36 protein-coding genes (2 of these 36 running past the window's edge) are annotated in these 57,671 nt (G+C 53.1%); 28 read left to right on the forward strand and 8 right to left on the reverse strand.

Features of this window, described 5'->3' with window-relative positions; translation table 11 throughout:
• Positions 1–1,474: the 5' portion of a proline--tRNA ligase gene (locus AB1L42_RS08240; RefSeq protein ID WP_367053227.1), read on the reverse strand. It extends 266 nt beyond the left edge of the window; the window shows 1,474 of its 1,740 coding nt (coding positions 1–1,474); the start codon lies at positions 1,472–1,474; the stop codon falls past the left edge of the window.
• A 396-nt stretch (positions 1,475–1,870) separates the two neighbouring features.
• Complete coding sequence (locus tag AB1L42_RS08245; RefSeq protein WP_367053228.1) at positions 1,871–2,881, reverse strand: site-2 protease family protein; 1,011 nt, start codon at positions 2,879–2,881, stop codon at positions 1,871–1,873.
• 867 nt (positions 2,882–3,748) lie between these two features.
• Here AB1L42_RS08245 and rny point away from each other — a divergent pair.
• The 7 genes from rny to AB1L42_RS08280 all read left to right on the forward strand — a co-directional run bounded on the left by rny (position 3,749) and on the right by AB1L42_RS08280 (position 16,079).
• Complete coding sequence (gene rny, locus AB1L42_RS08250) at positions 3,749–5,287, forward strand: ribonuclease Y (RefSeq protein WP_367053229.1); 1,539 nt, start codon at positions 3,749–3,751, stop codon at positions 5,285–5,287.
• A 444-nt stretch (positions 5,288–5,731) separates the two neighbouring features.
• A complete protein-coding gene (locus tag AB1L42_RS08255; protein WP_367053230.1) occupies positions 5,732–6,250 on the forward strand; it encodes a DUF4339 domain-containing protein in 519 nt (172 codons plus the stop codon).
• Between the two features lie 458 nt (positions 6,251–6,708).
• The gene (locus AB1L42_RS08260) at positions 6,709–8,178 is read left to right on the forward strand and encodes a circularly permuted type 2 ATP-grasp protein (protein ID WP_367053231.1); all 1,470 of its coding nucleotides are present in this window, start codon (positions 6,709–6,711) and stop codon (positions 8,176–8,178) included.
• A 50-nt stretch (positions 8,179–8,228) separates the two neighbouring features.
• The gene (locus AB1L42_RS08265) at positions 8,229–9,215 is read left to right on the forward strand and encodes an alpha-E domain-containing protein (RefSeq protein WP_367053232.1); all 987 of its coding nucleotides are present in this window, start codon (positions 8,229–8,231) and stop codon (positions 9,213–9,215) included.
• Between the two features lie 50 nt (positions 9,216–9,265).
• The gene (locus tag AB1L42_RS08270; protein ID WP_367053233.1) at positions 9,266–12,619 is read left to right on the forward strand and encodes a transglutaminase family protein; all 3,354 of its coding nucleotides are present in this window, start codon (positions 9,266–9,268) and stop codon (positions 12,617–12,619) included.
• A gap of 62 nt (positions 12,620–12,681) precedes the next feature.
• Positions 12,682–15,207: a circularly permuted type 2 ATP-grasp protein gene (locus AB1L42_RS08275; protein WP_367053234.1), complete on the forward strand. Its 2,526-nt coding sequence runs from the start codon at positions 12,682–12,684 to the stop codon at positions 15,205–15,207.
• A complete protein-coding gene (locus tag AB1L42_RS08280; RefSeq protein WP_367053235.1) occupies positions 15,204–16,079 on the forward strand; it encodes a transglutaminase family protein in 876 nt (291 codons plus the stop codon). The genes AB1L42_RS08275 and AB1L42_RS08280 overlap by 4 nt, the downstream gene beginning before the upstream one ends.
• Positions 16,080–16,153: 74 nt before the next feature.
• Here the strand turns inward: AB1L42_RS08280 and dnaE are convergent, their stop codons facing one another.
• The 3 genes from dnaE to AB1L42_RS08295 form a co-directional block, all read right to left on the reverse strand.
• A complete protein-coding gene (dnaE, locus tag AB1L42_RS08285) occupies positions 16,154–19,723 on the reverse strand; it encodes a DNA polymerase III subunit alpha (protein WP_367053236.1) in 3,570 nt (1,189 codons plus the stop codon).
• A 353-nt stretch (positions 19,724–20,076) separates the two neighbouring features.
• A complete protein-coding gene (locus tag AB1L42_RS08290) occupies positions 20,077–21,066 on the reverse strand; it encodes a hypothetical protein (protein ID WP_367053237.1) in 990 nt (329 codons plus the stop codon).
• A 347-nt stretch (positions 21,067–21,413) separates the two neighbouring features.
• Entirely contained in the window at positions 21,414–23,030 is a 1,617-nt protein-coding gene (locus AB1L42_RS08295) for an L-glutamate gamma-semialdehyde dehydrogenase (protein ID WP_367053238.1), read from the reverse strand.
• Positions 23,031–23,230: 200 nt separating this feature from the next.
• On the opposite strand from AB1L42_RS08295, the gene AB1L42_RS08300 reads away from it, so the two are divergent.
• The 10 genes from AB1L42_RS08300 (at position 23,231) to AB1L42_RS08345 (ending at position 33,869) form a co-directional block, all read left to right on the forward strand.
• Positions 23,231–24,421 (forward strand): M24 family metallopeptidase, encoded by a 1,191-nt coding sequence (locus tag AB1L42_RS08300; RefSeq protein WP_367054811.1) that lies wholly within the window; start codon positions 23,231–23,233, stop codon positions 24,419–24,421.
• A 198-nt stretch (positions 24,422–24,619) separates the two neighbouring features.
• On the forward strand, positions 24,620–25,732 hold the full coding sequence (locus AB1L42_RS08305) for a GTP-binding protein (protein WP_367053239.1): 1,113 nt from the start codon (positions 24,620–24,622) through the stop codon (positions 25,730–25,732).
• A 51-nt stretch (positions 25,733–25,783) separates the two neighbouring features.
• Positions 25,784–26,491: a polyprenol monophosphomannose synthase gene (locus AB1L42_RS08310; RefSeq protein WP_367053240.1), complete on the forward strand. Its 708-nt coding sequence runs from the start codon at positions 25,784–25,786 to the stop codon at positions 26,489–26,491.
• Between the two features lie 389 nt (positions 26,492–26,880).
• Complete coding sequence (locus tag AB1L42_RS08315; protein WP_367053241.1) at positions 26,881–28,245, forward strand: Na(+)-translocating NADH-quinone reductase subunit A; 1,365 nt, start codon at positions 26,881–26,883, stop codon at positions 28,243–28,245.
• A gap of 107 nt (positions 28,246–28,352) precedes the next feature.
• Complete coding sequence (locus AB1L42_RS08320) at positions 28,353–29,603, forward strand: NADH:ubiquinone reductase (Na(+)-transporting) subunit B (RefSeq protein WP_367053242.1); 1,251 nt, start codon at positions 28,353–28,355, stop codon at positions 29,601–29,603.
• Positions 29,593–30,471, forward strand: a complete 879-nt coding sequence (locus tag AB1L42_RS08325; protein WP_367053243.1) for a Na(+)-translocating NADH-quinone reductase subunit C — start codon at positions 29,593–29,595, stop codon at positions 30,469–30,471. Before AB1L42_RS08320 ends, AB1L42_RS08325 begins: the two co-directional genes overlap by 11 nt.
• Positions 30,472–30,542: 71 nt before the next feature.
• On the forward strand, positions 30,543–31,181 hold the full coding sequence (locus AB1L42_RS08330) for an NADH:ubiquinone reductase (Na(+)-transporting) subunit D (protein WP_367053245.1): 639 nt from the start codon (positions 30,543–30,545) through the stop codon (positions 31,179–31,181).
• A gap of 136 nt (positions 31,182–31,317) precedes the next feature.
• Positions 31,318–31,941, forward strand: coding sequence for an NADH:ubiquinone reductase (Na(+)-transporting) subunit E (gene nqrE, locus AB1L42_RS08335; RefSeq protein WP_367053247.1), 624 nt, complete (start codon positions 31,318–31,320; stop codon positions 31,939–31,941).
• Positions 31,942–31,995: 54 nt separating this feature from the next.
• On the forward strand, positions 31,996–33,213 hold the full coding sequence (gene nqrF, locus AB1L42_RS08340; protein ID WP_367054814.1) for an NADH:ubiquinone reductase (Na(+)-transporting) subunit F: 1,218 nt from the start codon (positions 31,996–31,998) through the stop codon (positions 33,211–33,213).
• Positions 33,214–33,491: 278 nt separating this feature from the next.
• Entirely contained in the window at positions 33,492–33,869 is a 378-nt protein-coding gene (locus AB1L42_RS08345) for a GNAT family N-acetyltransferase (protein ID WP_367053249.1), read from the forward strand.
• A 160-nt stretch (positions 33,870–34,029) separates the two neighbouring features.
• On the opposite strand, the gene AB1L42_RS08350 is transcribed toward AB1L42_RS08345, so the two are convergent.
• On the reverse strand, positions 34,030–35,340 hold the full coding sequence (locus tag AB1L42_RS08350) for a hypothetical protein (RefSeq protein ID WP_367053251.1): 1,311 nt from the start codon (positions 35,338–35,340) through the stop codon (positions 34,030–34,032).
• 326 nt (positions 35,341–35,666) lie between these two features.
• On the opposite strand from AB1L42_RS08350, the gene AB1L42_RS08355 reads away from it, so the two are divergent.
• The 10 genes from AB1L42_RS08355 (at position 35,667) to AB1L42_RS08400 (ending at position 54,489) form a co-directional block, all read left to right on the forward strand.
• Positions 35,667–36,413: a hypothetical protein gene (locus tag AB1L42_RS08355; RefSeq protein ID WP_367053253.1), complete on the forward strand. Its 747-nt coding sequence runs from the start codon at positions 35,667–35,669 to the stop codon at positions 36,411–36,413.
• A 145-nt stretch (positions 36,414–36,558) separates the two neighbouring features.
• Positions 36,559–37,611 carry a hypothetical protein gene (locus AB1L42_RS08360; protein WP_367053255.1) on the forward strand — a complete coding sequence of 351 codons (1,053 nt, stop codon included), beginning with the start codon at positions 36,559–36,561 and terminating at the stop codon, positions 37,609–37,611.
• Between the two features lie 42 nt (positions 37,612–37,653).
• Entirely contained in the window at positions 37,654–38,835 is a 1,182-nt protein-coding gene (locus tag AB1L42_RS08365; protein ID WP_367053257.1) for a hypothetical protein, read from the forward strand.
• 131 nt (positions 38,836–38,966) lie between these two features.
• The gene (locus AB1L42_RS08370) at positions 38,967–40,145 is read left to right on the forward strand and encodes a hypothetical protein (RefSeq protein WP_367053259.1); all 1,179 of its coding nucleotides are present in this window, start codon (positions 38,967–38,969) and stop codon (positions 40,143–40,145) included.
• A 392-nt stretch (positions 40,146–40,537) separates the two neighbouring features.
• Entirely contained in the window at positions 40,538–49,126 is an 8,589-nt protein-coding gene (locus AB1L42_RS08375; protein WP_367053261.1) for a right-handed parallel beta-helix repeat-containing protein, read from the forward strand.
• A 222-nt stretch (positions 49,127–49,348) separates the two neighbouring features.
• Positions 49,349–50,794, forward strand: coding sequence for an AAA family ATPase (locus tag AB1L42_RS08380; RefSeq protein ID WP_367053263.1), 1,446 nt, complete (start codon positions 49,349–49,351; stop codon positions 50,792–50,794).
• Positions 50,794–51,759 (forward strand): metallophosphoesterase, encoded by a 966-nt coding sequence (locus AB1L42_RS08385; protein ID WP_367053265.1) that lies wholly within the window; start codon positions 50,794–50,796, stop codon positions 51,757–51,759. The genes AB1L42_RS08380 and AB1L42_RS08385 overlap by 1 nt, the downstream gene beginning before the upstream one ends.
• A 1-nt stretch (position 51,760) precedes the next feature.
• The gene (locus tag AB1L42_RS08390; protein ID WP_367053267.1) at positions 51,761–52,072 is read left to right on the forward strand and encodes a hypothetical protein; all 312 of its coding nucleotides are present in this window, start codon (positions 51,761–51,763) and stop codon (positions 52,070–52,072) included.
• A complete protein-coding gene (locus AB1L42_RS08395; RefSeq protein WP_367053269.1) occupies positions 52,072–52,797 on the forward strand; it encodes a DNA repair protein in 726 nt (241 codons plus the stop codon). Before AB1L42_RS08390 ends, AB1L42_RS08395 begins: the two co-directional genes overlap by 1 nt.
• A 378-nt stretch (positions 52,798–53,175) precedes the next feature.
• On the forward strand, positions 53,176–54,489 hold the full coding sequence (locus tag AB1L42_RS08400; RefSeq protein WP_367053271.1) for a TolC family protein: 1,314 nt from the start codon (positions 53,176–53,178) through the stop codon (positions 54,487–54,489).
• Positions 54,490–54,596: 107 nt separating this feature from the next.
• Here AB1L42_RS08400 and AB1L42_RS08405 read toward each other — a convergent pair whose 3' ends face one another.
• A complete protein-coding gene (locus AB1L42_RS08405; RefSeq protein WP_367053273.1) occupies positions 54,597–54,959 on the reverse strand; it encodes a 2Fe-2S iron-sulfur cluster-binding protein in 363 nt (120 codons plus the stop codon).
• A gap of 157 nt (positions 54,960–55,116) precedes the next feature.
• Positions 55,117–56,145: a dihydrodipicolinate synthase family protein gene (locus tag AB1L42_RS08410; RefSeq protein WP_367053275.1), complete on the reverse strand. Its 1,029-nt coding sequence runs from the start codon at positions 56,143–56,145 to the stop codon at positions 55,117–55,119.
• Positions 56,146–56,601: 456 nt separating this feature from the next.
• Between AB1L42_RS08410 and AB1L42_RS08415 the strand changes: the two genes are divergently transcribed.
• Positions 56,602–57,671: the start of a 2-oxoglutarate dehydrogenase E1 component gene (locus AB1L42_RS08415; protein ID WP_367053277.1), read on the forward strand. The gene runs 1,750 nt beyond the window's last position; the window shows 1,070 of its 2,820 coding nt (coding positions 1–1,070); its start codon is at positions 56,602–56,604; its stop codon lies beyond the right edge, outside the window.

Below are 57,671 nucleotides of genomic sequence, written 5' to 3' on the forward strand. Positions count from 1 at the left end.
CGTGTTTCATGACTTCGGGGTCAGATACATTGAGAGGAATGAGTTCGACTTCATAAGGGGCGATGGAAACGGGCCAGATGAGTCCGTTTTCATCATGGCAGGTTTCTGCCAGGCCAGCGACGATGCGATTCACGCCGATCCCATAGCATCCCATGATCAAAGGATGTCGCTGTTCTTTTTCGTCGAGGAATTCGGCGTCGAGCGACTCGCTGTATTTGGTTCCCAGTTTGAAGACGTGACCAACTTCGATTCCATGGACGAACTCAAGGTGGGATTCACATTTCGGGCAGGGGTCGTCAGCCTCTGCGTTGCGAAGGTCAAAGCTCGTGTCGAACGAGAAGTCTCGTCCGGGAATCACTCCAGTGGTGTGCTTGTCGGCAGCATTGGCCCCGACGACAGCGACGGGCATCAAAGCGACATCGTGATCGACGAGAGTTGTGATTTTGATGTCGACCGGTCCGGCGAATCCGACGGGAGCGTTTGTCGACTTCTCGATCGTTGCGTTGTCGGCCATTTCAAGTGATTTGGCCCCCAAGGCTCTGCGGATTTTTCCGTCGTTGGCCTCGTGGTCCCCGCGAAGCAGGACAGCGACCGGTTTTTCATCAGCAACGTAGATCAGTGTTTTGATCATCTCGCTGGGTTGAATCTTTAAGAAGCTGGCGACCGCTTCGATGCTTCCCAGCCCGGGCGTGTCGACAGTTTGTGGTGCTGGCTTGTTTTCGTCGGGAGTGGGTTTTTGAGGTTGGCGCCCGGTGTCGGCTCTTTCGAGGTTGGCTGCGTATCCGCAAGACGTGCAGCGAACGATTCGATCTTCTCCGTTTTCGGCGGGAATCATGAATTCGTGAGAAGCATCTCCCCCGATCGGGCCGCTTTCTGCTTCGACGGGGATGAACTCGAGTCCGCAGCGAGCGTAAATACGGCAATATGCATCGTACATCTTCTGATAGGACTCGTTCAGCTGTTCGACTGTTGTCGCGAAGCTGTAGGCGTCCTTCATCAGAAATTCGCTGGTGCGGAGAACTCCGAATCTCGGCCGCTCTTCATTTCGGAATTTCGTTTGGATCTGATAAACGGTGATTGGAAGTTGTCGGTAGCTGCTGATGAGTCGCGACATTAAGTCGGTCACGACTTCTTCGTGGGTTGGTCCGAGTGCCAGGTGGACATTGTGGTCACGCCGGCGGATCGGGAAGTTGATGAGTACGTTTCCGAAAGCGTCTCGTCGTCCGGTTCGCTCGAAAAGTTCAATCGGCTGGAGGGCTGGCATGGAGAGTTCCACCGCTCCGGTGCGGTCCATTTCTTCACGGACGATTTCCGCGGCTTTTCGAATCGCACGTGTTCCGAGCGGAAGATACGTGTAGGCACCGGCCATGAGTTGGCGAATGAGGCCAGCGCGAAGCATGAGCTGATGGCTGGGGATCTCGGCGTCCGCCGGAATCTCTTTCATGGTTGGGATTAGTGTTTGTGACCAGCGCACTCGTCTATCCTCAATTGTCAGTCGTTTTCGTCAGACTGTGTTACAGAATGGTTTTGGGACGTTTCGTTGTGTTTGTGAACTCGCCTGAGACGGCAGGGGCCGAACTTGCTCTCGCGCGTGGACGATCGTTTCGCCGGAAGACGTTCCTCAGACTAGTGTTTGAGACGGTCTGTGAAGTTGTGGAAATGCTCGCATTGAGCGATGTTTCCGGCTCTTGATCACCGTTGGCATGTTCTCGATTCCTTCAAAGCCTGTCGAGTCTGGAACCGAGAATGCCCTTTGAAAGTTGCGTGGAGTCGATCGTCGCTGCCGGTTTAGTTTGCGAGAAGCGATTTAAGAGCGGAATCGTCGACAAAATGGGGCGGGTTCGAATCAAAGGGTATCGCTGGCCCGGATTTACTCGCTGGGAGATCGGTATTTCGAGCTTGCTTGCTGTAGAAACTTCTTTTCAGCATCTGTGAGCGAGTTGAAGCCCGAGAGGTTGATCTTCTCCAGTAAAGCATCGACGCGCTGCGACGTTTCGGCCTGCTGCTGGGCTTCGCGTTCGAGTCGTTTTTCTCGGCGGTGAGCTTTCCATCGCTGAAGCGGTCCCGGACGTGGCGTCGGGTCTTCATCTTCATCGAGGTAATTCAGATAGCTCTCGCCTTCGTCTTCGAGTCCGTAACCCAGCCCGACTTCGCCGAATCGCTGGGCGAAGACTGTTGTCATATGTGCCTGCAGGACGAAAACCATGAGCAGGAATCCGATGAAGACAAGGTCGGTCGACTTCGTCAGCATCCCGGCGAGAGCCAGAATGATCGTGATGACAGCTCCGAGATAGAGAGTGCCAAGTCGCGCAACTCCCCGCTCCCAATGGAGTTTTGCGATGTAGAATGCGATTTGACCTCCATCGAGGGGGTAAATCGGGAGAAGGTTGAGGATCAGAAGCTTAAAGTTGATGGAAAAGGCCAGCACGAAGATCGAATTCAAGAAGATGGCTGGCGTGCTGAGGGATAAGTCAACATTTGGAAGCATGATGGGGTGGAGTGACTGCATCAGCATTCCACTTGAGGCGACTGCGGGGGCGCAAATGAGGCAAATCGCCGCGTTGCTCAATGGGCCGGCCAGAGTCGTCCAGAATTCTGAGTAGAACGACGGGGCCGGTGAGACGAATGCGAGTCCACCCAGCGGCCACATGAGGATTTCGTTGCCTTCGCCGCCTGTTGCCCGGGCTCCGAATACGTGGGCAAACTCGTGTGCGAGGATGCTGAGAAACAGGATCGCAGAAACGGCCAGCCCAAGGGCTCCTCCGAGTCGGAGGCAGAAAATCAGGACCAGTCCGACGAACCAGACGCTCATTCGGACATCAACGCCAAACCATCGTCCGAGCGGGATGCTCAAAATCAGCGGTGATTGACGAATATCCATCTGAAGCGGGTCTCGGTCGGTGAGGAATTGCAGAAAAATTCCGAAAGAATGGTACCACTCCGTGAGTCCTCGGGCAATTCGCAATTCATCAGGTTGCAGAATTGGTCGGGGTGAGTTTGCCAGTCGTCGGGATGATTTCAGGCCATCGATCCTGATTGATGCGATGGAGGTTGCCACAGCGAGGGGTGAGATTGCAGACTCTTCTCAATCTGATAACATTTCGCTCAGGTGGGTCGTCATTGTGACGATGTGCCTGAATGAAAAGTCAAATCAACAAAGTCCAATGCATTCCGGGTTTTCTTGCCAGTTCAGTTTGGCTGGAACCTCACGGAAACCACGATCATTTCAAACCGTTTTGAGTCATCCGGTTCGTGTCACATTTTATTTTGTGTGCTTCTTCACAACTTTTTTATTCGACAGGGATCGTAAGAGCGAGTGCTGTGTCACCGCTCAACTCGTAATCGATTGAACCGTTTTGGTGTCATCATGCTGGGCGAGTCTTCGGTGTTTACATTGTTATGCTTTCTGGTGGTGTTGCTGCATTCCATTTGCAGAGCGCTGAAAACCACGGAAAGCTGTCGTCAGATGACAACTCAGGACAGCTGTCCGTGTCGTCAAGTGGATGGAATCGACCGACTTTCAATCGCAATCTCTGAATGGTGGGGCATCCCGCAATTCGGCCAAAGTTGCGGTCGGTCTGTGAGGTTCGCACCAGCTACGGCAGGAAACGTCAGAAGTCTCTCGATGTCCGGTCGCCCATGTCTGTTCTTTCGTCATTCAAGACGGCACTGAGTGGAAATTCCGCGAATTGATCCAGTTTCAACGGTGAGTAGCGACTCCGGGGTGCGATTCTAAAAGGATCATGTCGTGCCAATTTTCGAGATAGGGATCGGGCTTGTGCTCGGTGCTGTCATCGGCTTCTTCTTCGATCGAATGCGGATGGGGAGTGCGTATCGAACACGCGAAGATCTCATTAAAGATGCCGAACGCGAGGCAGAGAATCTTCGAAAAGAGAGTGAGCTCGCCGCGAAAGAAGAGCTCCTCAGACGGCGTCAGGAAATCGAGACCGAACTCGATAAAGTTCGTGACAAGCTGCGTCAGCAAGAGCGGGAAATCGACAAACGCGAAACGCGTCTCGACGACCAGACCGAGAGCGTGAAGAAACGCGAACGCATGCTCGAGCAAATGCAGAATCGACTCACGGAGCGTTCGAAGTTCATTGAAAAGCGTGAGCAAGAACTCGAGAAGATTGTCGAGGAAGAGCAGGAAAAGCTCTACACAATCAGCGGTCTTTCGAAGGAAGATGCGACGCAGCGACTTTTGAGTAGACTCGATAAACAGCTGAAAAGTGAAACTGGAAGCTTAATTCTCAAGCATCAACAGCAGCTCAAGCAGGATTCCGAAAAACTCGCTCGCGAGATCATCGGAATGGCTGTCCAGCGCTACGCGTCCGATCACACATCGGAAACGACCGTTTCGACGATCGATATTCCCAGCGATGAAATCAAAGGCCGAATCATCGGACGTGAAGGACGAAATATCCGAGCGTTTGAGAAAGAGACTGGCGTCGATGTCATCGTCGATGATACGCCCGGCGTCGTGGTCGTCTCGGCGTTTGATACCGTTCGCCGCGAAATCGCGAAGAATGCCCTTCTCAAGCTGATTCAGGATGGCCGAATTCATCCCGCTCGAATCGAAGAAATCGTCTCGGAAACGAAAAGCGAGATGGATGAGCGGATCATGGATCTCGGAACCCGCGCAGCGGAAGAAGCAGGGGTTCCGAATCTGCATCCGAAATTGCTGGCGCTGATGGGGCGGCTACATTTTCGAGTGAGCTACAGTCAGAATGTGCTACAGCACTCGATTGAAGTCGCTTATTTGACCGGAATGATGGCGGAGCAGCTCGGTCTGGATGTCGAAATTGCCCGTCGCTGTGGATTCTGTCACGACATCGGAAAAGCTGCCGACCACGAAATGGAAGGTGGTCATCCGGCGATTGGTGCCGAATTGCTGAAGCGTTATGGCGAAGGTGAAGAAGTTGTCCATGCAGCTGCTGGTCACCATGACGATATTCGTCCGGAATACATCTACACAGTCTTAACGGCCGCTGCGGATGCCTGTTCTGCCTCACGACCGGGATCGCGTCGAGAAACTCTCGAGAAATACATCAAGCGGCTCGAAGAGTTGGAAGCGATTGCTTGTGGTTTCCCCGGAGTGAACGAGGTTTACGCTGTTCAGGCGGGGCGAGAAGTTCGAGTGATTGTCGATCCCAAGCGGATTAACGATCGCGAAGCTGCGAAAATGTCGCGAGACATTGCTAGTACGATCGAAGAGAACATGACTTACCCCGGAGAAGTGAAGGTCGTCGTGATGCGGGAAATTCGCTCGATTGGAATGGCGCGTTAATCCCGGTTGGGTTTGCAGCATTGACTCCTTCTGTGTGGCCATTCTTTCCTTGAGGAATGGCCTGTTCCAGGGGATCAATGCTGTTTCTGTTCAGGTAAACCGCTGGGGTTTGAGAACTCCACTCTGTTTTGTCGCCGACACGCGCAGGCGACTTCGAGATCTGTGCCATCGTCGGTTGTGGTGTCGCCACTCTCTTGGCGTTTTCGATGACGCGTGATGATATTGTCATGCGTGGATGTTTTTGAAACTGCGCAGAATTTCCAGTAATTCACGCAAAGTTAACATCGCGTAGGTAGAGTACACGTCGAAATGGAATAGCAAGAGCAGCGGGAGTCTTTGCTTTGGATGTTTGGAAGTCGAGCATCAATCTTTTGTTGAGTTGAGTTGTCTTGGATTCGCTGGTCCGAGCAACGAATCAGGATGTGATTCTGGGGCTTGGTTGTCATGGCAACGCAATGGTATGTCCGAGTATCTGGTGGTGTGCGGGGACCGATGAAGTTCAAGGACGTCGCGTTCTTGATCCATGATCATCAGCTACCCGAAGACGGGGACGTTCGTCGATCTGACGTCGAGGAATGGCAGCCTGCGAATTCGGTCGTCGGGTTAATTCGCACTGCGAGAAATCATCAGGCGACCGAAGAACGGGTCGCTGTCATGGCGCCCAAGAAGCCAGTTCAAAAGCCCGCCCCTGCTTCAACGAGTTCGAAATCTGAGCGCAAACGAGCTGAGCGAATGGAGATCATTCGTCGAACTCAAGAGAGTATGGACGAAAGTGAAGCAGAGGAAGCGTCGCAAGATCAAAGGACCTTCCTCGAAAATGCGATGGTCTGGGGGCCGATTGTCGTTTTAGCAGCAGCTGCCGTTTACGCTGCATGGACCGTGCAGACGCACGATCCCTTCAAGAACAAGAACTTCGAAGGTCAATCTCGAGTGGTCGATTCAGCATTCGACCGCCTCTCTTGATGCATTGAGTGCTCATTCTCTGCTCGATCCGTCAGGCTCTCTTCGCTCATGTGAATGAGTCGGCCAATTTGAAGTCGTGTTCTGCTTAGTCATTCGTACGAGCTTCGCGAATGCTCCTTGGTGGTTGTGAACGGTCTTGCACGATTCACTCTAGGTGTGGAGTGGAATTCCTGTGCAAACAATTCGGCAAATATTCGCAATGGGCTGCTTCTTCTTCGTCCGATGATCTTCTTCAGAAGTCTTGCTGACGCCTGTGATCAGACGGTCTCTTTTCCTTTTTGGCTCTCGGTAGAGATTTGGCACGTCGATCGCATTGTTGATGTGTTCTGAGAAAACTCAGAAGAATTGATCGGAAGAGACTGAGATGTGCTTAGAAAATAGGCGTTGTGCATGTTGCTTCCGCAGCAGATAATGAGCGTCGTCCCAAGTGTCGATGCATTTGAAGGGTGAGTCAGGATATGGCTAAGAGCGTTGACTTTAGTGCCTATGATGCCGAGTCGTTTTACGATGAAGTCTTCGACAGTCAGGGGCAGCCGCGTCCGGAAGCTCAATTGCTCGTCGATTCAATCAACGGATTGCCTCCGGGCGAACTGTTGCGTCGGCAGGAGGCCATTGATCAAGCAATGATGCGAATGGGGATTACCTTCGCAGTCTACGGAGATGATCGGGGCACCGAAAAAATCTGGCCATTCGACATTGTGCCGAGAATCGTTGGCTCGCAGGAGTGGCGAACCGTTGAGCAGGGATTGAAGCAACGTATTCGCGCGCTCAATCTGTTCATTGATGACATCTATCATGATCAAGAGATTCTGAACGACGGCATCATTCCGCGAGCCCTCATTGAAAATGCCAGTTCGTTTCGAGAGCAGTGTCGCGGGCTAAATCCGCCTCGGGGAGTCTGGGTTCATATCACCGGGACGGATCTGATTCGACATGCGGATGGTCAGATCTATGTGTTGGAAGACAACCTTCGCTGTCCTTCAGGCGTTTCGTACGTGCTTCAGAATCGTTTGCTGATGAAGCGGAGCTTCCCGGGGATTTTCAAAGCTTGCCGCGTTCGTCCGGTGATCGATTACCCGAGCGGCCTGCTGCAAACGCTGCAGTCTCTGGCGCCAGAAACCTACGAACCAACGATCGTGGTGCTGACTCCGGGGGTTTACAACTCAGCTTACTACGAGCACTCCTTCCTCGCTCAACAGATGGGTGTGGAACTAGTTGAAGGCCGAGATCTGGTCGTCAAAGACGGGTTCGTCTGTATGCGGACAACCGAAGGATTTCAGCGAGTGGACGTCATTTACAGACGGATTGATGATGACTTCATCGATCCGAAAGTCTTCCGCGAAGATTCGGTGCTGGGAGTTCCGGGTTTGATGGAAGCTTACCGCAACGGACGTGTTGCTCTCGCCAATGCTCCTGGAACAGGCATTGCGGACGACAAGGTCGTCTATGCGTTTGTGCCGGAGATGATCAAGTACTACCTCGGCGAAGAGGCCATCCTCCCGAATGTGGAGACTTACGTCTGCGAAGTTCCCGAGCATCGCGAGTATGTTCTGAGCCATCTCAACGAGCTGGTTGTCAAACCTGCCAATGAATCGGGCGGCTACGGGATGATGATCGGAACACGTGCGAGCGCTGATGAGATCAAGAAGTTTGACGAACTGATTCGGAAGAATCCGCGAAATTACATCGCGCAGCCTGTGTTGTCGCTCTCGCGGGTTCCGACGCTGATTGATGGTGTATTTGAAGGCCGGCACGTCGATTTGCGGCCGTACATTCTCTATGGGGAAGATGTGCGAGTGCTCCCAGGCGGGTTGACGCGTGTTGCGCTTCGCAAGGGATCGCTTGTCGTGAACTCTTCGCAAGGGGGCGGAAGTAAGGATACGTGGGTCGTTGCTGACTCGGACGAAGAACTGACTGGACTCGATTAAGACCTCTAGAAGCTCAGGGAATCAACAAACAACAAAACAAAAGGTCCAGAATGTTAAGCCGCGTCGCAGAAGCAATTTACTGGATGGCTCGATACGTCGAGCGTGCTGAAAATCTCGCCCGATTTGTCGATGTCACTCTCAACATGACACTCGATCAGCCCATCGGAATTCAGCAGCAATGGGAACCGCTGGTGTTGGCGACCGGCGATGAGAAGTACTTTCACAAAAACTACAAGCATGCTTCTGCCGAAACGGTGATGCAGTTTCTCGTCTTCGATCGTGAGTACCCCAACTCCATTCTTTCGTCGCTGCGTTTCGCTCGTGAGAATGCCCGGTCGGTCCGCGAGTCAATTTCTTCAGAGATGTGGGAACAGCTCAATGCTTTTTACCATCGGGTGAAGGATGCCGAACCGACTTTTGCAACGATGGATTCGCCGTCTGATTTCCTGTGCTCGGTGAAGGAAGGCAGCCATCTGTTCAACGGAATTGCGGATGCAACGATGTCACATGACCTGGGATGGCATTTCGCGAATCTCGGGCGAGTGATTGAACGTGCTGACAAAACGTCTCGTTTGCTGGACGTGAAATACTTCACGCTACTTCCCACGGTCAGCGATGTCGGGACGCCAACCGATGACCTGCAATGGGCGGATGTCTTGCGGTCTGTGAGTGGGTTTCAAAGCTATCGACGTCGCTATCACGGAATCACCGTCGAGCGAATTATCGGGTTTCTGATTCTCGACCGAACATTTCCAAGAGCCATCAACTATTGCGTTCGAGAAGCGGACGTATCGTTGCACGCGATTTCGGGCACGCTGATGGGGACGTATCGCAATTCCGCTGAACGGCTCTTCGGTCAACTGAGAGCGGAATTGGATTATCGGCAGGTGGAGAACATCCGAGAGATCGGGCTCCACGAATATATTGACTCGCTGCAAGTACGATTAAACGAAGCGAGTGCGGCGATTCATGACACCTTCTTCGCGATTCGACCCGTTGAAGAGCCTTGGACTGGACAGTTTCAGTCGCAGAGGTAGGACGAACCTGTCTCGGATTTCAAAGACATACGGACTGCTGAGAGACACCTATGCCGATTCGCGTTGCGCTCCACCACAAAACTCGCTACGAATACGACCGCCCGGTGACGCTCGGTCCACAGATTGTCCGATTGCGCCCGGCACCGCATTGCCGAACGCCGATTCGAAGCTATTCGCTGTCAATCCTTCCTGAGCCGCACTTCCTGAACTGGCAACAAGACCCGTATGGGAACTTTCTAGCCCGGCTTGTCTTTCCGAATGTCACTCGACTCTTTGAGGTGAAGGTCGATCTCATTGCCGAAATGACGGTGGTTAATCCGTTCGATTTCTTCATCGAAGAATACGCTGAAGAATTTCCGTTCCGATACGACCCCGAACTCGCCAAGCAGCTTCAGCCGTTTCTTGATCCCCCGACGAGGGAGAAGATTTTCGAGGACTTTGCGAAGCAGTTCGAAGTCGAAAAACTTCGAACTGTCGATTTTCTAGTCAAGATGAACGGACAGCTTCAGCATGATGTGGACTATCTCATCAGAATGGAGCCGGGTGTTCAGACTCCCGCTGAAACATTGACCAAGGGTTCGGGAAGTTGTCGCGATTCCGCCTGGTTGCTGGTGCATCTGCTGCGCAAATTCGGTCTCGCTGCCCGGTTTGTCTCGGGGTATCTGATCCAGCTGACGGCGGATGAAAAGCCGCTTGAAGGCCCCGAAGGACCCGCCGCAGATTTCACCGATCTGCATGCGTGGACGGAGGTCTTCTTGCCGGGGGCAGGCTGGGTTGGTCTCGATCCCACGTCAGGACTGTTTGCTGGCGAGGGGCATATCCCGCTGGCATGTACTCCGGAACCGCAATCGGCAGCCCCGATCTCCGGAGGTGTCGACGAAAGTGAATGCGAGTTCGCCTTTGATATGACGGTCACGCGGATTCACGAAGATCCTCGCGTCACGAAACCGTATTCAGAAGAGCAGTGGCAAGCCATCGATGAAGTCGGCAAGCTCGTTGATCAGCGATTGCAGGACAACGACGTTCGATTGACGATGGGAGGAGAGCCGACCTTCGTTTCGATCGACGATATGGAAAGCCCGGAGTGGAACACTGCCGCCGTCGGGAAAATGAAACAGAAGAAATCGGTCGAGCTGATTCATCGGCTGCGCGATCGATTTGCTCCGGGCGGCTTACTTCACTTTGGTCAGGGAAAGTGGTACCCGGGTGAGTCGCTTCCACGCTGGGCATACTCCTGTATGTGGAGGAAAGATGGCGAGCCAATCTGGTCCGAGACCGAGTTGCTGGCCAATGTCTGGGAGCAGGGAGAGACTCAGCCCGAGGATGCGGGAGTCTTTCTGGTTGAGTTCGCTGAACGGTTGAAGGTCGATGAAAAATGGATTCGTCCCGCTTACGAGGATGTGTGGGAAACTGTCGAAATGGAGCAGAAAGTTCCAATCGATGTTGATCCGCGTAAGTTCGATCTGGAAGCTTCCGAAGACCGCAGACGCCTCGCGAAGATTCTTGAACGTGGTGTGACGACTCCCGTCGGGTATGTTCTGCCACTCAAAAAAGCATGGTGGCAAGCGAAGGCCTCCTGGACGTCGGGACCCTGGCCATTTCGGATGGACCGGTTGTTTCTGATTCCGGGAGATTCTCCGATTGGTCTCCGCTTACCGCTCGACTCACTTCCTCGCGGCGTGAACAGAATCTTGTACCAGGTCGACCCGTTCGAAGGTCGTCCGGTGCTGCCGCGATATCTCGAGTTGAGAAGAGCTGCTCAGGCGACTCGCATGGAGAGTCATGATTCGAACATCACTGGTCAACAAAAAACTCTCGAACGCATGGAGAAGATTGCGCAGATCAACGCGGGTTACGAGGAAGAGGCTCCTCCATCTCTGGAGCCATCTTCGATCATCAGCACAGCGATGTGTGTGGAATCCCGCGAAGGTCGGCTGCATGTCTTTCTTCCGCCAGTGGCTCGGCTCGAAGACTTTCTGGAACTCATCACGATAGTCGAAGATACTGCTTTGGCTGTCGGAATGCCGGTTGTGCTGGAAGGGTATTTGCCTCCGCATGATCCGCGTCTGGAAATTCTCAAAGTGACTCCCGACCCCGGCGTCATCGAAGTGAATGTTCCCCCATCGAGCGATTGGGAGGAGCTGAAGTCTGTGACATTCGGAGTTTATGAAGAGGCACGGTTGTCTCGGCTGGGAACAGAAAAGTTCGAGCTCGACGGAAAACATACCGGCACTGGCGGGGGGAATCATGTGGTCCTTGGAGGGAAGTCGCCGGAGGACAGCCCATTCCTCAGGCGTCCCGATGTTCTCAAGAGTCTGATTGGCTACTGGAACAATCATCCCTCGCTTTCGTACTTGTTCTCCGGACAATTTATTGGCCCGACAAGTCAGGCTCCGCGAGTCGATGAAGGTCGACGGGATGCGATCTATGAAATGGAAATCGCATTCGCTCAAGTGCCGGAGCCATTTAACGCTCAGGAAATTCCAGCGTGGCTGGTTGACAGGATTTTCCGACATCTGCTTGTCGACTTGACCGGAAACACACACCGGGCAGAATTTTGTATCGACAAATTGTTCTCACCCGATTCCGCCACCGGACGGCTGGGACTTGTCGAATTCAGGGCATTGGAAATGCCTCCGCATGCGAGGATGAGTCTCGCACAGCAGTTGCTTGTTCGCTCGCTGGTGACGCGGTTCTGGGAAGAGCCCTACAACGGTCGATTGATTCGCTGGGGGACAGCGATTCACGACCAGTTCATGCTTCCACATTGGCTGGAAGAAGATTTCTCGGAAGTGATCGCCGATTTGCGTGCTGCTGACATTCCGATGGAGCGGGAATGGTTTACACCTCACATCGCGTTTCGATGTCCTGTGATTGGGGAAATCGAGCGAGAAGGTGTTCATCTCGAACTGCGACAGGCATTAGAACCCTGGTATGTGCTGGGAGAAGAGCCAGCTGGTGGCGGGACGGCGCGTTACGTCGACTCTTCCGTAGAACGTCTTCAAGTGAAAGTGAATGGGCTTTGGGATCGCTATTCAGTGACCTGCAATTCCCGAACACTGCCGCTCTCGCCGACGGGCCGCAATGGAGAGTTCGCTGCGGGCGTGCGGTATCGAGCGTGGCAGCCTCCAAGTTGCCTTCATCCGACGATCCCGATTCACACTCCGCTGGTCGTTGACATCGTGGACACTTGGAACAAACGGTCCATCGGAGGATGCCAATATCATGTGGAACATCCAGGCGGTTTGAATCAGAGCGTTTACCCAGTTAATTCACTCGAAGCAGAGAGTCGACGAGCTTCCAGGTTTTTCGAGTTCGGTCATACCGGCAACAGAATTGATTTCCGTCCGGCAGTCGTCAACAATGAGTATCCGCACACGCTGGACCTCCGGCTGAGCGAATAAAAAACGACACTGCCTGACCTGGTTCGAATCCGATTTGGAGGCGAATCTCATTCTGGAGTTTTATGTCCTCTGTGCTGCCCCAGAAATCGATGTCAGGTACCTATTCCCCTGCTGCTGGCGTTTTCGACGAAGCCTTCGATCGACAGGCTCCTCGTCCGCATTGGAAGCAATTGTGGGATCGAGTGGATCAACTCGGCGCCGCTGAGCTTCAGCGTCGAACGACTCAGGCAGAACATCTTCTCAATGAAAATGGTGTGACGTTCGGCGGGGTCACAGACTCTTCCGGAAACCAGCGACCGTGGAAGCTGGACCTCATTCCAATGATTCTGGATGAGAAGACCTGGGCATTCATTGAGGAAGGAATTGAGCAGCGGGCAAAACTCCAGAACCTTCTGATTCGCGATATCTACGGAGATCTCGAAGCAGTACAGGCAGGCATTCTGCCGCCTGAGGTCGTCTACGGACACAACGCGTTGATGTTTCCAGCAAAGGGATTGCATATCCGCGAGAATTCGCTGGTTCTCTACTCTGCAGAATTAGCCAGATCGGAGAGTGGAAAATTCTGGGTCATGGCGGATCGCTCGAACGCTCCGGCGGGGGCTGGGTTCGCGCTCGAGAATCGAATTGTCACGAAGCGTATTCTTCCTCAGCTCAGCAATTCGTTTCAGATCCGCAAACTGGCCCCGTTCTTCGTGAAATTGAAGGCGACTCTGAAAGCATTGAGTCCCCGGAAGATTGATCACCCGCGCGTCGCAATTCTCAGCAACGGCCCTACGCATCCGTATTACTTCGAAGATGTCTACTTGGCTCGCTATCTCGGAATTGATCTCGTTCAAGGGAGCGATCTGGCGGTTCGGGAAGATCAGGTCTTTCTAAAGACGCTGGCAGGTCTGATCAATGTCGATGTCTTGCTCGTTCGTGGAGACGAAGGAGACATTGATCCCGTCGAGTGTGGAGGTGGTGCACCTCATGGGGTTCCGGGGTTGTTGCAAGCAATTCGATCCGGAACTGTTGCACTCGCCAACATGCCGGGCAGCGGGATTATTGAGTCACCCGTTTTCAAATCCGTGCTTCCGAAGCTCTGTCAGTTTTATCTGGGGACGACTCTTAAGATTCCGTCGATTGCAACGTGGTGGTGTGGTGACGCCAGTTCGCGAGAGTACGTTCTGGACAACATGCGTTCTCTGGTGATCAAACCAGCTTTCCGAGCCAGTGGCGGGGAAGAAGTGATTGGAGAGAGCCTGAGCGCTGAAGAGCAGAACCAGCTGAGAAAACGAATTCTCTCACAGCCGAATTCATATGTCGCACAAGAACTGATCCGCCGTTCTGCTGCTCCAACATTGAACGGCGAAGCCAAGTTGACTTCCGGACATGTCGCGATGCGTGTCTTCGCAGTCGCCAGTGAAGACTCTTACAGCGTGATGCCCGGCGGTTTGGTTCGAGTGGCTGACTCCAGTGGACCGATGGAATTGTCCATCGCTGGTGGAGAAACGAGCAAAGACCTGTGGGTGGAAACGTCTTCGCCAGAACGCTCAATGACGTTGCTGGCTGGTGAGCACCGCAATGTTCAGTTGCATCGAACGACGGCGAAATTCCCGAGTCGCGTTGCTGATGATCTCTTCTGGTTGGGGCAGAACCTCGACCGTTCCGATCAGTTGTCTCGTCTGTGTCGGGCTCTTCTTTCGCGAGTTCACATTTCCGTCGATACTGACAACGATGCAACCTCTGTGCTGCTGCGGAGTCTCGTGGATGTCGGATCGATTGAGCCGGGATTTGTTGTCAACGGGCTCGTTGAAACGCTTCCGAAGCTGCACGATTCGCTGCCTGCAATCATTGTCGACAGCAGTCAGTCTCGCGGCCTGGGGCAGAGTGTCACGGAATTGCTTCGGCTCTGCTCACTGGTTCGGGACTGGATTTCTCCAGAAACGTGGCAACAGCTGCATCGCACTGCCAGCGACTTCCAGGATGCAATTTCAGGGACCAACGATCTGGCTGAGTTCGCTGATGAACTTGACGATTTGATCCTCGGGTTAGCCTCAGCGATGGGGTTGATCGACAACGGGATGATTCGAGGGCCAGCTTGGAGATTCCTCGACCTCGGCCGGCGCATCGAACGGTCTCGCACGACAGCTCAGTTTGCCCGGAGTGTTCTCGATTCTGATGCTCGCCACGACCCGGCAACATTGAAAATGGTCATTGAAGTCTGTGACGTTCAGATGACTTATCGAGCACGATATCTCGATGACATTCAACAGAACGGTGTGTTTGACTTGTGCATCACTGACCTGACGAATCCGCGATCGATTCTATCTCAATTGGAATCAATCGCTGGGCATGTCGCTGAACTGCCGGGAAGTACGGTCGATCCGCTGCGGACAGAGGAAACGCGACTGGCCATGTCCGCTGTGCATCAGGTGAAAATGTTGACCTCGGATGATCTGGGAGCGATGGAACCGATTCGACTCGTGAGCGTTCTCGATATCGTCGATCAGGCGATGCGTGATCTCGCGAGCCTCCTTGAAAGAAAGTATTTGTTGCACTCTGGAGACTTGCGTCAAATTGTCGATCAGGGCGGAGTCCTTTCATGAAATATGCGATCACGCATTCGACGACTTACGCCGGAAAGGAACCCGTTTCCGTTTGTCACAACCAGTCCTGGCTCAAGCCAAGAGTCCTCGCTCATCAGACATGCGAAACGTTTTCGCTGGACATTTCTCCAGCTCCGTCAATTCGGGCGACGCGATTTGACGCGTTCGGAAATGAAGTGGAGTCTTTCTCGTTCAATCAGGGTTATGAAGTCTTAAAGGTCAACGCTTCGAGCAAGATCGAGGTTCAGCCGAGAATCAATAACAACGCAGACGATGTTCCGTGGGAAACTGTTCGCGATGAAGTTTGCCGAGCGCGTACGAAAGAGTCGCTCGAAAATTACCTCTTCGCGTTCGAGTCTCCTCGCATCCGGCTTTCGGAAGAATTTCAGGCGTATGCTTCGGTCTCGTTTGATCCGGGACGAGGAATTGTGGAAGCGGGCGCTGATCTCACGAAACGAATCTTCGAAGACTTCGAGTTCGATGGCCGAGCGACAACGGTCACGACACCGGTTGAGGAGGTTTTTCGAATTCGCCGCGGTGTCTGTCAGGACTTCGCGCATCTGCAGATTGCCCTGCTGCGATCGCTGAAGCTGCCGACTCGCTATGTGAGTGGATACTTGCGAACGATTCCGCCTCCCGGGAAACCGCGTTTGGTTGGTGCGGACGCGAGCCATGCCTGGATTTCTTTGTACTGCGGTCCAGGCCAGGGTTGGATTGATTACGATCCGACAAACAACATGCGTCCCGATCTCGATCACATCACCGTCGCGTGGGGTCGAGATTACAGCGACGTTCCGCCGCTACGCGGTGTCTTCATCGGGGGCGGTTCACACTCGTTGAGTGTTTCCGTCGATGTGGAACCACTTGGCTAGAGCCAGTTGCTCTTGCTTGCACGTACGAGAGAGTGCTCACCAAATCTGCAGATGCTCTGATCGACTCGATGAGCTTACTTGGATGGAATCGACTGGAAGCGGAATCCGCCTTCTCCCAAAGTTCTGAGGAGCTCTTCCTTCAAGTCTCCTCGAGCCGACACCTGAATCGGAGTCGCGATAATCGCACGGATTCGAGAAGTCGTTGCTGATGCTGTTTCGGTGGCTGTCCCCTGAGAATCAAAACCATTTGATTCTCGTTTGCCGTTGCCGTTCTGTTTAGGATCGTTCGTCTCGACGACAATCGTGACCGGTGTTTTGCCTGGGAATCGCCCGAGCAGGTCTTTCACTCGCTGCATGTCGTCTACGGTGTGCAGTCCGCGTTGGAACCGAACGGCAATTTGCTGAGTGAATTCCTTCTCTGCTTCATCGAGTGTGTAGAGCTTGTTGACGATGACATTCGGTTCGCGGCCACGTAGGTCGATGCGGCCTTTGACGACGACGATTTGTTCTTGAACGACTTTCTCGCCAATCGCAGCAAAATCGTCCGGCCAGAGGATGCATCGCACAACGCCGGTCGAGTCTTCAAGGTCGAAGTTCACATATTTGCTGTGACCGTTTCGCGATGGGTTTTTCGTTTGAGCCTTCTTGATGGAAGAGATCATGCCACCCAACGTGACTTCCTTTTGGTCTCCCAGATCACGCAGATCCTTGACCATGTTCTGTGTGAACGTGGCGATCTGATCGGCAAATTCGGTGAGTGGATGAGAAGTGAGATAAAAGCCCAGCACTTCCTTTTCACAGGCGAGTTTGTAGCCGTGCGTCCAGTCTTCTGCGACTGGCATCGTGATATCTGTTTCGATGGAGCCATCATCTTTGGATGAGTCACCACCGAAGAGAGACATTTGGCCTTTGGCGAGGTCTCGCTGTTTCGCGATCGCAGCCTGAACTGCCCGATCGATCGCCAAATTGTGCTGCTCCCGATTGAATCCGAATTCGTCCAGTGCTCCCGCCTTGATCAGTGTTTCGAGAACACCTTTCGTCATCGCCTTGGGATCACATCGTTCGCAAAGATCGAAGATGTTCTTGAACGGTCCGTTCTCATTGCGTTCATTGACCATCGAGTGCATGGCTGCTTCACCGACCCCTTTGACGGCACCCAATCCGAACCCGAGTTTGCGAGTGGGAGGATCGGTGGAGTCGTCGACGATCACTGTGAATTCGACGTCGCTGCGGTTGACATCTGGTGGAAGAATTTCGATTCCCATGCGACGGCAGTCGTCGGTGTGCTCTGAAATTCGCTCGCTTGATTCCATTCCACATGACAGCAAAGCTGCCATGAACTCTTCTGGATAGTGTGCTTTCAGGTAGGCGGTCTGATAGGCGATCGCTCCATAAGCGGTTGAGTGCGATTTGTTAAATCCGTAGCCCGCGAACTTCTCGATCAGGTTCCAAATTTCCTGAGCCTGTTCCGCAGGCATGTTCTGCGTTTGGGCTCCTTCGATGAACTGGTCGTGGAAGCTGTCGATGATCTCCTGCTTCTTTTTGGAGATCGCTTTAATGCACTTGTAGGAACTGGCGAGCTCAATTCCGCCGAGGCGGTTAAGAATTCGCATCACCTGTTCCTGATAAACCATCACGCCGTACGTTTCCGCCAGCACTTCATCGACGATCGGGTGCACGGTCGGGACCGGTTCGCGCTCGTGCTTGACGTTGACATACGTCATGACCATGCCCCCCTCGAGAGGACCCGGTCGATACAAAGCGGATGTCGCGATGATGTCGGCGAATTTATCCGGCTTCATCTTGGTGAGGAGGTCTCGCATCCCTCCAGATTCCAGCTGGAAGATGCCTTTCGTTTCACCGCGTTGCAGCAAGGCAAACGTCTGTTTGTCGTCGAGCGGAAGATCTTTCGGAACGATGTGAACTCCGCGATGCTTGGCGACGTTTTTGACGGCCTTGTCGAGGATGGACAGGTTTCGAAGCCCGAGGAAGTCCATCTTCAACAGCCCGGCAGTTTCCACATCCGTCCACTGCGTCAGGACGTCATCCTTTCCGGAAATCTTCTGCAGCGGGACGTAGTTCTCAAGCGGCTTATCCGCGATCACCACTCCGGCCGCGTGCGTTCCAGCAGACTTCGCTAAGCCTTCCATCGCCATCGCGAAATCGAGGAGTTCTTTGATCTGTGAGTCGGTGTCGTAGGCCTGTTGAAGTTCGACGCTCTCCTTGAGCGCATCTTTCAACTTGATGTTGAGCGTGTCGGGAACCATCTTCGCGATTTCGTCGGCTCGTTTGAGCGGAACGGAAAGAGCACGCGCGACGTCGCGAATCGCAGCTTTGGCTTTGAGGGTTCCGAACGTTCCAATCTGAGCGACGTTCTCGCTTCCGTATTTATCCTTCACGAACTGGATGACGAGTTCTCGTCTGTCTCGGCAGAAATCGATGTCGATATCCGGTGCTTCTGAACGGCTTGGGTCAAGAAATCGTTCGAACAGCAAGTCGTACTTGATGGGGCAAACATCGGAGAGACCGAGCAGGTATGCCACAATGGCCCCGCACGCAGAACCTCGAGCGGTACAAGGAATCCCGTTGTCGATCGCGAATTGAGCGAAGTCCCAGACGATAAGGAAGTAGCTGGAGTAGCCCATCCGTTCGATCACGCCGAGTTCAAAATCGAGACGTTCTTTGTAAACCGGGTCGGCGTCTGCGCCGTATCGATCGACGAGAGCTTTCTCACAGACTTCACGCAAGTACTGGACGTCCGTCTTCGATTCCGGAGGATGGAAAACTGGAAAGTGACGCGTGGTCAGATCGAGATCGATGTCAACACGGTCGGCGATTTCCTGTGAACGGGCGACTGCATCCTCCTGTCGGGAGAAGGCTTCGTACATTTGTTCGGGAGATCGAATGAAGAGCTGGTCTGTTCCGATCTTCATTCGGTTTTCATCGCTTCGATACGATTTGGTGTTCACGCAGAGGAGAACATCGTGCATGTCTGCATCGTCGGAGCAGAGGTAGTGCGCGTCGTTCGTGGCGACGAGAGGCAATCCCATTCGATTCGCAAGATCGGTGGTCGCTTCCGCGCAGGATGTCTGAATCTCGACACCCCCATCCTGGATCTCCATGTAAAACCGATCACCGAAGAGATCGGTGTACCAGCGAGTCAATGACTCTGCTTTTTCCTTTTCGCCAGCGAGCAAGAGGCGTGACAATTCACCGGAAGCGCAACCGGAAAGACAGATGATCCCCTCGTTAAATTCTTCCAACAGTTCTTTGTCGATACGCGGCTTGTAATAGAACCCTTCAAGGTACGCTCGCGATGACATTTTGACGAGATTTTTGAACCCCTGAGCATTCATCGCCAGAAGCGTCAGGTGAAAACTCGCGTCTTTCATACGCGACGCACTTCGGTCAGTACGATGACCGGGAGCGATGTAAGCTTCGTATCCGAGGATCGGATTGACGTCGTTCTTGCGGCACGTCTGGTAGAACTCAAGCGATCCGTAAAGGTTGCCGTGATCGGTGATCGCGCACGAGTTCATCCCGAGATCTTTGACCTTGTTGACCAGATCCGGGATTCGGTTTGCACCATCAAGAAGCGAGTAATGAGTGTGGCAGTGAAGATGGGCGAACGGACGAGAACTCATTGTTTTACCGATTCCGTTTGGAAAACTTGATCGAAGCAGGCGATCGAGAAGTCCGCCGAAGACTCCTCAGCAGATGTGTGAAAAGGATTGTATCAACATCCAGTTGACTCGTGCGACCGTCCTCTCAACCACAAGTCAAGATTCGTGGATTCTCGGAGCACACGAGAATCGGTTCGTGCGGGTGAACGGGTTTTTCGTAGATAAAAAACAAGTCAACCAGCGAAGAAACTGGTTTCAGCGCCTGCTACGTCGGCTCATCCGGGAAGTGTTGAATGGACTGGAAGGCGCAACAAAAAACACCGCTCTCGAAGAATTCGAAAGCGGTGTTGAGATGATTGTCGAACTCAGCTTGCTTAGCGTCGTGCTTCCTGAATTCGCTGACCTGTGAAGTAGTACACTTTCGGGTCATCGATGATCCACGGAGTCGACCAGGTCTTCCCATCGTCGGCAGAGCAGACGTTGAAGAAGATCGTGTTGAAGTGTGTTCCCGCGATTGTGTACGGATACTGCGAAGTGATGAAATCGCGTGGTGTCAGATCGTCAACTCCAGGGCTGGCGTAGTAGTGGCATCGAGCATCCGGAGTAACGCTCATTCCGAATGTCCACCAACCGGTTTCCTTGATGATCGGACCATCGACTTCGTGTCCCAACTGGTTGGCCCGAATCAGGATTTTGGCATAGGGCTCGCCGGTTTTGTTGTTCGGGTCTGAAGCTGGCACGTGATAGATGAAGAATCCTGGGTAGTATGGCTCCATCTTTGTCGTTGTTTCCTTGCGCAGACGACGGAAGAGACGACGGCCGAAACCGAGCGATTCGACTTCTTCTTCAACTGGTCCCTGCATTCCGGAACGAATTCCGAAGGTCACACCCGAGCGTTGTTCCCACTGATCCCAACTCGGTAGATAAACACGCACGGTGTAGTTGGGAGAGTAGGAGAGAGTCATCGGCTTCGCAGCCAGAATGAAATCGTCCTGAGCCTGTTTGAATCCGGGGCGTCCCGGGACTCCAGTGTCTCGGCTTCTGAGATACAAAGCCCCTTTGCTGCCTTCGAGTCCGCCTGCGGGCGTTTCGACTCGTTTCACAACGTCGGGCATTCCGCGCTTGGGGCTTTCCATCCACATGTTGTTGCTGGAACGGCCGAGAGGATAGCGAACGTTTTCGTCTTCCTCTTTACTGCTTTTGGGCCAGTTCATGTCGAACGAAAATGATTCGTCTTCGAAGTCATCAGTGTTGATGAGCGTGCCTGTTCCGGGAACAACTTGTGCTGTGACAACTGCAGGTGGCAACAGAACTGGTGTTGTGAGGAGCAGGACTCTGAGTAGCAAAGGGGATCTGACAATCATCACAGGGTTTCCATCCTGGAGGCCAATATTCACGGTCTTGTGAATGAGTGTGAGGGCTTGAACAGCTTTGAGTCTTCCGACGCCAATCAAGGTTGTGCGCTTGCCGAGTGGCGAATCGTGTGGTGTGGAATGGGCGTGACTCTCTTTTCGTATCGGATCTTCCGTTTGGGAAGAACAATCAATCACATGGAAGACTGATCAGAGTGTTCGGAGCGGTTTTGCGGACTGCGCAAACTTTGAGGGTGCGCGGATCTGGGAGAGGAGTGCTCATTGGAGCGAGAGGACTTTCAGCGCGCAGCAGCTCGGCGGGTGCTACGCACTCCATCCATCGACACAAGCGGAACGGTTTATTCTTCGTCAGCTGGAGGCGCAAACCCGCGTCGCATCGTGTTTTCGGTCACCGAAACCGGAAGCATGAACTGCTGGAGATAGTCGGGACCGCCAGCTTTGGTTCCAATTCCGGACATGCGAAAACCTCCGAAAGGATGTCGCTGGACGATCGCTCCTGTGATTCCCCGGTTGAGATACAGGTTTCCGACGAGGAACTCGTTTCGAGCTCGTTCCAGATTCTTCGGGCTCCGACTGTAGATTCCGCCGGTCAACGCATAATCGGATTCGTTCGCAATCTGCAGTGCCTGATCGAGATCTTTGGCTTTCTGAATGGCCAGCACGGGGCCGAAGATTTCCGCATCGAGAATTCGGGAATGCTCCTCCTGAACTTCAAATAAGTGCGGGCCGATGAAGTTACCGTCAGGAAGGTCTTCGCTGAGGTCGACATTGACAATTGCAGCGCACTCTTCGTGTCCGATTTCGATGAAATCCTGAATGCGTTCGTAAGCTTCCTGGCTGATGACCGGTCCGAAATCGGCACCCGGATCAGTGGCTGGTCCGACCTTCAGGCTTTCGATCGCTCCGGTCAGGCGTTCAAGAAATGTGTCGTACACGTTTTGAAGAACGATGACTCGAGAGCACGCCGAACACTTCTGCCCGGCGAAGCCGAATGCTGACGAAACGACTCCCTGAACGGCATCGTCCAGGTCAGCGTCGTCATCGATGATGATCGCGTTCTTGCCGCCCATTTCGGCAATGACTTTTTTGACCCCATGGTGTTGTGATTCGGGATTTGCAGCTTGTCGGTTAATTTCCAGTCCGACTTCGCGAGAACCAGTGAAGGCGATGATGTCGACGTCCGGGCTGCCCACGAGCGTAGGGCCGATTTCTTCTCCGATTCCGGGGAGGTAGTTCAAGACTCCCGTGGGAAGTCCTGCGTCGCGAGCCATCTCCATCAGCTTAAATGCGATAATCGAAGACTCTTCGGCAGGCTTCATGACGACAGTGTTTCCGGTGACCAGAGCAGCAGTCACCATTCCCGTGAGAATCGCGAGTGGAAAGTTCCACGGAGAGATCACGACTGCCACGCCTCGCGGTCGGTAGAAGAGTGCGTTTTCTTCGCCGGGATAGTCGCAACGCAGTTCAGCGTCGAGATCGCGCATGGCCAGTGCGTAGTACCGGCAGAAATCGATTGCTTCCGAAACCTCAGCGTCAGCCTCGATCCATGGCTTTCCGGTTTCGTACACCATCCATGCGATGAGTTCAAAGCGACGTGATCGCATTTCGGCAGCAATCAAATCGAGATATTCAGCCCGGTGGTCAATCGGAACTTTTTTCCACTGGGTGGAAGCACGCAGGCAAGCGGCGATCGCCTGTTCCGCTTGGTCGGGGCTGGCTGCGGCGATTGCTCCAAGTTTCAGTTCTTTGTTGAAGGGGCATCGCGCAACGATGTGGGCTCGTCCGTCCTGAGCTTTGCCATCGATATTGAGCGGGTAGTCCTGACCGAACAGCTCTTCAACATCTTTGAGAGCCTGTTTCATGTCGTCGCGATTCTCTTTGCGACTGAAATCCGTGTTCGGCTCGTTCTGAAACTTGGTCACGTTGAGCGTTTTGCGATAATCTTCCAGTGACATTCCCGACTCCAAATCTCTTTCACCGTTCACGCATGAGTTGGCGAACGTTTCTTCTGCGCAATTCTGCCAAGCACTTCAGGATCTTGACGATGTCACTTCCCGTCAAGGACGTAAGTCGCGACGATGGAGAAAGTTTTCAGAACTCGTTCGACTTTCAGATTTCGTCTGCCCCAGGAATCCTTTGGCATCAGAGACCGCTAATGTTTGAGCTGGAAAAGATTCAGGAATCGCTTCAGGAACTCGGCCTGGATGGATGGCTGTTGTATGACTTTCGAGGCAGCAACCAGCTGGCCAGAAGAGTCATGAAACTCTCCGACGATTCAATGGGATCTCGCCGATGTGCTTACGGGATTCCAGCGGTCGGTGAGCCTGTCCGCATTGTGCATCGGATTGAAAGTTCGTCTCTCGATCATCTTCCCGGATCAAAGTCGATCTATCTCCGCTGGCAGGAATTCGAAGCAGCGATTCAGGAATTCGTCGAGGGCAAGAAACGTGTTGCCATGGAATACTCGTTTCAGAACGGGAATCCGTATGTCTCTCGAGTCGATGCTGGCACAGTGGAACTGGTTCGATCGTTCGGCGTGGAAGTGATTTCGTCGGGAGATTTGATCCAACTCTTTGAGGCCGTTTGGACGAACGGACAATGGGAGATGCATCAGGCAGCTTCGAAGGTGACCAATGCTGCATTCGATCTGGCCTGGAAGTCGATTGCCGATGCTGTTCGGTCAGGCGAGGGAATTGAAGAAGCAGCGGTTCGGGATGTGATCATGGATCACTTCGCGCGTCACAAAATGACGACTTATCATCCCCCGATTGTGGCTCGCAATTCTCACTCCGGAATGCCGCACTACGAGACCGGGACGGGTGACGACACGCTCATTCGTTCCGGCGATTTTGTGCTGATTGATTTGTGGGCCAAGCTGGATCAGCCAAACAGCGTGTACAGCGACCTGACGCGAACGGGTTATGTTGGGGAAAACGTCCCGGAAGAATATGTGCGAATCTTTGACATCGTCGCAGCTGCCAGAGACGCGGGAATTGCGGCTGTCGAGGCAGCGATGGAATCCGAGACTCCACTGCCGGGAGCGCGCGTCGACGATGCTGTTCGTGAGGTGATCGAGAAAGCTGGGTACGGCGAGTATTTTACTCATCGCACAGGGCACAACATTGGCCAGGAAGTTCACGGCAACGGTGCACATCTCGACAATCTGGAAACACGAGATGAACGGCTCATTCTCCCGCGGACGTGTTTCTCGATCGAACCCGGGGTTTATCTCGAAGAGTTTGGAGTCCGCAGCGAAGTCGATGTTTATGTCGATGAAAACCGGAAAGTGCATGTCACCGGCGGGCTTCTCCAGAAAGAAGTGATTCCGATTCTCAGTCAGTACTGATGCAGTCGGTGACGGAGATTCGACGCGAGCTGAATTGAATCACCAGCTTGGTCCGGTCCCGTTTGAATTGTCGTGGATCGGGCAGGGTGTCAATCAGTGCGCCAGCGTTGTATTTCCGACACTGGATGCCCACACTCATGATGTGGCGATTACAAGCCCTTTGCTATTCACGCTTCCTCAACAGAGCAGGTGAAATCGATGGCCCATCGAATTCGATACATCATGATCGGCGGTTTTCTTGGTGCAGGTAAGACGACGACGCTTGGAAAACTCGCTGCTCACTATCGAGAGCAAGGTCTGAACGTCGGAATTGTCACCAACGATCAAGCGACCGATCTCGTCGATACGAACACACTGCGCGGCATGGGATTCGAAGTCGGTGAAGTCGCTGGTGCTTGTTTCTGCTGCAACTTCAACGAACTCATCGACACGATGGGGAATCTTTCCGCCGAGCAGCGGCCGGACGTGATCCTCGCGGAACCGGTCGGTAGCTGTACCGATCTCGTCGCCACCGTGATTCAACCGATCAAGCAACTCTTCGACGCAGAATTCGACATCGCGCCTTACCCGGTGATCCTCAAACCGAGTCATGGAATCCGGATTCTCAAAAATGAGCAACGCGGCGGATTTTCTCCTAAAGCAGAGTACATTCTGAAGAAGCAGCTCGAAGAAGCGGACCTGATCCTCATCAATCGAATTGATGAGTTGACCAGTGAAAAAGTCGATGAGATCTGCGCCCTGTGTGACGAACAGCTACCTGGGACGCCGCTGATTCGTATGTCTGCAAAGACTGGTTCCGGAATTCCGGAGTTGGTTGAGTTTCTCTCGCAGGATGGCGACTTCGGACGAAAGATCCTCGACATTGATTATGACATCTATGCAGACGGAGAAGCGGAACTCGGTTGGCTCAACAGCAGCTTGACGCTGACCAGTGAAAACGAATTCGATCTCGATGCGTTTCTGTTTGGTGTTGTTGAGACACTGCAAGCGAAGTTGCACGAGGCTGATCTTGAGCCTGCCCACTTGAAAGCGATTGGTCTTTGGGAAGGATTTTTTGGCGTTGCGAATCTGATCAGCAGCGATACCAAAGTTGAATTGTCTCTCCCCTCAAATCAAAAGGCGCGTAACTCGGAAGTGATCATCAACGCGCGAGTCGCCTGTGATCCGGAGCTTCTGGAAACGCTCGTGAATGAAGCCGTCGCTGATGTCGCTGCGAAGCAGAACGTGAACTTCGAGTTCCGTCAGACGCAGCGATTCCGTCCGGGACGTCCCGTTCCAACACACCGCCTCTCGACTCCAGTCGGGTCTTGATTGATTCGGTCAAAACGTGGAAACAGCGATATACCTGGACTGTGAGCTGACATGATGTCTCGATCACTGCTTGTGACTTTGTGTACGTACAACGAACGTGAGAATCTCGAACAGCTGATTCCTGAGATCTTCGAGCACGTTCCTGAGGCGTCCATTCTGGTTGTTGACGACAATTCGCCTGATGGAACAGGCGAATACGTCGATGAGCTCGCTCGCGACAATCCCCGAATTTACGCGATTCACAGGTCAGGCAAACTTGGCTTGGGAACAGCGACGGTCGCAGCATTCAACTACGGCATCGAACACAAGTTCGACCTGCTTTTGAATCTCGACGCCGACTTCTCGCATCCGCCCCGCTTCATGTCTTCCATGATTGAGAAGGCGGAAGAGTACGATGTCGTGATCGGCTCACGCTATGTTCCCGGCGGTGAAATCGTCGGCTGGGGACCGAAGCGTCACATGATGAGTCGCGGGATCAACTTCTATGCGAAGGCAATGCTGGGATTGAAGACGCTCGACAATTCCGGGAGTTTTCGATGCTATCGCGTTCCGAAGCTCGCTGAGGTGGACTGGTCGCAATCGAAAGCGAAGGGGTATGCGTTTCAGGAGGAGATTCTCTACCGGTTGCGGCGCGTGGGTGCGACGTTCGCGGAGGTCCCGATCACGTTCGAAGAGCGAAGGTTCGGAGTCACGAAGATCAACATGAAAGAAGCGGTTTCGGCTGCATGGGTTCTCATGAGCCTCCGCTTCCGCAGTTGACGAAGCCACTCGATTCACTTGTCGAGACGTATCGGAAGATCGGTGTGTGTTGATGTGAAGTGGTCGGCCCGTGCTTGAAGTGTGGCCGGAAATGAGACAGCATTCTTGAATCTGAGAGAGTTGGCCGCAATCGCGCTCAGAGAAACAAAGATCTCTTGGAGAAGGTTCCACAGATCGCTTCAATTCTCAATATGCGCGTGTATCATTTGATCGCGTGTGGTGACGAGTTTGTGTTCACAAGCTCGAATGATGTCTTCCTTTAAAATTCTTGATGACGTTCCCTTGTTGAACTCTCTGTGATTATTGGCTTGTCGCAGACTTTGAACTTCCAAGGGCCATCGAGTTGGACCACTGAGAGGAGAGCGAGACCTTCGCTCTACCAAGACCGTATGCCGATTCGGATCCGACGAGGCCTCGACCTGCCGATTTCTGGAGTCCCTGATCAAGAGATTGATCGCGGGGCGGCTGTGACACGCGTAGCGCTGCTGGGAGACGACTATGTTGGCATGAAGCCGACCATGCTCGTGCAGGTTGGTGATTCGGTCGAACTCGGCACCCCGCTGTTTGAAGACAAGAAGAATCCCGGAGTCACTTTTAACTCGCCCGGTTCTGGCCGCGTTGCTGAAATCAATCGTGGCGACAAGCGTCGATTTCAATCGGTTGTCGTCGAGCTTGAAGGGGATGCTCAGAAGAAGTTCCAGTCATATCAGAACAGCGACTTGCAGACTCTCGAACGTGAGGCTGTGGTCGAAAATCTCGTTCAATCCGGGTTGTGGACTTCATTTCGACGTCGCCCGTACAGCAAAGTGCCGAAGCGAAGCGAAGAGCCTTTCGCCATTTTTGTTCAGGCAATGGACACTCGGCCTCTCGCCGCATTTCCCGGCTTGATCATTGATGAGCACCCGGCTCACTTTCGATACGGCCTGCAAGTCCTGACAAGATTGACTGCCGGCGCGGTCTATGTTTGTTCGGCACCTGGTTTCAATATTCCCGGTACAAATCCTGATGATGCTCCGGTTGAAGGCGTCGAGCTGCGACAGTTCGACGGTCCACATCCGGCCGGACTTGCTGGAACTCATATTCATAAGCTGGCTGCTGCCAGCGAAAAGCGTCCTTCCTGGTATTTGAACTATCAGGACGTGATTGCGATCGGAAAACTGTTTGTCACTGGAGAATTGTTCGTCGATCGAGTGATCTCCCTGGCGGGACCTCAAGTGACAAAACCTCGTCTGTTGCGAACACGAATCGGGGCATCGATTGATGAATTAACTGCTGGAGAACTTGCTTCCGGTGAGAATCGAGTCATCTCCGGCTCCGTTCTGCGAGGGTCTATCGCCGAAGGGCCTTATGCCTACCTGGGACGATACGATCTGCAGGTTTCTGCTTTGCTCGAAGGTCGCGATCGCGAGTTTCTCGGATGGCAGAGCCCTGGATTCGACAAGTTTTCCGTCAAGCCTGTCTATGCCTCCGCAGTTGCTGGAGACGGACAGAACTTTGCAATGACCACCAATCGCAACGGAAGTGATCGAGCGATCATTCCGATTGGGATTTACGAACAAGTCATGCCTCTCGACATTGAGCCGACCGCACTTGTGAAAGCGCTGCTGGTGGGTGACACGGAGCAGGCGCAACTCCTCGGGGCAACAGAGCTTGACGAAGAAGATCTCGCGCTCCTCACTTTTGTTGATCCGGGTAAACACGATTTTGGACCTGTCCTGCGGGACGTGCTCACTCGAATTGAGCGAGAAGGCTAGGTTCAGTGCGTGCTCAATCGCACGACTCGAATCTGAATTGACTGAGATAGCACCGGATCTTTGATCGAAATTTTGTGACCCACTGTTGATCAGCCGACTGGCACCCCATGAAGTTCCTGAGGAAAAAGCTCGACGAGCTCCACACCCACGTCAAACCGGGTGGGAAGTATGAGAAATTCTATGCCATCTACGAGATGGCAGACACGTTTCTCTATACCCCAGATCTCGTGACGCGTGGCCAGACCCATGTCCGCGATGGACTGGATCTCAAGCGGATGATGATCATGGTCGTCGTCGCGCTGGGTCCTTGCATCCTGATGGCCATGTACAACACTGGCTATCAGACCAATGTCGCGATTCAGGCACTTGTCGAGAGTGGCGAAATTTCACAAGCGACCGCTGGTGGATGGCGGGGCGCGATCATGGACCCCATCGGTTACAGTCCAAGCAACTTCGTTTCCTGTTTCCTTCTGGGAGCGTTGTACTTTTTGCCGATCTTCATCGTGACGCAAATTGCCGGGGGGGCTTGCGAGGTGATCTTTGCCTCGATTCGCAAGCATGAAATCAACGAAGGTTTCCTCGTCACAGGGATGCTGTATCCGCTGACATTGCCGCCGACTGTCCCGCTCTGGCAGGTGGCGATCGGAATTATCTTCGGTGTGGTGGTCGGAAAAGAGATCTTCGGTGGAACGGGGAAGAACTTCCTGAATCCTGCGTTGACGGCTCGAGCGTTTCTGTACTTTGCATATCCAGCTCAGATGAGTGGGGACAAAGTTTGGGTTGCCACACCTGTTGATGGATACTCAGCTGCGACATCGCTCGGAGCACTGGCCGATCCCGAACAAACAGCGGGAATGGCTGTGATTACTGAACAACTGGGAATTTCCTGGTCACAAGCGTTCTTCGGATTCATTCCCGGATCGATGGGCGAAACATCGACTTTCGCCTGTTTGCTCGGGGCGATCATTCTCGTCGCGACCAGAATTGGATCGTGGCGAATCATGGTGAGTGTTCTCGTGGGAGCACTCGGATCAGCCTGGTTGTTCAATCTTGGCGTGACTGCTGAAACTCCGAACATGTTCCTGATGCCTCCGCACTGGCATCTGGTCGTGGGAGGTTTGGCATTCGGTTTGGTCTTCATGGCGACCGATCCCGTTTCGGCGACGATGACCGAAACAGGCAAATGGGTTTACGGTCTCGTGATCGGAATCACGACAACTCTTGTCCGTGTGATCAATCCGGGTTATCCGGAAGGGATCATGCTGGCGATTCTGTTTGGAAACGTGGTCGCTCCCTTGATCGATTACTGCGTCATTCAACTTAACATTCGACGAAGGCGAGTTCGCTGTGGACTCTGAAAACGAACTGAACGACAACTTGAACGACGCTGCGGAGGAAGCTCAGGAGAGTTTCAATCCGAACAGCTTCATCGGCACACTTTCTGTCGCCGTAGTCTTGTGTCTGGTCTGCTCTCTGGTCGTCTCGGTCGCAGCTGTTGCTCTGAGGCCGATTCAGCAGCGGAATCAGGAAAACAAGATGAAGCGCAACGTTCTGATTGCAGCTGGCTTGTGGGATCCCAAAACGTCCACTGATCAAGACATCCCTGAGATGTTCAAATCGATCGAAACAGTGGCTGTGAATCTACCCGGCCGTGCTGAAGATGCTCCCATTCCAGGGACGTTGAACGAAGAGACTGACCTGAACACCTACAATCAGGTGAAGGCGGCCAAAGACCCTGACCGGAGCGTTTTCATCGCCAATGACAATGTCGACGACATTGCCGGAATCAAACGACGTGAAGTCGTGGGACTGGCCTATCTGGTGAACGACTCTTCCGGAAAGCTGGAGTCGGTCGTCGTTCCGATTTACGGAAAAGGATTGTGGTCCACGCTATACGGGTACATCGCACTCGATGCAGATTGTCGAACAGTCCGTGGGATTACGTTCTATCAGCACGGGGAAACACCCGGTCTGGGTGGAGAAGTCGACAATCCGAAATGGAAGGCCCAGTGGGTTGGCAAAGAGATTGTCAGTGCTGATGGTGTGCCTGATTTGAAAGTCACCAAACCCGGAAACGCAACTAAGGACAATCAGGTCGATGGTCTTTCCGGGGCAACGATTACGTCGAGTGGTGTCGAAAGAACTGTGCGATATTGGCTGGGAGAGGATGCCTACGGGCCATTCCTCGATCGAATTCGCGAAGAGTCGGTAGCGGTAGTTCAGTAACAAGTATGAGGAAGTGAAGCGAGCAACACCGGTGAGTGAAACCTGTTCGCTTCATTTGAAGAGTATCAAATATGGCAGCCAGTAAGACGACTGACGTACTGTTTGACCCCGTCTTCAAGAGCAACCCGATTGCCCTTCAGGTTCTCGGAATTTGTTCTGCGCTGGCCGTGACGACTCAGCTCGATAAAGCCCTCGTCATGTCCCTTGCGGTGACTGTTGTTGTCGCTTGTTCGAATGCGATCATCGCATTGATTCGGAACTTTATCCCGAACAGCATTCGTATCATTGTGCAGATGACCGTGATTTCATCACTGGTGATCGTCGTTGACCAAATCCTGAAAGCGTTCGTTCCGTCAGTCGCGGATCAGCTCTCCGTGTTCGTGGGGCTAATCATCACAAACTGTATCGTGATGGGACGAGCGGAAGGCTTCGCGATGAAGAACGGAGTTCTCCGAAGCTTCCTCGACGGTGTCGGAAACGGATTGGGTTACTCATTGATTCTGATTGCGGTTGGATTTTTCCGGGAACTGCTGGGATCGGGGACGTTGCTGGGGTTCACTGTTCTGCCGCTCGCTACAGAAGGTGGCTTTTACATCCGAAACGGTCTGATGTTGACTCCGCCTAGTGCGTTCTTCCTGATTGGATTCTTCATTTGGATCTTGCGAGCGTTCCGAACGGATCAGGCAGCAAAAGATCCGACACGAGATTGAGAAATCAACGTTCTTGTCTGAACGAAACAAACGAGCACTAACAGCGACACTTGAATTTGTCACAGACAGTCAGCGTCACAGAGTTTGCAAAACAGAGCAGCGAACGACAGAGACTAACCGAGGTTGAGGTCAGAAAATGACGCTCGAAGAAGTAGGCAGTATGTTTTTCAAGTCAGTGTTCTCAGAGAACCTGGCTCTCGCATTCTTTCTGGGAATGTGTACGTTTCTGGCTGTCTCCAAGACCGTCAAGAACGCATTCATGCTGGGAATTGCGGTTATCGTCGTGCAAGGCGTGACGGTTCCCGTGAACAACATCATCTTTCGTAATTTTCTTCGCGAGGGAGCTCTTTCCTGGACGGGGAATGAATACCTGCAAAACGTCGATCTCAGCTTCCTGGGATTGATCAGCTTCATTGGCACAATTGCGGCCATGGTGCAGATTCTGGAATTGTTTCTGGACCGCTATCTGCCCGCTCTCTACAACACTCTTGGAATTTTTCTGCCGCTGATCACAGTGAACTGTGCGATTCTAGGTGGTTCGCTCTTCATGCAGGAGCGTGATTACACGCTTGCAGAAAGTGTGACTTACGGATTTTCGAGCGGAATTGGTTGGGCGCTGGCCATTTGTTGCCTGGCTGGTGTTCGTGAAAAACTCAGGTACAGCGACATTCCGGAAGGGCTTCGCGGCCTCGGAATTACCTTCATCACCGTCGGATTGATGGCGATGGCATTCATGGCATTTGGTGGAATTGATATCTGATTCGAGTTGTCGCCCGACTCGCTTCTTCACCCTCAACCTGATCTCGCAATCGTGATTGAAATCCTCCTCGGCATTCTGTTCTTCACCGTGATCGTCATCATTCTGGTGCTGTGTATCCAGTTGGCGAAGAAGCTTCTTGTTCCGTCTGGTGATGTCACCATTGTCGTGAACAATCAGAAGACTCTGACCGTGCCAACCGGCGGCAAGCTTCTGAATGCACTTGCGGAAAATAAGATTTTCGTTTCCTCTGCCTGTGGAGGAGGCGGAACGTGTGCCCAGTGCAAAGTGAAGATTCACGCTGGGGGTGGAGACATCCTGCCGACTGAAAAGACACACATCAACAAGAAGCAAGAACGTCAAGGCGAGCGGCTTTCCTGTCAGGTGACTGTGAAGCAGGACATGGAGGTTGAAGTTCCTCCAGAAGTCTTCGAAACGAAGAAGTGGGAATGTACGGTTCGCTCGAACAACAACGTTGCCACATTCATTAAAGAACTCGTCCTGGAACTTCCTGCTGACGAAGCTGTCGACTTCAAACCGGGTGGCTACATCCAGATCGACGTTCCTGCACACGAAGTCAATTACAAAGACTTCGCAATTGAAGATGAATACCACGAAGACTGGGACAAGTTTGACATCTGGCGATTCAAGTCAGTTGTGAAAGAGCCGGTTTATCGTGCTTATTCAATGGCGAACTACCCAGGGGAAAAGGGCGTGATCATGCTCAACGTGCGGATCGCATCTCCGCCGCCGCGCATGCCGGATGTCCCTCCAGGAAAGGTTTCGAGCTATATCTTTGGACTGAAGCCGGGTGATAAAGTGACCATTTCTGGTCCTTATGGTGAGTTCTTCATCAAAGAGACACAGAACGAAATGGTGTACATCGGCGGTGGTGCTGGAATGGCTCCGCTACGTTCACACATTTTCGAATTGCTGAAACAGCAGGACAGCGAACGCAAGATCTCGTACTGGTACGGGGGACGTTCATCTCGTGAATTGTTCTACGTCGAAGAGTTCCGAGAGCTGGAAGAAAAGCATCCGAACTTCAAGTTCAACATCGCGCTTTCAGATCCGCTGCCTGAAGACAACTGGACCGGCTACACCGGGTTCATCCACCAGGTTCTGCATGATGAGTATTTGAAGAACCATCCTGCTCCGGAAGATGTGGAATACTACATCTGTGGTCCGCCGATGATGCTTCAGGCGGTGTTGAATATGCTGGACAGCCTCGGAGTTGAACCGGACAATATCGCTTACGACGACTTTGGTGGATAATGTCAGTTCCGCTCTTCGGAGCGGAGCGTTTCCACGAAAAGTCTCTCCGGCTCCGGCTTTCTTGCGTTCGGCGAGTTGAACCTGATGTACTCGTTTTTCAGCGTTCAGGTCAGCGCAGCAAACGATGAAAACGAATCGTGAGGCGGGGTCGTCTGTGTTTTGAAGTTGCGGCAGTCTCTTCGTGAAGTATGCTGCAAGTTGAACGTCCGTCTGGTTCAAGGGGGCTCAATGTGAGTCGAAGTATCTGGGTTGGGTCATTCGAGGAGCTGGGCCCAATTGTGATCCCAATTCGGGAGCAGGTCTTCGTCGTTGAGCAAGGAGTCCCACCGGAAATCGAGCGAGATGACCGGGATGCTGTGTCTCAGCATGTTGTCGTCGTTGAAGACGGGCTGTTCGTCGGAACGGGTCGCATCGATCTGGAACACGATGGAAAAATCGGCCGTCTGGCTGTCCTCGAGCGGTCCCGAAATCGCAATTTCGGCACGCTGATCATGCGGGCTCTCGAAGAAATCGCTATGCGAGAAGATCTGGTGAGCGTCTGGCTGCACTCTCAGATTGCGGTCGTTCCGTTCTATCAGCATTTAGGGTACGCCGAAGACGGAGATGAATTTACCGAAGCGGGCATCTCGCATATTCCAATGCGGAAGAAGCTATGAGGTGGCTTCAAGGACTCTTTGCAGCAGAATAGAACCAAAATAGCTCTGAAAACAAAAGAAGCCCTCCGGATCGAAGATGATTCGGAGGGCTTCTGTCTTTTGCGGACTAGCCATGTTGCACGACTGACGTCGATTGCTGGCAGCTAATTCCCGGAATTTATTACTCTTCGAGTTCCGGTCGGGCTGGTCGGTCTCTGCGTTCTTCAGGATTACCTCGTCCGAAACCGGGACGATCACCGTCTCCGCGTCGGCCGCCGGCTAATGCTTCGAATTCCTCAGCTGTCAGCTTTCCGTCGCCGTTCGCGTCCAGTCGATCGAAACCCTCAGCCATTCGTTCGGGGGCTTCTGACTTTGAGATGGCTCCGTCTTTGTCGGTGTCAAATCGGTCGATGAAGCCCTGCATAGGATTGAATCCTCTGCCGGGGCCTTCTCCGCCCGGTCCGCGATCACCGAATCGGCCGCGTGGTCCACCTTCGGGGCGATCACCGTCACGTCGGTCACCTTCTGGGCGGTCGCCTTCGCGACGGTCCCCATCAGGTCGATCTCGTTCAGGACGATCCGAGGCACCCTCTGGACGATCGCCAGATTCTGGTCGACCGAATGGAGGGCGTCCGTCTCCACGACCCATCATCATTCCCATTTGTCTGTCGCCATCGGATCCCATGAGTTCCCGGTTGTCGAGTTCACCGTCGTCATTGGCGTCAAGTTCGCGGAAGAGTCGTCCCACTTCGAGTGCTTCGGCCTTGCTGATCGATCCGTTACGGTCAGCGTCCAGAATTCGCATGAACGCAAATCCTCCGCCACGTGGTGGGCGACCGAAATCGGGGCGGCCATCTTCACGACGATCGCCATCTTCTCGGTCGCGTCGATTACGAGGGTCATCTCGTTCTTCTCGCTCTGAGCCATCACGTCGCATGGCTGACTCTTCGTCGTCACGAGATGGTCGATCGCCTCGATCTCGTCCTCGCATTTGACTCATCTGTTCGAGGTCAATTTCATCGGTTCCGAGTCGATCCATGATCGACTGCAGGCGTTCTCGCATCTGTTCTGGAGCTTCGTCGATGGTGAGTTTGCCGTCTTCGTTTTTATCAAAGCGAGCGAAGAAATCCGCTCCACCCATTCCACCGGGGCCGCGGCCTGGTCCAGCTCCTGGACGTCCCTGACCGAATCGGCCCTCACCTGGGCGGCCCTCTCCGGGCCGTCGACCTGGATCTCGATCCTGCGGTGCGTCGTCTTCAGTGAGAGTGGCTTGATATTCTGCTTGAGAGAGTTTTCCATCCTCGTTTTTGTCGCCGGAGCGGACGAGGCGATCGAAGAATCGTCGCTGGGCTTCGGGAACTTCCTCAGCGGTCAGGATTCCGTCTTTGTTTTCGTCGAGGCGTTGGAAAACATCATCCGCATCTTGTGCAAAGAGTGGGACTGAAAGCCCGCAGGTCGTCAGCGCGGTTGCGAGCAGTGTCAACCGAATCATGATTAAATTCCTCGTGTTGGAGAATTTGAGAGAGAATTGAGTTTGAAGGGTCGTTGGGATTCAAACACCGCAAACATTGCAATGTTTCGAAACACTTCCGCTGAACACCCGAACCCCACTCAAAACCTGAATTTTCGAGAAAAACTTGCACAATCTCAGTCCTCCTCTTGAGGAATCGGAATTGAGCGTACGTATAATTTGAGAGGAGACATTCTGCGCAGATTCAGCTGCCACGTTTCTGAGAGGATGCCGTTTCGTATCTCTTATTCAGGGATTCTCTCACCTGTTTGGTCTTTCATATGTTTTGAGATGTGAGGTGACTCGTCATGGTTCAAGTGATGGAAAGTCCCGAAGTTGAAGCCACAGAGAGCGTCAATCTTCCATTGGACTCGGGGATCGGAGCCGACGAATACGGCGATTTCAATTATCGCCCGGTTCCCGTGATTGCGGTGTCCGGGCTTGTGGTGTCGCTACTCTCCTTCATCGGAGTGTTCGTCTGGCTGGCACTTCCACTGTGCCTGGTTGGACTCGTGTTAAGCGTGGCTGCGTTTGTCGTCATTCGACGTTCCAAGGGAGCCTACGGCGGAACGTTTGTCGCTGCCTCCGGAGCACTATTGTCGACTCTGTTTTTCGTCGGTGGAATTGCACTTCAGATTTACATCTATCAGACAGAGGTTCCCGACGGTTATACTCGCGTCAGCTTTGTGAAAGACATCGCTGGTAAGCCGCTTGTTCCTCAAGGGGAAGTGGCAGATGTGCATCCGGATATTAAGTCGCTGGATGGCGAGAAGATCTTCCTGAAGGGATACATTTACCAGACAGGCAAGATGAAAGACTTGCAGTCATTCCTGTTTGTGAAAGACAATCAGGACTGCTGCTTCGGAGCCAACCCTGCCGTCACTGACCGAGTTGGTGTGTTGATGAAAGAAGGCAACTCGATTGACTACGTCGGCGGAAAAGTGGCGATTGCTGGAACGTTCCGAATCAACAATGAGTTCTCGAACACTGATCAGTTGGAGCCGCTGTACATTCTGGATGGAGAACTGTTTACCACCCGGGTCAGCGATTTCTAATTCGATTGACGGAAGGATCGCACTTGCTGCGAATCGTTGAGACCTTGTCCTCAGCTTGCGTGTGATTTGACTTCAGGTGCTCACGGGCAGGTGGAATTTACTTCTCACCAGACAGCCTTGAAACGACTGGGAGACCTCTCAACTGATGTTTAACATTTCGGAATCAAACGCTTCATACCAGTTGATGAGTGACTCGGTCCGGTTTCTGACTCTTCTCGCGGTCGTTGTGTCGATTAGCATGCTGGGATGTTCCAGTCGAGACGATGCATTTCGTGAAATCGAAGTGTCTGACAATTCGGTCGAAGATTCCGAAACTGATGCGTCGCCGCAAGCCGACGATGCTGCTTCCGAAGAATCGTCTGACGCTGAGCTGAACGAAGGCGTCGATCCTGAAACTGTTGTGGTCGACCAAACAGCATCTCAAGGTGAACCAGCAGAACCGATCGAAGCTTCGAACACTCAGGCGGAAGCATCGTCAGGACAAGACCCCGGCGAAGATACTTCTGACGCTGAAGAGGAGCCAGTACCAACTCCAAGCGTGAACTCCGAGGAGTCTCTGGCAAGCGCTGAGGGAAGTGATTCTCGACCCGCTGAATCGGAAAACTCGGAGGCAGATCCTGCGTCTGAAAAAGACGATGAAACGGAACAGCCTGAGAAGACCAAGCCGTCTCCGGCTCGCAGCCTCGAGGAAGAAATGGCTGCGATGCGAGCGAAGCTGCTTGGACTCCCGGATGATGCTGCCGGCGGAGAACCAAGGGAAATCAAGTTGTTGATCCCGAATAAAGAGTTTGTTCGCGACGAAAAAACTGGGGCGCTCCGAATCACTTTTGATGACATTGATCTCCTGAAAGTGTTGAACATGGAGCCTGTTCCAGTCGACGCGGACAAGCATCTACCGAACTGGCTGACAGAACTCGATGGGCAGCGGATCGTCTTGCGAGGGTGGATGTTCCCGACGGTCAAGTCGGAAGGGATTCAGCGGTTCTTGTTCGTTCGAGATAATGGCATTTGCTGTTTTGGACGAATGGCCAAGCTTTATGATAAACTGGGGGTCACCTTAAAAGAGGGCGAAACAACTCGGTACATTGAAGGTCGCCCGTTTGATGTCGTCGGGACATTCGTTCTTGACCCGTGGATTCTCGATGATGAACTCGATCTGCTCTACCACATCGAAGATGCGAAAGTGCTCGATCAGTAAGAGCAGACCTCTGAAGTGATCATCACGAAAAGGATAGTTTGCATGTTGTTCTCATCTGCTCATCGTCTCGTCGTCGCGGCGTTTCTCAGTTGCGCACTGATGGTCGGAAGTTTCGCGTCGGCCTGCCCGTTTTGCTCAGCTCCGTCGTTGACTCTGACTGAGCAATTGAATGCTTCTCAGGCGGCGGTCCTCGTTCAATGGGCTGGCGGAGATGAACCGAATCGAGAAAAGAGCTTCTCGGGGACCACGAACTACGAGATCCTGGAAATCGTCCACGATGAGTCGGGGAGCCTCGAAAAAGGGCAGGTTCTGAATCTCGACCGGTATCGAGCTGCTCAAAAAGGAGATTTGTTCGTCCTGCTCGGAACACTGAGTGATGCTCGAATCGAATGGAGCAGCCCGCTTGAAGTGACCGAGGCCAGCTACAACTACATGCGGCAAGCTCCGACCAAGGAAGTGGCGACAACTCAGCGTCTGGCGTACTTCATGAAGTTTCTGGAGTATCCGGACAAGCTGATTGCAGATGATGCCTACGGCGAATTTGCGAATGCACCCTACGAAGACATTGTTCCATTGCGGTCAGTGATGCCGCGTGATGATCTGCGAGGCTGGCTCAGCGACCCTCAGACAACTCCGACTCGATACGGTCTTTACGGGCTGATGCTCGGTTTGTGCGGGCAGGAAGAAGATGCCGAGTTTCTGAAGAACATGATTCTGGAAGAGACCGACGATTTCCGTCTTGGCATTGATGGAGTCATGGGTGGATATCTCGTTTTGACGGGAGCCGAAGGGCTCGATGTCATCGATGAGTCAAAACTCGCAAATCGCGACGTCCCGTTCAGTGAGACATTTGCAGCCATGCAGGCGCTGCGATTCATGTGGACCTACGGTGATGGAGAGATCTCCCCCGAGCGACTTCGCCAGTCGATGCGAATCCTGCTGGACCGTCCGAATCTCGCCGATCTGGTCATCGTCGACCTCGCTCGATGGAAAGACGTGAGTGTGATGGATCGGCTGATTACGATTTACAACTCTGAGGAGTACAACGTTCCCTCAATCAAGCGTTCGATCGTCCGGTATTTCCTGATCACAGAAAAGGACTCGACGACGACAGCAGAGGGGGAAGTCCCGGAGCATGTTGCAACCGCCAAGGCATACCTCGCGAAACTTCGTGAAGAAGATCCGAAGACCGTGAAGGCGGCCGAGCGTTACTTCTTTGACTAATCGGATTCCGAGCTGTTAGCCCCGCTGCAGATTGGCGTTTCTCGATCACAGTGAACGTGCTATGACTCATTTTGAGTTGGGCTCGTTGAATTGAGTGAACAAGAGCAGCAAACTGATCGAGCGGGGCAAGGATGCGTACACGGACTCTTTTCAAGCTGATCGGCGTCTCTCTCTGCCTTGTCGCCAGCGTGGGGATCTTGTTTCTTCAAGAATCTCTTGCTTGCCCGTTCTGTATGGAGCCGCAGCGGACTCTCACGGAGTACGCAGCCGAGGCAGAATATGTTGCGGTTGCTGTCTTTGTGAAACCCGATTCTGATAAAGGGCAGACTTCGGAGTGGAGAATCGAAACGATTCTCAAAGCGAAGGGTGATCTTCTACGCCTGGGAGACTCGGTCCAGTCGGAGCAGCTTCCAGAGGGCGAGCTGAATGGTCGCTGTATCATCTTCGGTCAGGGTGACACGGATTCGGTGAGTTGGAATTCAGTCGTGGACTCCAATGAGGACATTGAAAAGTATTTCCAAGGACTGCTTAAGACTGATTCGAATGCTCGTCTGAAGCTCTGCATCGACTATCTTGAGCATCGCGACCATGAAATCGCGATGGACTCGTATTCAGAGTTCGCGAAAGTCTCTGCGACGGACGTCGCTGCTTTGGAGGAATTTCTACCTCGCGATCGATTGCGCGAATGGATTGCAACCGTCGATGAATCGCCCAGTCGTTGGACACGGATCGGGCTGTATGGCTTGATGTTGGGCTACTGCGGAAGTGCCGATGATGCGGAGTTTCTGGCCGAGACGATCTACCGACCGACAACCGAAGTCCGAATTGGGTTGAATGGTTTGATTGCCGGTTATCTCCTGCTGACCTCGACGGAAGGCCTCTCGCAGATTGACGAGCGGTTTCTCGACAACTCTGAAGCATCTCGTGACGTTCGATTCTCCACGATGCAGGCACTCCGATTTCTCTGGGAGTCCAAAGATCATGAAATTTCTCCCGATCGCTTAAAGCAATCGATGCGAAAGCTGTTGAATGATCCTGCGTTGGCGATGCTGGCTGTGATCGATCTGACTCGGTGGCAGGATTGGGACGCCATCGACGTCATCGCAGAATTGAAGAAAAGTCCGGAGCACTCCGACTCCTCGACCCAGCGGGCGTTCGTGCGATATCTGCTGGCTGCTGCGGATGCTTGCGATTCGGAAGAGAACCAGGGTTGCCACGATATCGCTGCAAAAGCGAAGCAATTGGTGGAAGAAATCCGCATGACCAATCCGCAACTGGTCAGATTTGCCGAACGAAGCATGTTCGACTAGGGCTGAAGACTCTCTGGGCTTCGCAGATTCTCAACATCGTGGTACATGACAATTCCCAAAGTTCAACAATCGCTCATGCGTTCGAGTGGCTGTGGGAGAGTGGGTGGTTTAGGTGTTTGGTGTACTGCCAGATTCGCCGGAAGAACCGCTTCATTCGTTCCAACCCATCAGTTTTAACTCAACCGAATAATGGGAATCGTCCGAATAATCAGAAAGAACGCGCAGAAACCGCGCCCTCAATCTTGCTGCACTTGTTTGACGGATCAAGCAATGTGACAGCAACGCGGAAGAAAGCGTGACACTATCGGGCTCGAAGCGGTGCCGGGGCACTCTTTTCGGGGCAGATGGATCATCTGAAGAAATTTACCTGCAAGCGGATGTTGGAGAGACTCATGCAATGGACTCGGCGAGTCGGCCTGCTTTGCCTTTGTCTACTACCCTGGAGCACAGTTGGTGTTGCTCAGGGACAAGATCAGATCACCACATCCGATGGGGGTGTTGTTTTTCTGGACGATGTTAGTGGATCAATGGCTCTTTCGAGCGATGGAGGGAATTACATTCTCTTCCAGAAAATGATCGGGGACGGTCCCGGTTTCGCTGACGGATACTCACGAATTGGTGTTCGAACACGGCTTTGGGAGCCGGGAGCTGACCACATTTTCGGTGAGTTGCATGCGTTGATCACTGACGGCGGTCAGGTTGGTTTCAACGTCGGGGGTGGTTACCGAACTCCCATGCGAAATGGACTGATCGGTATTCACGGCTGGTTCGATGACTACGAAACCAGCTACGAAAACCGCTATCGCCAGTTCACGACCGGACTTGAGTATCTCAGTCCGTTCTTTGACGTTCGGGCCAATGGTTACATTCCTGTGGGCGACGAGTCGAACATGCTCGCTGTCTCCGGGTTCAGCAACAATCCTTACTTCAATGGCAACAACATTGTCACCGACGCGACCGGACGGATCGAACGCAGTCTCGCCGGTTGGGATCTGGAAGCAGGGGGTCCTGTCCCGGGAGCCATGAACTGGCTTCGGGGATATGCGGGGATCTATCAGCTGTCTCATGACAACGATTCCACAGTCGGTTTCCGAGGACGTGCAGAAGCACGGTTCATGGAAGGCGTGAACTTGAACCTCGTCGTCAGCGAAGATGATGAGTTTGGAACAAACGTGAATCTGGGTGTGGAAGTTCGCTTCCGTGGAACGATGCCAACCCGCTTCGAGTCTGGCTTGATGGCAGATCGCCGTTACGATCAGGTTCGACGTGTCTGGCCAATTCAGACGACTGTCGAAACAGAAGACGTCGTCGTTCCTCTCAGCAATCCTGGAACCAGCAACGCAATCGATATTGTTTGGGTCGACAATACGAATGGTGCTGGCGGGAACGGGTCTTTCGAGAATCCATTCGATCAATTGCCTGGCATGGCAGACGGTGCTGATTTGATTCTCGTTCGCCGTGGAGCTGGCGAGACGCTTGGAAACATTGCTCTCCTCGACAACCAGCAAATGTTCGGTGAAGGAAAACAACACTTCATCGATACCGAAGAGCTGGGAGTCATTCCGCTTCCAGACACATTCGATTCCACCGGGGCGGCCCCGATCCTGCGTGAAGGAACCGATCTGCTGCCAATCATTTCGCTCGCGAACAACAACGTCATCAGCAGCTTCCAGCTTCGCGGGATGACAGGAATCGCAGGCGATGGTGTTGAGAACTTCCTGATTGATTCTATTTCCAGCGACGACGTTCTCGACGGAATCACCATCGCGAATGCTTCTGGATTTGGAACGCTTTCCAATATTGATCTCCAGCTGCGAGATGATGGAATCGGCGTTTATGTCGTTTCTGCTCCTGGTGAGCCGCTTGCTCTCGACGTCGACAACGTGACTGTCGCAGGCGGAGAAACAGGAGTTGCATTCGTTGGAGACTCCAGCGATTTGATGGCTGATATCGATGACGTCATCGTTTCCGGAACAACCGGAACAGCTTTGGGACTGGCTGGATTCAGTAGTGATCTCTCAGCGACGCTCGACGGAGTTATTGTCAGCAACAACGATGGAAACGGTGTTGAGATTCTCTTGAGCGATGCAACAGGTTCTGTGATCGCAGATGGTCTGGTTGCGAGCGACAACTCTGGCGACGGTGTTCAGATCGTGGCTGGCGATGGTTCAGACTTCGGTGTCGCCATTGTCGATTCGACGATCGATCGAAACGGTGACGACAACATCGCCACGACAGTTCTCGACGGCTCAACACTTGATCTGCTTGTCGATCCGACTTCACTCGTTGAGGCAGGTGACAATGCCTTTGAATTTGTGGTCGCGTCAGGTTCGACTTTGAACTCGCTGTTCGAAGACGTGGACATGTCGGGCAGTGTTGACAACGCGATTGCCGGTTCTGTGACAAACCACAGTACCGCGAATCTGGATTTCGTGAACTTCGACGCATCGGGTTCGGGTGAAGACGGTCTCGCGATGATGGTGAACAACCAGTCGAACGTGGTTGCGAACTTCACCAACGGAACTTTCGATGATTCTGGAAATAGTGCCGTCAACGTGGAATCCGGTGGAAACTCCATGGTTGACGTCAACTTCACAGATGTCACTGCAGACAACCTTGCCAGCGACGGAAACGTCATCTTGCGTTCAGACAACGAAGGAGAGCTGCAGGTCAACTGGATCCGTGGTTCGATCTCGAACGGGGACGCGACTGGTGTGACTGTTCAATCAGTCGGCGGAGGTTCACAAGTTGGCGTCTTGTTCAACGACGTTGCAATTAACAACAACGCTGGCGACGGTATCGACGCCCGATTGACTTCGGGTGGAGATGGATCAATTCTCGATCTGATGCTCGTTGACACCACCCTTCAAGGTAATGGTGAAGATGGTCTCGACTATCAGATCGCCGGAAATGGCGCGACAGGAATGATCGTTCTGGATGGTGTCCAGGCAACCGGAAACGGCATGGACGGTTTCCAGTTCGATGTCACCTCACGAGCGACGCTCAGTGCGGCAACAGCTGAGGATTCTGTCAACGATTTTTCAAACAACCTGGGGAATGCTTTCCAGGGAACTGTCAGCGGAATTGGCTCGACAGCGATGGTTCAAATCTCCGGAGCTCCAGCAACTGGCTCGGGTGAAGAAGGAGCATTGTTCACCAACTCCGCCGGTGGAACTCTTGTCTTCGATTACACCGACGGTTCACTGTCGTTCAGTGGCGAAGATGGGTTGAGCGTCGACACCTCCGGTGCGAACTCACACACCATGATCAACCTGACAGACGTTGGTCTCAACGACAACGGTCAGGTGAATGCAACATCTGGTGACGGTCTGACAGCGACAGCTCGCAACAACGGCCGCATCGATCTGAACCTCGATACAGTTTCCTCAGCTACGAACGCTGAGAAAGGTCTGAATCTTGAGGCCACATCAAATGGTCAATTGCATGTCACCTCGTCAGAAATGCTCGTTCAGAACAACGGTGAAGAGGGTCTTGCCTTCGAAGCGCTCTCTGGCGGCGATCTGACAATCCTGAACACAACAAGTACCTTTGCCAACAACGGTCAAAGCGGAAGCTTGAGTGGAATTCGGGGCCAAGTCAGCAGTGCTGGTTCATCATCGAGTGTCAGCTTCGAAAACACTCTTGTTGACTCCAACAGCGGAGCTGGTATTTCGGTTGATGTTGCAGACGGTGGTGCCTTCATTGGAGAGTTGTTGTCGAGCATCGACGACACCGGAAACATGGAGATCACCGGCAACAACGGAAACGGTGTTGAGTTGAACGCCACCGGGTCTGACACCATGGCGGCTCTGATCATGACCGGTCCCAATGACGTTTCCGGTAACAACGGAAGCGGTGTCAGTGTGACTGGTGCGGACATTGATCAACTCGCTGTGCTCGTCTCTGGAAACATCGACGGCAACAACGGGCACGGTATCTCAGTCGAAGCGACGGATGTCACGAATCTGGCTGTTGACGTGAACAGTGACAGCGGAACCACAACGACATCCGGCAACCTCGGCGACGGGTTCAACCTCGTGTTGGACAATGTCGGTCTGATGAGCGATATCGAAGTGACAACGCTGACTCAGACAGTCACCGTTGGTGGGTTGAACGTCAACGACCTCGAGACTTCCGGAAACCTCGGACACGGTCTCGACATCACTGGCTCAAACCTGAACATCGAGACACTCGAACTCTCAAACGTTGTGAGTACCCTCAACATGTTTGACGGAATTCACATCGATCTGACAGACAGCTCTGTCACGAATATGAACATTCTCGACAGCGTCGCATCCGTGAATACTGGCAACGGAATGCGAATGGATCTCGACAATACTCCGATCGAGAACCTGAATGTCGTGGGGAACACATTCGGAATTCTGCCTGGTTCGACCGCGAATCCTTCGGCTCCAATCGACGATTCGCTGCCATTGATTCGAAACGGTTTCGACTTCAACACGCTGCCAGCAAACGACGACCTGTCCACCGGCTTGATTCCTCTCGGATTCGACGCCAACTTCTTCGGGCAGCTCTTTGATTCAGCATTCGTCAACAACAACGGAAACATCACCTTCGATGCTCCGCTCGGAACCTTCACTCCATTCGGACTGGAAGGCACAAGCCGACAGATCATCGCTCCGTTCTTCGCGGATGTTGATACTCGTGCTGACAGCAACGGTGCAATGTCTGGCGAAGTGACCTTCGGCCAAGGCATTGTCAACGGCCGACAGGCGTTTGGTGTGAACTGGCTAGATGTCCGCCACTTCTCAGTGACAGGCACCAACAATGGTCTGCCAACGAACTCGTTCCAACTGATTCTGGTTGACCGATCCGACATTCGGCCCGGCGACTTCGACATCGAATTCAACTATGGTGAGATTCTTTGGGAAGCTGGTGAAGCCAGCGGTTCAGACGCCTTTGGACTCGGTGGAAGTGCTGCCCGTGTTGGTTACTCCAACGGCGTTGATACTTCGTTCGAACTTGCTGGATCGGGTATCAACGGAGCCTTCCTCGACAGTGGTCCTGCTGCGACAAGTTTGGTCCAGAACAGCCTCGAGTCGATGCACGACGGCCGCTACATCTTCTTCTCCCGCGACGGTTCGATTGGCGGAGAGGTGTCAGGAGTCGGCAACGGCGGAGACGGTTTCCAGCTGAACGCAGGAAACGGATCACACATTCAATCTCTGAACATTTCGGAGAACGATGTTGAGTCCAACAACTCACGCGGAATTTCGATCTCAGCAACTGACAGCGATGTCGGTGGTCTGGGTGGAGGAACAATTGAGCTGAACAACGTCAGCAACAACCTCAGCGGAGGAATTGTTCTCGAGTTCGATGGATCACGACTGGATGATATGCGAATGGCGATGAACACCGTCATGAGCAACGGCAGCGACGGAATTCTTCTGGACTTCGTCGATTCGCCAGTCACCAACCTCGAGATCGTTGATCATCCTGATATCAACATGAACGGACGTGACGGAATCAGTCTGCAAATGGACAACTCCGACATCAACGGCCTGTTGATCGAAAACAACGGAATGGGAACCTTGATGCCCACTCCTGCGAACGAATTCGATATTACTCTGAACTTCTCAGGAGGACTAACTCCAAGTCAGCAGCTTCTCTTCCGCCAGGCTGAGCTTCGATGGGAACAGATCATCACCGACGACCTTCTGGATGTCGGACTCATCGATGACCTGGTCATTGACGCTTCCGGAATTCCAATCGACGGTGTTAACGGAATTCTCGGACAAGCTGGTCCGACTGGCCTGCGAGGCGGAAGCTTCCTGCCATTCCAGGGAATCATGCAGTTCGATACTGCAGACCTTGCCGAACGTGAAGCAGCCGGTCAGCTGGATGAAATCATCCTGCATGAGATGGGACACGTTCTTGGAATTGGAACGATCTGGAACAACCTTGGTCTTGTTTCCGGTTCAGGAACGAACGATCCACGGTTCACAGGAACCAATTCCATCGATGCTTACAACGCACTGTTCGGTTTGACCGAAACAAGCGTGCCTCTTGAAAACATCGGTGGTGCTGGAACTGTTGAATCGCACTGGAGAGAGTCTGTCTTCGACAATGAATTGATGACAGGATACTTGAACGATGAAGTGCCAAATCCGTTGAGCGTGCTGACGATTCAAAGTCTTGCCGACATCGGGTATGTCGTCGATGCAAACGTTGCGGACACTTATCCATCACCAGCAGTCCTGGCAGCAGTCACGGGTGGTTCAGCGAGTGTTGAAGCTGACGACGAAATCGTCATGCGTCCAGACAGCGTCGTCGCTGACATGGACAACCTCGAAGCACTGTACGGTGATATGCCAGCACTCGCGGTTGGTCCAGGAGCATTGGCTTCACTGCAGATGAACGAAGGTCATGGAATCAACATTGGCCTGACCAACAGTGATCTGACAGGCGGTGTGATCTCCGGAAACGTGATTACAGATCACGCCAATGGTGACGCCTTCCGAATGCTGAACCCAACGACCAACGGGAACACGATTGAACTCGACTTCACCGGCAACACCTTCGGGTCAAACGGTGGTCGCGGTATCAACATCGCTCTCGACGGCAATGAGTCACTGGTCACCACGATGACAGACAACACAATCGCCTTCCATGGTGGTCGCGGAATCAGTCTCGACCTTTCAGACTCGTCTTCGGTCGAAGTGAATGACTTCTCCCGTAACAACCTCGACGGCAACAACTCGTTCGGTCTTCGAATCGATGCGAAAGACAACACCAATGTGGTCTTCGATGCCGGAGCTGGAAGCGATGACACTGATCTGAACATCATCTCGAACAACGTCAACGCAGGTATTGGAATCTCACTGTCGCAGAACGCGACCGGGGATCTTCGAATTACGAACACCAATATCAGTGCGACACGAAGTGGTGCAGATCCTGACTTCGGAGCGGAAGGTCTGAACATTCAGCTGACAGACAATGCGTCTGCTCCGAACTTGACCATCGGTCACGAGTCGGTGGCGAATACGACCTTCTCAGGTAACACCGGATCAGGGATTTTGATCAGCAGCGACCTGAGTTCTTCGCTGGCGAACCCAACGATTCAGTTTGTCGATTCGACTCTGAACAACGTCGACGGACTTCGGTTCGAGCGATTTGGATCAGCTGTCGTCGACAACGTGACAATCACAAACTCTGTCTTCAACTCAAACCTGAGCGATGGTATCGACATTGTCGCTTCACAGGGTGACATGACAGACGAGTTCACGATTGTTCAGAACATCATGTCTCAGAATGCTGGTCGCGGTCTGGCAATGGAAGCTCAATTCGATGCCAGCATCGAGGCTCTCGTCGAAGACAACCAGATTGAAAACAACGGCGGAGACGGCGTTGAATTGAATCAGATGACCGTGTCGATGGATGATGCTCCGTCAATCACAGCTGACTTTATCGACAACGATATCGTCTTCAACGGTGGTTACGGAATTGATGTCAACGCCACACACCAGCTGACATTCGATGGAAACGTGATCGACAACAACGAACTGGGTGGAATTCGCTTCAACGCTGAGTCACTCAACCCAGGTGAAACGATCACCATGACTGGTGGATCTGCTTCCGGGAACAACGGAGACGGTATCACAGCGATGAACGTGGACGTGAACTTCGAGTTCGTGAACATGGACATCAGCAACAACACCGGAAATGGAATTCGAACCCAGAACACTGGTCGAGACGTTCTCGTCACCGGAAGCACGATCGACGGAAATGGACAAAGCGGAATTCTGGTTGGCAACACCGGAGGCCGAATTGACATTCTCAACAACTCGATCGATGGCAACGGAACGAACGGGATCACGAATCTCGTCGGCGTGAACTCGACGATCTCAGGGAACTCGATTGATTCGAACGATGCTCACGGAGTTGTCCTTGTCGGTGGAACTCACACCATCACTGACAACACCATGAGTCTCAACGCAGACAAAGGCGTGTCGATCATCGGTGGAACTCACACCATCTCCGGCAACATGTTGGAAATGAACGGGGGAGATGCTCTCCAGATGATTTCCGAACCGGGACAGAACCTGACTGCGAACATCGACGACAACACCTTCCGTGAAAACGGTGGACGTGGAATCGACCTGCTGGTTCGCGGTTCAACGACTGCAGACGTGACGATCACAAACAGCCTCGTCGAGGGCAACAACCTCGAAGGTGTCTACGTTGTGAACACCGCCGATCTGGCTCAGTCTGCTGATGCACTTGCAACAGCTGCCCTGGCTGCTGCTGGCGATCCAATGGCGAACCCAGTCCTGGAATTCGACTTCGACAACAACATTGTCATGGACAATGGGTTGAACAGCGGATTCGCAGGCAGTGGTTTGGTCATGCGAGTCGGAACCAGCGGAGCGACAACCGACTTCAGCAACAATGGCGGATTTGTCAGCGATGGTGCTGGCAACCTGACCGGACGTGGTGGAGTTCTGGCGAACGTGACGAACAGCTCGTTCATCGGTCAACCTGGTGCAGACGTGCTCATCGAATCGTTCGTGTCAACGACCACTCCAGCTGCGACAACTGGAACCTGGGATGCTGCGACCTTCAACGTGACCAGCTTCGTTCAAGATCCACTTTCCCGAATCGATCTCGTCTTCACCGGAAACACCGGGGATGACATCGACATCGTCCGGGCGGGTGCATCGTTCAGCAACGATGAATCGGTCTTCAAATCGCGAACGGATGCTCAGCCAACAGCTGGACCATTCACAAGCGGAACTCGCTTGCGAAACGCACAGCGACTGGCGTCACGCTCCGGAGCGTTTGCGATTCCAGGAGCAACAGGAGCTTCGGACACCTTCCTGTACTCAGGAGTCGGTGGAAGCACATTCCGCGTCTCGGGAGGTTCAACAACTGCAGGATTCAACAACGGGGACAGCTTCGGCGATACCGTGAATCTTGGAGCGGGAATCGGCGAACTTCCATTCGGATGGGGTAGCTTCTAACCGCTAGCGACTGTCTGAAAAAGAATCTGACCGCTGTGTCGTCCACTGGGATGACACAGCGGTTTTTTTGCGCAGAATGGGAAGAATTGATCGCTCGTGTAGGAGACGAAGAACTCTCCTGTTCCGGCTGGCGAAAATGCCAAAGCTTCTCAGGCTGATCTCTGGAAGTTCATCGGTCCGTCGATTATCGTCTTGGGAAGTGGACGCAAGTACAGGTTTTTCATGATCACTCGCATCGAGTTGATAGATTTCATGTCGCATCGGCACACCGTCATTGAACCGGCGGAGGGGCTGACGGTGTTGACGGGGCCGAACAATGTCGGCAAGAGTGCGATCGTGGCGGCATTGCAGTTGTTATGCGACAACACCCGTGGCTCAAACTATGCCATCCGGCACGGTGCGAAATCTTGTTCGGTGACTGTGACGACCGACGATGGTCACGAGGTGACGTGGTCGCGAAGCAAGACTTCCTCGCATTATGTCGTAGACGGTCAACGCTTTGACCGAATTCGCGCTGGGGGCGGATTCGATGAATTGAACACCGCTCTAAGGCTCGGCAAGGTCAACAGCGAGGGAAACGAGGCATTTGACATCCATTTCGGGGCTCAGAAGTCGCCGATCTTCTTGCTCGATAAAACAGGCTCATCGGCGGCTCAGTTTTTCGCATCGTCCTCGGATGTGAGCCGACTTCTTGAGATGCAGCAGGTTCATCAGGACCGCGTTCGATTCGCCAAAAAGGATAAGGGGCGATTGGAGAAAGAACTTGAGGACTGCGCACTTCAGCTAGAAGTTCTCAAGCCATCGCTTCAAATTGAAGAGCGAACCACTCAAGTGGAGAAGCTCTACTCGCAATGGCTTGAAAGTCAGACGGCGGCGGAGGCGTTCTCGGAACTTGTCGATGAAATTGCTCAATCGCAGTCTGATACAGAGTTCCACTCACAGAAATCGAGCGTTCTTCAGAAACTTGAGACCCCGCCGAAGCTGGAAGAGACAAGTCGACTCGCGGAGTTGACCGTCGGGCTGGCGACGATTTCACAGAAGATGGTTCTGCATCACGGACAGCTTGATTCACTGAGCCCGCTGGCGTCTCCGCCGGAACTCTTTGATGTCGATACATTGAGTCGCGTGTTGAAATCCTGCGAGACGCTTGAAAGCTCGATTCAACGTCATCAGTCAAATCGAGAATGTCTTACTCAGCTGGAAGGGCCACCTCATCTCGAAGACACAGATCGGCTTGAGCAACTCATTTTGAGTGTTGAGGAAGCGAGCCTCAGATGCATCGCCAGCGAAGCACGTTTGAACTCGATTGGAGATCTGGAACCGCCGAAGTGGGCCTCCTGCGATGACCTGCAAGCTGTTGTTGCGAGAATGTCCGCAGCGGTAGAAAGATTGGAGATCGAATCAGCGAGGGAAGAACGATTTCGCGAGCTTGCTTCCCCTCCTGACATTCCGTCCAGCGATGGAATCTCTGAGGTCATATTAAAGCTTGAGACACAGATGCAGCGGATGGAAAGCTTGTCCGTCGAGATGAATGGAATCGAGGAGCAGATGCAACTCGTTGAGTCATCCATTCACGATCTCGCGCTTGATCAGACGTGTCCTGTTTGTGGAGGCAACATCGATCCGGAAAAAGCCATTCGTCAGGCTCACAGCTTGGGGAGGGGATAATGTCGGTCGAGGAATGGAACGGGGCTTTATTTATTGGGGACCCGCATCTTGAGAGTCGACAACCCGGTTTTCGAAAGGATAACTATCCCGAAGTCATCCTGGAGAAACTTCGCTGGTCGTTGAACTACGCACGGGAGAACAAGCTCATTCCGGTTCTGCTGGGAGACCTGTTCGATAAGCCCCGTGATAACTCAAACTGGTTGCTGAACCAACTTTTTCAGTTGCTGTCCGGTGAAATTCTCACGGTCTATGGGAATCACGATGTTCATTATCAACCCGAGTTGACGGATGATGACTCGCTCAGCCTGTTGGTCAATTCCGGACATCTCACCTTAATCAGCGAAGACGAGCCATGGGTCGGCACGGTCGCAGGTCGACCGCTTGTGATTGCTGGCTCTTCTTACCGTCAGAAGATTCCCAAGACCTTTGATTCGAGTCCACACTGCGGAAAAACTAAAACGAACCAAAACCCAGTTGTCGTTTGGGTCACGCACCACGATATCCTCATTCCCGGGTATGACGAGGGGCGGGTCAAACCGCGTTCGATTGATGGCGTGGACTTGATCATCAACGGGCATATTCATCGCAATCTGGAGACAGTCGTTAAGGGAAAGACGTCTTGGATCACTCCCGGAAACATCAGCCGACGATCACGAAGTGACGCTTGCCGCGACCACGTCCCGTCGGTTCTGGAACTGCGTCTGGATGATGCGGAGTATCACCTGGAAAGAATCGAAATACCTCATAAACCCTTCGAGGAAGTATTCCACGAAGCGGTGATCGAAGCGGTCGGCAATGAGACTCAGTCAGCGTTTGTCTCCGGTCTAGCTGAACTGCAGGCCCGTCGAACCGACGACGGGGCTGGGCTGATCGAATTTTTGGAATCGAACGTACAACAATTCAGTCCGCAGGTAGCGGCGGAGATCATGGATCTCGCGAAGACAGTGACAGAAGGAGATGAGTGACATGGCAAATAGCGATCAACAGACGATCGAAGAACTTCAGAGTCGGTATCAGGTTCTGCATGAGAAGAAGATCGCAACACAAACCAACCTGACAAATGCTCAAAGTGAACTCCAGAAATTGAAGAAGGAGGCACTTGAGAAGTACGGCACGGACGACCTGGAAGAACTTCGCAGCAAGCTCGAAGAACTCACCGCTGAAAACGAGAGAAAACGTAGAGACTATCAAACATTGTTGGAAGGCATTGAGACGGATCTTGCGATAGTCGAAGCGGACTCGGAGCGCACCCTTGGAGATGGTGAAGCGGGCGAATAATGGAAGCTCATCTTTCAAATTTCGAAGAAGACAGACCATCTGACAGCGCAGTCATTCAGGGAATTCGTCGTCGTGTCGATCGTCTCATCGACCGACGTCGCGAAACCGAACGGCGTTCGAAACAGTTTCGTGATCAGCTTGAAGAAGTAAATCGCGTTCTGGAACTCTCCGATGATGTCACCGCGGCCCTCGAAGCGTTGAATCAACAACTGTTCGACAAGATGCTCGGACTGGTTCAAGAGAAGTTGACGATTGCACTTCAGGAGATCCTGGATCAGGCGGTCTGTTTCCGTGCGCGGTCGGACTTCAAACGGGGCAAAGCCTCCGTCGAGTTCTACATCGAGCGCGAAGGGAATGAAGAGAGCATCATGAACGGGCAAGGGGGCTCCGTCGCGAACATTCTCAGTGTCGGCTTGCGGATGTTTGCGATGATGACGCTCGACCAGAAGGAACACCGCCGGTTTTTGGTGCTCGACGAACAGGATTGCTGGCTGCGCCCAGATCTTGTTCCCCGGCTCGTCAAAATGGTTTACGAGGCAGGGCGTGCTTTGGGATTTCAGGTACTCATGATCAGTCACCATGATCCGCAGAGTTTTGAGCAATACGCGGATAAGGTCTATCGACTCTCCCTGAATCAGCACGGAGCGATCCAAGCCGATGAAGTGGCTCTGTCACCCTCGCATCCCGACGGGGCAACGGGTGAGGGCGACCAGGATGAGCTTTGAATTCTTGAATGAATTTCAGGAATTGGTCTGTATCCGAGGGTGCAATCTCCATTCTTTAGTTCGATGAGGGCTGCGTCGCTGAGCAGCGATTCGTCTTGGAAAGACCTCTTGTTCTAATCGTGGCGACTGTGTTGTTCGCTATGTTCTCAGGCTTCTCTGGGTTGTGGAATCTGGTTAAGCCGAACGATTGTTGAATTCAGACGGTCGAAGTCTCCACATTCAACGAATTGGACCAGTCGCTTGCATCGATACAACCGATCCATCTTGAAGAGTCGCGCTCTTATCGAGTGACTCTGCGTTCCTTGCTACGAAAGTGCAGGGAGTCGCCAGCCAACTTCAAGTGCTCGCGAAGGATTCGATATCGTGGAAAGGTTATCTGTGAGAGTGGATTGGTTTCTGAGCCTGATCCTGCTGTTGGCCATCGGCAGCAATTGCTGGTCAGATGATCTGGCGATGAATCTCTCCGTTCCGATTCCGTCACTCGATGCTCAGGGAGATCCTCAAGCGAGTGATACCCCGGTTGGTATGCAGCTGACGTTGGATCAGGCAGTGTCGATTGCTCTCCAAAATCATCCGTCCATTCACGAACGGAGCTCCAGTGTTGATCGATTCCGCGGTCTTCGATGGAATTCAACTCGGAAGCCCAACCCGACTGTCGGATATCAGGCGTCGGAGATTGGAGACAGCGGTCGGGCTGGTATGCAGGGCGTGTTCTACTCGCAAGAATTTGTCACTGCGAATAAGCTCGGCCTGAATGGACAAATTGGAGGGTGGGAAGTCGAGTCAGCCCGGTGGCAAACGGAAGTCCAAAGACTTCGCGTGATTGGTGATGTCCGACAGCGTTTCTATGATCTGCTCGCTGCCAGCAAGCGTGAAGAAATTCTCCACGTAATGGAAGCCATTCTTCAGGATGGAGTTTCGCTGACTCAGCAGCTTGTTCAGGCAGGTCAAGTGGGGCGAGGTGAGTTGCTACAGGCGCAACTCCGTTTGAAAGAAAACGAACTTCGTCATCAGAATGCCGGGACACAGGTTGTTGCCGCCAAGCGGGCTCTTGAAGTGGTTATGGGAGGTGCGCCGATCGAACTCAACCATGTTGTGGGTTCATTGAGCGAAGCGGTTCCGGAACTCGATTTCGATGTCGAACTTCCGAAGGCGATTGCCAGACATCCCGCTGTTGAAGCGGCACGTGCCGAAATGGTCCGTCATCAATGGGCCGTTCAACGGGAACAGGTTGAACCGATTCCCAACATTCAGTCTCAGGTCGGGGTCCAGTACGACAATGCTTCGTACGACACGATCGTCAACTTGCAGTTGGGATTCGAGTTGCCGGTGAACAATCGCAACACCGGACGAGTGGCCGCAGCATGTGCGGACTACGTGCAGGCGAGTTTCCGAGCCAAACGCCTTGAGTTGGCGCTTCGAGAAGAATTTGTGGAAGCTTTCCGCGAATACGGAGTCGCGCTGCAGACCCTGAAGCAGATCGAAAACGAGCTACTTCCACTTTCGCAAGAGAATCTGGAAACCGCCCAGACACTGTATAAAAGTGGAGAGATGTCTTATCTCGGTCTTTTGACGGCGCAGCAGTCGTACGTTGAGGTGTTGCTCACGCTGAATACTGCCCGGCAAGAAGCCTGGCAGGCGGTCTCTTTAATCGAGAACGGATTGCTGACCAACGCACTGACCACGCAATAAGTGATCTAAGTGCTTAAACTGTTGGGAAGCGATTGCTGCGAGTAACGGCAGCTCGAACAGGGAATGAAGTGAGTTCGAGTGACGGATGCGGAAACTCTGCGAGTCGATTAGACCCAGAATTCTTCGCCGCTCCAGTTCATCGGTGGAGTCGATTCGATCTCGCAATCGCCATTCACGCGTGTCTGGCAGGCGAGAGTCATGTCTTTCTCGTGACCAATGCGAGCGAACAACCACATTGGGTTCAGCAAGAGCAGGATCTTTTCCCACCAGCCTTTTCGCTTGAGCTGTTCGCCGCCTGATTTGACGATCACGCGGCAACTTCCGCACATGCCGTTTCCGTGGCAATTCAGATATTGATGAATCCCAGAATGCATCGGAATGCCGTTCTTATGGGCTTCACGACGAAGATTCGATCCTTCTGGAACGACAATCTTCTTGTTCTTCAGGTTCTTGAACGTAACGGTGGGCATGATCCTGAACCAGTCCCGCAGCTCTGAAGGAATACGAAAACGACCAATTTCAAGCGGCGATGTTAGTGTCAGTTTCGCGAAGATGCCAGTCGATTCAAAGCCGTTCCAGAATTTAGGAGTGGCCTCGGGGCTGACTGGCAGATTTCGCTTCGATTCGTCAGGAAATCAGTCCGCGTCGTTTCAATTCTGCGACGACTGTCCCCACAATTTTTCCGACGTCAGGGTCATTCGCGGCGGAGCCACCGGTTGGTGTCGGGCAACCTCCGACTGGCTGGTCGGTGAACCCGTGTTGCGAAAGCAGGCATTGCAGAGTGTTGGAGAGCGTTGACAGATCCGCCAGTTGTTCCGTCGACAGCGGTTGGCGTCCTCGCCCCATCTGGAATCCTCGCAATTCGACAGCTGCTCGGAATCCATCGGGGAACTCGGCCTGATAGATCATTGTGTCGAAGAGGGTGACCAGGTCGTACTGAATTTCCCGGGCAGCATCGATTTGGCCGGAAACAGTCAGGTCGTACAGTTTTCGAGTGACTTCCGGAACGACTCCACTCGAAGCGTTTGTGCCGCCATCGCAGCCGACCAGCAACATTGGCATCAGTGCTGCGTCCCAGCCTGTCAGGAAGCTGAATTCCGGCCGATTCGGTCGGACGGCCTGAATCATGCGGATCATGTGAGGGATTTCCCCCGAAGAATCTTTAATCGCGACAATTCGAGGGCATTCCTCGCTGAGTCGCTGCACGGTTGGAACATCGATTGGGCTCGCGAACATCGGGATGTTGTAGAGCGTTACGTCGATCGGAGTATTCTGGCCGATCTCACGAAAATAGGCGTAAACGGACGAAGGGCTCAGCTTGTAATAGAATGGAGCAACAATCGCGACCGCCCGAACTCCGAGGTCGGAGTAGTATTCGCACGCTTTGATTGTCTCGCGAACGTTGGCTTCTGCTGCACCTGCCAGAATCGGAACCCGACCGCGGTTCTGGTCGGCGATAATCTTGACAATCCGTCTTCGTTCTTCGGGGGTGAATCGAGTAAATTCCCCGGTCGAGCCGTTCGGATAGAGTCCGTGAACTCCTCGCTCGATGAGCCAGTCCACGTACCGGCGCAGTTCCGCTTCGTTAATATTCTGGTTCGAGTCGTATGGAACCAGATTGGGAGTGAAAATTCCGGAAAGTCGCTGTGGGTGCATGGTGGTTGCCGAAATGAGAGCTGTTTTCAGTGTGAGGTTCACGAAATCCTGCGAGCACACATGTTGAAAGTCAGGTTGAACCGCTACGGTGGGAATATTGTTTCAGCAGTGCCGTCTCGCTTTTGTTTCGAACACGTTTCGGGATTGATGGCAGTTGGCTCAGTCAACCTGATTCGCAAAGTCCCGGAATCATTTCCGAGACGAGTGTCCAAGTTGTGATTGCGGATGCGATCTGTCCCTTCGACCATTGCATGTGGTCTCTGTTGTCTTCACGTCAATTATTGTCTTGTGATGGTCATTCGGAATGTCCCTTTTGTGCCTCTCTCGTTCGGCAGGAACTCCATTCCGAAAAATCAATCTCTTTTGTTTGATGTCGGCATTGAATTTAAGAAACCTGCGGCCAAAATCGCTGCAGTGCTCGCTTAGCCTTTGCAGACTCCATTTGGAGCGTTCATCGTGAGTTCGCAACCTGTTTCCGTCGGCAGTCAAAACCTGTCTTTCGTCGAAGATCTCTTCTCAAGTTATCTCCTCGATCCGAATTCGGTCGACGTGGAATGGCGAGAGTATTTTGATTCTCTCAAAAATGGAGATGAACGACTCAGTGGCGGCTGGACAGCTTCCAGCCCATTTCCGTCGCGTTCAATGTTCAATCCTCCGGGACTCGGGACGGATATTCCTTATCAGGGGCCGGCCGGAAAACTGGACGAAGCAGCCCGTCAGGAGCGTCTCGACCAGTTAATTCGGAATTACCGTGTTCGTGGTCACATTCTGGCATCGGTCGACCCACTGGGATCCGAACGTCCGAGCCCTCCGGAACTGGACCCCGCATTCTACGGTTTCGGTGAGGACGATTTCGATCGAGAAGTCTCGACATCCTGGGTTGGTGGACCAGCGACGCGGACTCTGAGGGGGATCATCAACTGGTTGAAGCAGACATACTGCCGAAGCATCGGCGCGCAATTCTTCCACATCGACAGTTTGCAAGTTCGCCTGTGGCTCGCGCAGCGAATGGAAGAAACCGGAAATCGCATCAAACTCGAACGGTCAGAGCAGTTGCGAATTCTCCAAAGGCTGGCAGATGCCGTTGTCTTTGAAGAGTTTCTCGCTCGAAAGTTCGTGGGGGCCAAGAGTTTCTCTCTCGAAGGTGCGGAGAGTTTGATTCCTCTGCTCGATATGGCGATCGAGAAGGCAGGCAATCAGGGCGTTCGCGAGATTGTTATTGGGATGGCACACCGCGGTCGCTTGAATGTGCTCGCGAACATCATGGGCAAGAGTCCTCGCGTCATCTTCCGAGAGTTTGACGACGCAGACCCCGAGCTGCAAATTGGCCGCGGCGATGTCAAATACCATCTCGGTTACAGCTGGAACTGGGAAACTTCTCTCGGCAAGAGCGTTCACCTGTCGCTTTGTTTCAATCCGAGTCACCTCGAATTCGTGAATACAGTCGCACAGGGCCGAGTGCGGGCGAAAATGGATCGTGCTCGTGATTTCAAGCGGGAACTCGGAGCGGTCATTCTAATTCATGG

Origin of the sequence: Thalassoglobus sp. JC818 (genome assembly GCF_040717535.1) — a bacterium.
Taxonomy (GTDB): domain Bacteria; phylum Planctomycetota; class Planctomycetia; order Planctomycetales; family Planctomycetaceae; genus Thalassoglobus.

What these genes read in the sequence shown, in the direction of transcription:
- AB1L42_RS08245 (WP_367053228.1), bottom strand. Translation starts at nt 2,881, where the DNA reads ATGGATATTCGTCAATCACCGCTGATTTTGAGCATCCCGCTCGGACGA.
- AB1L42_RS08255 (WP_367053230.1), top strand. Translation starts at nt 5,732, where the DNA reads ATGGCAACGCAATGGTATGTCCGAGTATCTGGTGGTGTGCGGGGACCG.
- AB1L42_RS08260 (WP_367053231.1), top strand. Translation starts at nt 6,709, where the DNA reads ATGGCTAAGAGCGTTGACTTTAGTGCCTATGATGCCGAGTCGTTTTAC.
- AB1L42_RS08265 (WP_367053232.1), top strand. Translation starts at nt 8,229, where the DNA reads ATGTTAAGCCGCGTCGCAGAAGCAATTTACTGGATGGCTCGATACGTC.
- AB1L42_RS08270 (WP_367053233.1), top strand. Translation starts at nt 9,266, where the DNA reads ATGCCGATTCGCGTTGCGCTCCACCACAAAACTCGCTACGAATACGAC.
- AB1L42_RS08275 (WP_367053234.1), top strand. Translation starts at nt 12,682, where the DNA reads ATGTCCTCTGTGCTGCCCCAGAAATCGATGTCAGGTACCTATTCCCCT.
- AB1L42_RS08280 (WP_367053235.1), top strand. Translation starts at nt 15,204, where the DNA reads ATGAAATATGCGATCACGCATTCGACGACTTACGCCGGAAAGGAACCC.
- dnaE (WP_367053236.1), bottom strand. Translation starts at nt 19,723, where the DNA reads ATGAGTTCTCGTCCGTTCGCCCATCTTCACTGCCACACTCATTACTCG.
- AB1L42_RS08290 (WP_367053237.1), bottom strand. Translation starts at nt 21,066, where the DNA reads ATGATTGTCAGATCCCCTTTGCTACTCAGAGTCCTGCTCCTCACAACA.
- AB1L42_RS08295 (WP_367053238.1), bottom strand. Translation starts at nt 23,030, where the DNA reads ATGTCACTGGAAGATTATCGCAAAACGCTCAACGTGACCAAGTTTCAG.
- AB1L42_RS08300 (WP_367054811.1), top strand. Translation starts at nt 23,231, where the DNA reads ATGTTTGAGCTGGAAAAGATTCAGGAATCGCTTCAGGAACTCGGCCTG.
- AB1L42_RS08305 (WP_367053239.1), top strand. Translation starts at nt 24,620, where the DNA reads ATGGCCCATCGAATTCGATACATCATGATCGGCGGTTTTCTTGGTGCA.
- AB1L42_RS08310 (WP_367053240.1), top strand. Translation starts at nt 25,784, where the DNA reads ATGATGTCTCGATCACTGCTTGTGACTTTGTGTACGTACAACGAACGT.
- AB1L42_RS08315 (WP_367053241.1), top strand. Translation starts at nt 26,881, where the DNA reads ATGCCGATTCGGATCCGACGAGGCCTCGACCTGCCGATTTCTGGAGTC.
- AB1L42_RS08320 (WP_367053242.1), top strand. Translation starts at nt 28,353, where the DNA reads ATGAAGTTCCTGAGGAAAAAGCTCGACGAGCTCCACACCCACGTCAAA.
- AB1L42_RS08330 (WP_367053245.1), top strand. Translation starts at nt 30,543, where the DNA reads ATGGCAGCCAGTAAGACGACTGACGTACTGTTTGACCCCGTCTTCAAG.
- nqrE (WP_367053247.1), top strand. Translation starts at nt 31,318, where the DNA reads ATGACGCTCGAAGAAGTAGGCAGTATGTTTTTCAAGTCAGTGTTCTCA.
- AB1L42_RS08350 (WP_367053251.1), bottom strand. Translation starts at nt 35,340, where the DNA reads ATGATTCGGTTGACACTGCTCGCAACCGCGCTGACGACCTGCGGGCTT.
- AB1L42_RS08355 (WP_367053253.1), top strand. Translation starts at nt 35,667, where the DNA reads ATGGTTCAAGTGATGGAAAGTCCCGAAGTTGAAGCCACAGAGAGCGTC.
- AB1L42_RS08360 (WP_367053255.1), top strand. Translation starts at nt 36,559, where the DNA reads ATGTTTAACATTTCGGAATCAAACGCTTCATACCAGTTGATGAGTGAC.
- AB1L42_RS08365 (WP_367053257.1), top strand. Translation starts at nt 37,654, where the DNA reads ATGTTGTTCTCATCTGCTCATCGTCTCGTCGTCGCGGCGTTTCTCAGT.
- AB1L42_RS08370 (WP_367053259.1), top strand. Translation starts at nt 38,967, where the DNA reads ATGCGTACACGGACTCTTTTCAAGCTGATCGGCGTCTCTCTCTGCCTT.
- AB1L42_RS08375 (WP_367053261.1), top strand. Translation starts at nt 40,538, where the DNA reads ATGCAATGGACTCGGCGAGTCGGCCTGCTTTGCCTTTGTCTACTACCC.
- AB1L42_RS08380 (WP_367053263.1), top strand. Translation starts at nt 49,349, where the DNA reads ATGATCACTCGCATCGAGTTGATAGATTTCATGTCGCATCGGCACACC.
- AB1L42_RS08385 (WP_367053265.1), top strand. Translation starts at nt 50,794, where the DNA reads ATGTCGGTCGAGGAATGGAACGGGGCTTTATTTATTGGGGACCCGCAT.
- AB1L42_RS08390 (WP_367053267.1), top strand. Translation starts at nt 51,761, where the DNA reads ATGGCAAATAGCGATCAACAGACGATCGAAGAACTTCAGAGTCGGTAT.
- AB1L42_RS08395 (WP_367053269.1), top strand. Translation starts at nt 52,072, where the DNA reads ATGGAAGCTCATCTTTCAAATTTCGAAGAAGACAGACCATCTGACAGC.
- AB1L42_RS08405 (WP_367053273.1), bottom strand. Translation starts at nt 54,959, where the DNA reads ATGCCCACCGTTACGTTCAAGAACCTGAAGAACAAGAAGATTGTCGTT.
- AB1L42_RS08410 (WP_367053275.1), bottom strand. Translation starts at nt 56,145, where the DNA reads ATGCACCCACAGCGACTTTCCGGAATTTTCACTCCCAATCTGGTTCCA.